The organism is Pseudomonas sp. NBRC 111133, from assembly GCF_001320605.1.
In the GTDB taxonomy this organism is placed as follows: Bacteria; Pseudomonadota; Gammaproteobacteria; order Pseudomonadales; family Pseudomonadaceae; genus Aquipseudomonas; species Aquipseudomonas monteilii.
On sequence record NZ_BCBJ01000051.1, the window covers coordinates 1 to 47,613 of the forward strand.

Below are 47,613 nucleotides of genomic sequence, written 5' to 3' on the forward strand. Positions count from 1 at the left end.
TGTTGATGGACTGCGAGATGCCGATACTGGACGGCTTCTCCGCTACCCAGCAACTGCGCGCCTGGGAAGCGGCCAACCAGCGCCAGCGCACGCCGGTGGTGGCGCTGACGGCGCACATTCTGGCCGAACACAAGGAACGCGCACGGCTGGCGGGCATGGACGGGCACATGGCCAAGCCGGTGGAATTGTCACAGTTGCGGGAGCTGATCCAGTACTGGGCCAACCAGCGGGAAACCAAGGCAGATCCGGCGCATACTTCCTAGCTGACACAAGCATCTGCATTGCTGAGGACTACGCCCCATGCTCCATGAGTTGTTCAGCGTCTACCTGAAAATGCTCGTGCTCTACAGCCCGTTCTTCGTGCTGTCGTGCTTCATCAGCCTGACCCGTGGCCACTCCAGCAAGGAGCGCAAGCAACTGGCCTGGAAGGTGGCCTTCGCGGCGCTGGTCGCCAGCGTGCTGCTGTACCTGTTCGGGCGGGTGATTTTCGGTATTTTTGGCATCACCGCCGATGCCTTCCGCATCGGTGCCGGCAGCGTGCTGTTCATCTCGGCCCTGGGCATGGCCCAGGGCAAACCGGCCGTGCAGGCCGACAACGTGCAGCAAGATGTGACCATCGTACCGCTGACCATCCCACTGACCGTCGGCCCCGGTACCATTGGTGCCCTACTGGTGATGGGCGTCGGCCAGCCGCACTGGGATGACAAGTTGCTGGCCATCATCAGCATTGCCCTGGCCAGCTTCACCGTAGGCCTGGTGCTGTACCTGTCACACGGTATCGAACGCATTCTTGGCGAGCAGGGCCTGCAGATCGTCAGCCGCTTGATGGGCCTGTTTGTCTGCGCATTGGCAGCGCAGATCATCTTTACCGGTATTAAAGGTTACCTGATGCCCTAAACCTCCATTTCATGGATTTCCTTCAAGGCAATCTTTACCAGTGCCCGCTCGACACTGCGGCGACGTTCCTGATTGAACAGGCGTGTATTGAAACGCACCAGCTCTGCGGCCACCCACATGTTGCGGCGCTCGCGAAACAGAAAGCCATTGGTGAATACCGCCGTGTTGCCAGCCTCGTGGTACACCACAATGTCCACGTAGTTACCGCTGACTGGCGCACAGGACAACAGTTGAAACTGCGCTCGGTCCCTGCTGCGAGACTCGAAATGCAGCAAGGGTTTGCCGTTTCTCTTCAGCGCCTCGAACGCCAGCGCCATGCTGCTGGAATGCTGAGCCCCTGCCACGGCGTCGATCTTGCTCAACGCTTGATCGACAATTCTGGGCCGCTGCGGGTCCGGCCAATGGATTTCTTCAGCAGACGTCGCGTCCCACCCCAGGTACATCAACTTCTTGCGGTAGTAATCGTATTGTTCCTGCTGCGGTTCTTTAGCCATGTCTTGCAACGTCACGGTCTCGGCCCATAACGAAGCAAGCTTCACGGCCTGGCGCTGCTCAAGGCTGACGCCGGGAATGAAAGACACCAAGCTTGTGCCTACGACTACGGCTTCATGCTGTTGCATCGCCACCCTCCGGCTTCAACACGCCCAGATCAATGATTTTTCCGACATGCTGTGTTCGCTCAAGCAGATCGTGCAGGCCTTGGCGATGAGCGACAGTCAGGTATTCGCTCAATGTTCCGGCACTGGCCCGCAGGTCTATCCCCTCGGCAGGTGTAGGCTGCAAACGGGTATCGGGACGAATCTGTGATGCAGGCAAGGCACTCTTGAACGCCAACCCACACATATCCAGAGACGCATCAGGCAACATCACGCCCAGCTCGTAGGCGCACTGTGTGGTCTTGTCCTGCTCCGCCAGCGTGAAGGGCTGTAGGTGCTTCTGAATCACCACCTGCGAGAGCAGGGTAACGGCAGCCCGCAGATGGCCCGACAGGCTGGGATGACGGGCCTGCAAATCGTCGCTGAGCCGCTGAACCGGCACCAGTGATTGCCCAACCTGCGCCTGCTGGTGATCACTGCGACTGCGCACGATCACCCAGCCTCGCTCCTCCAGGGCCGTACGGTATCCGCTGTACCAGCGCCCGTAGTGGGTAAACCGTGAGCCGTTCAATTTGTCCGAACGCAGTTGGGCAAACAGAATCGAGTCCAGCGCATACTGCCTCAAAGGCTGCGCCGCGTCCGCGACCAGCAGCGCGGTGCCGCCAACGAGCCACAAGGAGTAGTCTTCCTTACTCATTGCAATACCTCGAATCTCAAACGTGCAGAATGAAGAACGGGGCCCGCAGGCCCCGTTTGCTGTCAAATCTCGTATTCGTCGGCGGCCTTGACGGCCTTGTCCGCGAGTTTCTGTTCGATCGTTGCACGAACCTGATCGGTGTACACCACTTCGTTCAAGGCAAGTACAGCCGAACCGCAGTAACGGTCCTTGCTCGAACTCTTCCATTCGAACACCGTGGTATTCAGGTCGTTTTCGCTTGGCGAAGCGCTGAATGCGTTGACCAGCATGAACAATTCGCCCTCGGGCGTTTCGATGCACGTCCCCAATCCCGTGGTCGAGACGGGGTTGCCTTTGACGTTCTGTTTGTAGATTTTCTGTGCGTCTTCGATGTTGCCGAGTGCAGTGATGGCATCGCCGGCCAGCTTGGCCATGGCCTCGCCTACCGGCCCGCCGAGCAGGGCTTTACCTGCGGCACTGGCGACCTTGAACGCGATCGGGCCCATGGTCAGCGATGCGCTCTTGTCATAGTCACGTTCGTAAGAACGTCGGCCCGCCACCCAGCCCAGGGTACGCATCACTTCCAGAAACTTGTTGAACCAGGCTTCGGACTCTCCGTCACGGTCATGCAGCCTGGACGCCACGCGAGAAGCAAACTGGAAGGTGGTCTTGGCATCGCGCCGGCTTTGCGCCGACATACCTGCGCTCAGCGCCAGAAGAGATTGTTCGACAACAGCGATGCTATCGCCACTGGAAGCGTTGATATCGTTCATGTAAAGGGTCCTTGAATGCCCCGATGGGAATCATCGAGGGGCATTCACCCTATGCCGTAAACGACGAGGGAACAGGCATGAACCGGTTCCCTCGGTACCTCACTCGGCTGCCGGGTACCAGCGAGGGGTATACACCCACTGCTTGCCGTCAGCACTGGGGAATTGGCAGGTCGTGGACGACCCGACCAGAACCATGGTGCGCATGTCGACCATTTCTGGCAGCAATTCGGCCAATTTGACTACCTTCAGCGTCTGCCCCGGCCTACCGATGTCACGGCCAAGGACTACAGGGGTGTTGCCATCGCGATGACGGCGCACGACTTCCAGCGCCACCCCAAGCTGGTGCGGTCGGGACTTGGAAATCGGGTTGTAGAAGGCCAATACCAGGTCAGCCTGGGCCGCCAGGTCCAGGCGCTTCTCGATGATGGACCAGGGTTTCAGGTTGTCCGAGAGCGACATCACGCAGAAGTCATGCCCCAGCGGTGCACCTGCCTGGGCGGCCGTCGCGAGCGAGGCAGATACGCCAGGCAGTATCTCGAGGTCGACACGGTGCCACGCCGGGTCAGTGGACTCATGCAACGCTTCAAGCACCGCAGCAGCCATGGCGAACACACCCGGGTCACCCGACGACACCACCACCACCGAACGGCCCTGAGCCGCCAGCTCGAAGGCATGCCGGGCGCGCTGCATCTCTTCACGGTTGTCGGTGCAGTGCAGCACCTGGTCGTCACGGAACGGCCCGGCCATGCGCACGTAGGTTTCATAGCCGAGTACGTCTTCGGCACGCGCCAGCTCGGCCTTCACCGCCGGCACCATCAGTTCGGCAGCGCCCGGCCCCAGGCCGATCACGGCCAGACGACCACGACGGCGGCCAACCTGCGCCACCTCGACCGGGGCTGGCGCCACGGCAATGGCCACACCCTCAAGCTCGGTCAGCCGGGCATCGGGCAACGCCGCCGCAAGCATGCTGGCCACACCGTCTGGGTTGGCAGCGAAACGCAAGGCCACACCCAACGCCTGCGCGGCCTCACGCAAGCCGCTGTCGGCCATGGCCTGCTCGTCCGCCAGCAGGCAAGCCACTGATGGCTCGGCGATGCCGGCCTGCTGCAGTGCGGCACGAATACCGTGCAAGTTACCACCTGCAACAGCCACAACCACCGAACGCGGGTGAATCAGCAGTTCGTCGCGGTTGGCCGGGCGCGCCTGATGCCCCACATGAATGGTGCGCCGAGCCGCCTCGCTGGCCGGTAACTGCGCCTGCTGCAGCCAGGGGGCATCACCTTCGATACGCACCGATTCGCCGGCCAGCAAGTCGGAGACAAAGCGCTTGCCCTGCTCGATATCCGCCAAGGCATAACCCTGCGGCGGGTTCAGCAAGCAGGTACCAAAACGCAGCTCGCCACTGGTGGTAATGGCAGCGGCAACCCCAAGCGCTTCAGCCAGTTCACGCGCCATCACGTTCACGCCGCTCAGGCCACCGAGAAGCGGCACTACCGCGCTGCCATCTTCGGCCACGGCCAGTACAGGCGGCTCGACGCCCTTCTCGCTGAGCAGGCTGGCCAGGCTGCGGATGACGATACCTGCAGCACACAGGGCGATGATCGGCGTGTCCTGCTGGTACAGCCGGCGCAGGGTGTCGCCGAACGCGGCGTAGTGAAGGTCGACACCTTCGACCCGGCCTTCCAGGCCATGGATCGACGCCTGCGGGTAACGCTTCTGGATACGCTGCGCGGTGGCCAGGCTGCCTGGGCCAAGGATGACGATGGCGGGTGCCTTGTGCATGTTCAACCCTGCCATTTTTCACCCGGCACGATGATCAGCGAGAAGTACGGCGACGACTGCGGGTCGACCTGGTCCAGCGGCACGATCTTCTGATTGGCCATGGTGGCCCGCTCCACATACAGCGCACGCCCGTCCAGGCCCAGTTCGGCGAGCACCTCGCGCACCTTGGGGAAGTTGCGGCCAAGCTTCATGATCACCGCAGCATCGGCGTCGGCCAGGCGGCGCTTGAGCTCTTCGGCCGGCAATACACCCGACAACACCGACAGGCTCTGGTTGCGGTACACCAGTGGCGCGCCCAGCACCGAAGCCCCACCCAGCATCGAGCAGACGCCCGGGATCACTTCGGCCTCATACCGCTGCGCCAGGCGATCGTGCAGGTACATGTAGGAGCCGTAGAAGAACGGGTCGCCTTCGCAGATCACCGCCACGTCGCGGCCGGCATCCAGGTGCTCGGCCACCTGCACGCTGGCTTCGTCGTAGAAGTCGCTGATCACCTGCTCATAGGACAGCGGCGCCGGCAGGGCCTCGGTGGTGACCGGGTAGACCAGCGGCAACAGCGTCTGCTCGGCTTGCAGGTGCGCCTCGATGATGCCGAAGGCGTTGCCACGCTTGCCCTTGGCCACGAAGTAGCCCACCACTGGCGCCTCGCGCAGCATGCGCAGGGCCTTGAGGGTGATCAGTTCAGGGTCGCCAGGGCCCACGCCCAGGCCCAGCAGTCGTCCGCGCGGCGCCATCATTCAACCTCCGTGGCCAGGGCGTTGACCGCGGCGGCGGCCATCGCGCTGCCGCCCAGGCGGCCCTGCATGATCACGAACGGCACGCCACGGCTGTCGGCGGCGAGCATGGCCTTGGACTCGGCAGCGCCGACGAAACCGACCGGGAAGCCGAGGATCAATGCCGGCTTGGGCGCGCCAGCGTCAATCATCTCCAGCAGGTAGAACAGCGCGGTTGGCGCGTTGCCAATCACCACCACGCTGCCTTCCAGATAGGGGCGCCACAGCTCAAGGGCTACGGCGGAGCGGGTATTGCCAGCATCCTTCGCCAGGCCCGGCACGCTCGGGTCACGCAGGGTGCAGATAACTTTGTTGTCTGCCGGCAGGCGTGCCCGGGTAATGCCTTCAGCCACCATGTGCGCATCGCACAAAATCGGCGCGCCGTTCAGCAGCGCTTCGCGCCCGGCCCGGCCGGCACCTTCGGAGAACTGCAGGCCGTCGATGGCATCGACCATGCCGCAGGCGTGGATCACGCGCACGGCGAGCTTTTCGAGGTCTGCGGGGATCCGCTCGAGCCGGGCTTCCTCACGGATGATCCGGAAGGAATTGCGATAGATCTCCTGACCATCGCGGATGTAGTCAATCATCAAGGTGCTCCGTCGGCAGGTCGAGCATGGCGCCTGCTTCATTCAAGGTAAGGTCGGTGGCGCGCAGGGCTCCGAAGCCGGGATGGCGCGCATCACGCAGGTACAGGTCATAACGGCCCGGTGAACGGGCCAGCAAAGTGGCCGGGGCTACATGGGCCACGGCGCAGGAACGAGGGCAACCGGACAGGTGCACGCTGGCGGGTACACCAGGGCCCAGCAGCGCGGCCAAGGCAACGGCGTCGGCCTTGGTTTCGCCAAGGGCCTTGGCGCAGCCGCTGGCGCCGGTGCAGGCGCTGATGCGCGCCAGGGGTTCATGGTCGTGGCACAGCAAGCCCAGCGCAGACAGTTCGGCCTGGGCCTGGTCGATGCGTCGTTCTTGCAGATGGGTCAGCACCAGGCTTTGCCAGGGGCTAAGGCGCAGGCTGCCATCGCCCCATTCACGGGCAATACATGCAGCACCGCGCAACATGGCTGGGGTCAGGCGGCCTTGGGGCGGGGCAACGCCGAGGGCAAGGCCTTGAGCCTGGGGCAGCACCCCCAGCCAGGACGCACGGTGTGGTTCGCGTCGCCATGTGAGCACAGCGTCGTCGCGGCGAATATCCAGCCCGAGCCCATCGACGAAATCGCTTGCCGGGTACACCTCAAGCAACTGGCGCATGCGCGACTGCGCAGGGGTTGCCAGGTCGAGAAAACGTTCCAGCACAGCACGCACCAGTGCCAAGCCTTGCTCCAGCGGCACCGCACCGAGCACCTGGCCATCTGCCGGGCAACCCGCCAGGCCGAACGCCAGCCAGGTCTGCTGCTCCAGGCGCAGGGCCGACAGCCACAGGTCGTGAGGGTGTTCGAGCATGGCCAGGCGTTCGCCGGCATCCAGCTGCACGGCGAACTTGGCCGACAGTTGATGGAAGCGCGGCGTGCTTTCCAGCATAAGGAGGATCTGCTCGGCCAACGGCCGCGCATCCAGCAGCATGGCTGGGTCATGCCCGGCCAGCGGGCTGAGCATCAGGTTGCGCACATCGTCACCGGCCGCTTCACGCGGGCCAAGGCCGGCATCGAGCAACGTGTCGATCAGGGCACGGTGATCGTCGCCGATACCACGGATCTGCAAGTTGCCACGGTTGGTGGCCTCAATTACACCCCCAGCAAACCGCTCGGCTGCCGCCGCCACCGCTTCGGCCTGGTCGGCCAGCAGCAGCCCGCCCGGCAGCTTGATGCGGCAGATGCCGCCATCACGGGCATTGACGATGCGCCAAAACCCCGGGCAGGCCGAGGGGCGGGGCAAAACGTTGGGAGCATGGGCCTGCGTCAAAGGGGCGTCCGGCAATCTGTGAAAATGCGCTTGAGTGTAGAAGGCGCGGTATTATGCCTGCTTTGTCCGGCGGCATGAAAAGCCGGTGGTCGAGCATCCTTAGCGATTAGCAGAAATTAAGCACCGCGTCGCCTTCTTGGCGGGCTCGCCCGCCAAGGGGCGCGAAGCGGCCCCAAAAATGGCGGATTGAAATACATGACCCCTTGGCTGACAGTAGTAGGCATCGGCGAAGACGGCTTCAGTGGCCTGGGCAAACAAGCCCGGCGCGCGCTGCTGGGTGCTGCGCGGATCTTCGGCAGCCCGCGCCAGCTGGCCTTGCTGCCACGCTGCGTGCCCGGCGAACGGCTGGGCTGGCCAAGCCCGTTCTCGCTGGCCCCGGTGCTGGCGTTGCGCGGCGAGCCGGTGTGCGTGCTGGCCAGCGGCGACCCGATGTTCTACGGGGTCGGCGCCAGCCTGGCGCGCCAGGTGCCTGCCGATGAAATGCGCGTGCTGTCGATGCCCTCCTCCTGCGCCCTGGCCGCTGCGCGCCTGGGCTGGCCGCTGCAGGACGTGCAAGTGGTGTCGCTGGTCGCCCGCCCCTTGGCGGCGCTCAATGCCCACCTGCACAGCGGTGTGCGCTTGCTGGTGCTGAGCAACGATGGCGACAGCCCGGCGGCCGTTGCAGCACTGCTTTGCGAACGGGGCTTCGGGCCAAGCCGCCTGCAGGTTTTCGAGCACCTGGGTGGCCAGGAAGAACGCGCATTGGCCGGCACCGCCCAAAACTGGCCGCACGCCGAAGCCGCAGCGCTCAACCTGGTGGCCATCGAATGCCTGGCCTCACCCGAAGCGCCACGCCTGCATCGCCTGGCCGGGCTACCAGACAGTGCCTTCCGGCACGACGGCCAGCTGACCAAGCGCGATGTCCGTGCTATCACGCTGGCGCGCCTGGCGCCCCAGCCCGGCGAACTGCTGTGGGACGTGGGCGCGGGCTGCGGCTCGATCGGCATCGAATGGATGCGTGCCCATCCGGCCTGTCGCGCACTGGCCATCGAGGCCGACGAAGGCCGCCAGGGCTTCATCGAACATAACCGCGATGCGCTGGGTGTACCCGGCCTGCAACTGGTTCGTGGCAAGGCGCCAATGGCACTGCAAGGCCTGGAACAGCCCGATGCCATCTTCATCGGCGGCGGCGTCACCCGTGAAGGCGTGCTGGGCCTGTGCTGGGCGAACCTGCGCCCCGGCGGCCGGTTGGTGGCCAACGCAGTGACCTTGCAAAGCGAACTGGCCCTGGCGCACTTTCGCGATCAGCACGGGGGTGAACTGACCCGCCTGCATGTCGCCCATGCCCAACCCTTGGGCACGTTCGACACCTGGCGCCAGGCGCTGCCGATCACCCTGCTGGAAGTGATGAAGCCCGCCGATGCGTGAAGAAACCCGCGAACAGCCGGCGCCCCTGCGCAGCGGCCTGACCACCGGCAGCTGCGCCACCGCCACCAGCCTGGCAGCGGCCAAGCTGCTGCTCACCGGCCAGCAAGACGATGCAGTGGATATCACCCTGCCCAAGGGCAAGGTGGTACAGATGCGCCTGGAGTTCTGCCGCCTGGTCGGCGAACGCGCCGAAGCCGGCACCCTCAAGGATGCGGGCGACGACCCGGACGTGACACACGGCGCCTTGCTCTACAGCCAGGTGCGTCTGTTGGCCGAGACGGGCATCCGCTTTGTCGCGGGGACCGGCGTCGGCACCGTGACCCGCCCGGGGCTGGTGCTTGCGGTGGGCGAGCCGGCCATCAACCCGGTACCTCGGCGCATGATCACTGAACACCTTCAGCGCCTGGCCGATGAGTGCGGCTATCCCGGCGGTTTCGAGGTCACGGTCAACGTGCAGGGCGGTGAGCAACTGGCCCTGAAAACCATGAACCCGCGCCTGGGCATACTGGGCGGGCTGTCGATCCTCGGCACCAGCGGCATCGTCCGGCCGTTCTCCTGTGCAGCCTATATCGCCTCGATTCATCAAGGCATCGACGTGGCCCACACCAACGGCTACACGCATATCGCCGCCTGCACCGGCAACGCCAGCGAAGACACCATGCGCCGCGTCTACGGCCTGCCAGAAATCGCCCTGATCGAAATGGGCGATTTCGTTGGCGCAGTGCTCAAGCACCTGCGCAAGGTGCCGGTACCACGCCTGAGCCTGTGCGGTGGCTTTGGCAAGATCAGCAAACTGGCGGCCGGGCACATGGACCTGCACAGCCGCCACTCCAGCATCGACCTGCCGCAACTGGCGGGCTGGGCTGCAGACATTGGCGCTGACGAAGCGTTGCAGGCCGCCATCACCGGCGCCAACACCAGCCAGCAAGCACTCGCTCTGGCTCACGCGGCCGGCGTTGCCCTCGGTGACGCAGTGTGTGCCCACGCGCTGGCCTTCGCCCGCAGCGTGGTGCCGGCACAGGTGCAAGTGGAAGTGTTCGCCATCGACCGCCAAGGCGGCATCGTTGGCCGGGCGGGTGTGCAATGACCGCGCGCATTCTGCTGTTGGGCGGCGTCACCGAGGCCTTGGCCATCGCCCGTCGCCTCGGCCCGCAGCACGTCTACAGCCTGGCGGGTATCGGCCGCGTGCCGCAGGACCTGCAATGCCAGGTGCGGGTCGGCGGCTTTGGCGGCGCCGAAGGCCTGGCCAGCTACCTGCGCGAGGCCGGTATCACGCTGCTGATCGATGCCACCCACCCTTATGCCGCGCAGATCAGCCGCAACGCCGCCAGTGCTGCGCGTATTGCCGGCATCCCGTGCTGGGCCTTGCGACGCCCGGCCTGGCAGGCGCAAGCGGGGGACGACTGGCGCGAGGTCGAGGACTGGGCGGGGTTGATCGAGGCGCTCAAGCCGTTCCGCAGGCCGCTGTTCACGCTGGGGCGAGAGCCGCTGCAACATCTGGACGAAATACCGCCGGAGCAGTTCTGGACCTTGCGGGCGTTGGAGACATACGCTGGCAACTCTCGGTGCGAAGTCATTGGTGCGCGGGGACCCTTCAAGATCGAAGACGAACGCAGTCTTTTTGATGAGCGGGGTATTGATGTGCTGATCAGCAAGAACAGTGGCAGCGTGGCGACGGAACCGAAACTGGATGTGGCTCGAGAACGAGGAATTCCGGTTCTGATTCTGAAGCGACCACTTTTACCTGGCGTGGATCGCGATTTCGACTCTCAGGAATTGCTGGTGGCTGCATTGGAAGGCTTCGATGATGATGCCGGCGCGGATTTCATGGTCACCCGGGATCAACCGGAAGATCAAAAACGGGAAGATTTATAGGTCGCTGCACTTTTTGCTCGGTACGACGAAAGTTATTTATCGCCCTCAAGATCGAGCGCCGCCCGCGCGGCGCATCGCGAGCTACGCTCGCTCCTACGTTTGTTTCGGGCCAATTATTCCAGTGGGCATTGCGCGCGAATTCTTTGGCGCATGGCTGGATATTGCGTCGTACAAACAAGGCGGTCGCGCGCGCCTGCCACAGGCGTTACTGGCCCGAAACAAACGTAGGAGCGAGCGCAGCTCGCGATGCGCCGCGCGGGCGGCGCTCGATCTCATAAGCGCTGCATACCTGTCGGCAAGCACCTGTCAGCCTCACATCTTCTCTGTCAGCACACAGCCAATTTCAGAACACTCCTACAGTCCGCTCGGTCTCACCTGAATAGCCTTCGCCCACCCCGCTGAATTAAGCTTTAGCCCCCCCCCGGAAGGTTTCACCCATATGGAAATGCAATGGTGGATCTGGCTGGTCTTCGGTATCGCGCTGATCCTGCTCGAACTGGTCCTGCCGACGTTCTTCATCGTCTGGTTCGGCATCGGTGCCGTGCTGGTCTCGCTCATCTCGCTGGCCGCCCCCAGCCTGCAACTGGACATGCAGGTACTGCTGTGGGTATTGCTGTCGTCGGTCACCACCGCGTGTTGGTTCAAGCTGTTCCGGCGCAAGCAGCCGGATGTGCGCTGGACCGCCGACAGCGTGATCGGTGAAGTGGGCTTGCTGACCGCTGGCGTTTCGGAATTCCAGAAAGGCCGCGTACGCTTCCAGAAGCCGATTCTGGGTAACGAAGAATGGACCTGCATCGCCGACAGCGAGATCCCTGCTGGCGAGCGGGTGCGCCTTACCGCCATTGAGGGGAACACCGCCCGTGTCATCCGGGCCTGAACCTGCACTAAAAGGGATTTATCATCATGACCAGCCTAATCGTCGTCGCGGCCATCGCCCTGTTCGTCCTGATCACCGTGTTCAAGGGGGTGCGTATCGTGCCTCAGGGCGAGGAATGGATCGTCGAGCGCCTGGGCCGCTACCACAGCACGCTCAAACCCGGCCTGAACATCCTCATCCCCTACATGGATGTGGTCGCCTACCGCCTGCCGACCAAAGACATCATCCTCGATGTGCAGCAACAGGAAATCATCACCAAGGACAACGCAGTCATCGTCGCCAACGCGCTGTGCTTCGCCAAGGTGGTCGACCCGCAGAAGGCCTCCTACGGCGTGCAGAACTTCTCGTTCGCCGTCACCAGCCTGACCATGACCTCGCTGCGTGCCATCGTCGGTGCCATGGACCTGGACGAAGCCTTGTCCAGCCGCGAGCAGATCAAGGCACGTTTGCGCGATGCAATGTCCGAGCAGACCGAAGACTGGGGCGTGACCGTACGCTCGGTGGAGATCCAGGACATCAAGCCTTCGGAAAACATGCAACTGGCCATGGAGCGCCAGGCGGCAGCCGAGCGTGAGCGCAAGGCCGATGTAACCCGTGCCGAAGGGGCCAAGCAGGCGGCGATCCTTGAAGCGGAAGCTCGCTTGCAGGCCGCCAGGCTGGATGCAGAGGCGCAGATCAGCCTGGCCGAGGCCTCGGCGCGGGCGATTTCGCTGGTGAAGGAAGCGGTGGGCAACGAGACCGTGCCGGCCATGTACCTGCTGGGCGAGCGCTATGTCGGGGCCATGGAGAACCTGGCGGGCAGCAGCAATGCCAAGGTGGTGGTGCTGCCGGCAGACCTGCAGGAGACCGTGCGGGGGTTGATGGGCCGTAACAAGGCTTGAGATTGTCGGGGCGCATTGCGCCCCCATTAACCGGCAACCTGCGGCACTTCACCGCACCCCGCCATTTTTACCTATACTCCGCCTTACAATACCCACCACGATTCCTGACCGGATCTCTCCATGCCCCCACGTCGGCACATTGCCTGGATAGCCTGCCTTGCAGTGCTGTTCAACCTGCTGGCCATGCCGCTGTCTTCTGCTGCGCCCAAGGGCCCGGCCGAGCAGCTGCTGTGGGGGGCTTTCTGTTCCAGCATGGCCAACAAGGCCAAAGTCGACGTCCAGGCCCTGGCCAAGATCGACCTCGGCACGCAAAACGACGACAGCGCCAGCATGATGAACTGCTGGTGCTGCTCGGGCGCCGCACCGCTGCTGGCCCTGCCCGGCTACCCGACACAGTTGCACAACCCGCCGACACTGCTCGCGGGGCTGTTGTCGCCACCCGCTGACTACCAACTCACGCCGCGCCAGCTTTGGCCTGCGCTCAACCCCCGTGCCTCTCCGCTGGCCTGAGTTCATCACGCTGTCTGCCTGAACCTGAACAGAACGGAGATTCACCATGCTCAAGTACGCCCTCGTCATGGCCGCCCTGCTGCTGCCCGGCGCCTTTGCCAATGCCCACGAATACAGCGTGGGCGACCTGCACATCGCCCACCCCTGGTCGCTGCAGTTACCACCCAACGCGCCAAACGTCGCCGCGTATTTCGTGGTGCACAACAACGGCAAGGCCGACGACCGTCTGCTCAGCGTCGACAGCCCCATCACGAATGATGCACAACTGCACGAGCATGCCATGAGCGCCAGCGGCGCCATGAAGATGCAGCAGGTGCCCAACGTGGTGGTACCTGCCGGCAAGGACCTGACCTTCGCCCCCAGCGCCTACCACGTGATGCTGATGCAGCCCAAGGACCGCAGCCTGCTCACCGACGGCAAGCGCTTCCCGTTGACCCTGCACTTCGAAAAAGCCGGCGACATCACGGTTGAAGTGGCCGTCCAGAAGCAGGCGCCAGCGGACCAGCCGCAAGCACACGAACACGCACACTGACACCTGCTGACAGGCACTCGCCATGAGCCTGCCGCGCAACAGCATCAGCCGTACCACCCGCCCTGACCGTAGGCGCGCCGGTGGCGGATGGCTGAGCCTGTTCGCCATGTGGATGATCTTCATCGGCCCGCTGATTTCCCAGTCGATGCCGATGGACCACCATGCCGGCATGAGCATGCCGATGACGGCTGCCCATCAGCATGGCGGCGACACCCATCACGGCCATGGCAACGATGGCCAGCTCCATGTGATGTGGGAAAAGTGTGGTTACTGCAGCCTGTTGTTCAACTGCCCGGCCCTGCCCCAGGCCCTCAGCCCGCTCAGTGCCGGCAGTGTCGTCCCCACCACCCACCTGCTTGCGCCAACGCACCAGGGCCATGCCCGGCAGGCTGTATTCCCCGGTGCGCGCAGCCGCGCCCCACCTTCCTCGATCAGCGTCTGAACCCATATTTTGCGCACGGAGCCAGGAGGCTTCGCGCTAACTCATGACTGATCGACTGGAATCATTATGTCCGGCTGCACCCCTGTTTTTGCCTTGTCCCTGCGTGGGACCATCGCCGCCCTCTGCGGCTCGCTGCTTGCGCCCGTGGCCCTGGCCGCCGACCCTGGCCATGAAGGCCATGTGCACGAAGCGCCCGAGCTGAGCCCGACGGTAATCACCGCCGTGGCCCCGCGTTCGCCGCTGACCGTGGTCACCAACCCGAAAGACCCGCGCCAGCCCGTACCGGCCAGCGACGGCGCCGACTACCTGAAGACCATCCCCGGCTTCTCGGCAATCCGCGCCGGTGGCACCAACGGCGACCCGGTACTGCGCGGCATGTTCGGCTCGCGCCTGAACATCCTCACCAACGGTGGCTTGATGCTGGGCGCCTGCCCCAACCGCATGGACGCACCCACGTCCTACATCTCGCCGGAAACCTACGACCGCCTCACCGTGATCAAAGGCCCGCAAAGCGTGATCTGGGGCCCGGGCGGTTCGGCAGGCACCATCCTTTTCGAACGCGAACCAGAGAAATTCGGCACCCTCGGCAGCCGGGTAAATGCCAGCCTGCTGGCCGGCTCCAACGGCCGCTTCGACAAGGTGCTGGATGCCGCCGCCGGCAACAGCCAGGCCTATGCCCGCTTCGTCGGTAACCAGTCTCGCTCGGACGACTACCACGACGGCAACAACGACACCGTTCCGTCGCGCTGGGAAAAATGGAACGGCGATGTCGCCCTCGGCTGGACGCCCGATCAGGACACCCTGCTGGAGCTGACTGCCGGCAAGGGCGATGGCGAGGCCCGCTATGCCGGGCGTGGCATGGACGGCTCGCAGTTCAAGCGCGAAAGCCTGGGCCTGCGCTTTGAAAAGTCCAACCTCGGCGAAGTGCTCGACAAGGTCGAGGCGCAGGTCTACTACAACTACGCCGACCATGTGATGGACAACTACAGCCTGCGCACCCCTTCGGGCAGCGGCATGATGGGCATGCCGATGGTCAGCAATGTCGACCGTCGCACCATGGGTGCACGTATCAAGGCCACCTGGCGCTGGGCCGACGTGCAACTGATCAGCGGCATCGACGCGCAGACCAACGAACACCGCCAGCGCGGCGGCATGGGCGTGGATGCGCACAAGGGCCAGGCCTGGACCAAGGACGCCGACTTCCATAACTACGGTGCTTTCAGCGAACTGACCTGGTACGTCAGCGGTGAAGACCGGCTGATTACCGGTGCCCGCCTGGACCGCGCCTCGGCCCGTGACTTCCGTAAAGGCAGTGCCACCGAAGGCGACACCCGCGCCGACACGCTGCCCAGCGGCTTCGTCCGCTACGAGCACGACCTGGCAGCCATTCCGGCCACCACCTACATCGGCCTCGGCCACGCCCAGCGCTTCCCCGACTACTGGGAGCTGTTCTCGCCCAAGCTGGCACCACCCGGGGCGGCCAACGCCTTTGACGGTATCAAGCCGGAGAAAACCACCCAGCTCGACTTCGGCATCCAGTACCGCACCGAGCGCCTGGAAGCCTGGGCTTCGGGCTATGTCGGGCAGATTCGCGACTACATCCTGTTCGACTACCGCACCGGCATGATGGGCATGAGCACCTCTCAGGCACAGAATATCGACGCCCGCATCATGGGCGGCGAACTGGGCGCGGCCTACCAGCTGACCGAAAACTGGAAGGCTGACGGCACGCTGGCCTACGCTTGGGGCAAGAACAGCAGTGATGGCAAAGCGCTACCTCAAATGCCGCCCCTGGAGAGCCGCCTGGGCCTGACCTACAGCCGTGACGTGTGGAGCGTCGGCGCACTGTGGCGGTTGGTGGCGGCGCAAAACCGCATCGCCGAGAACCAGGGCAACGTGGTCGGCAAGGACTACGACAAGAGCGCCGGCTTCGGCGTGTTCTCGCTCAACGGCGCCTACAAGGTGAACAACAACCTCAAGCTCAGCGCGGGGGTCGACAACCTGTTCGACAAAACCTACGCCGAGCACTTGAACCTGGCCGGGAACGCCGGGTTCGGCTACCCGGCTACAGATCCACAGCCGGTCAATGAGCCAGGCAGGACCTTCTGGACCAAGGTCGATTTCAGCTTCTGATAACAACAACGGGCGCAACTTTGGTTGCGCCCATCAGCTGGTCACACAGGAGGTTCCCATGAGAGGAACACGCATCAATTTCTATAACTTGGCCTGGCGTTGGCACTTCTATGCGGGGCTGTTCGTGGCCCCGTTCATGATCCTGCTGGCAATCACCGGGATCATCTACCTGTTCAAGCCGCAGCTCGACCCGCTGCTGTACCGCGACCTGATGGTGGTCGAAGCCGGCCACCATCGACAGAGCGCCGACCTGATGCTGGCCGAAGTGCGCCAGGCCTACCCTAAGGCCCACGTCGGCCAGTACCTGCCGCCGCTGAACGCCGAGCGCAGTGCGCAGTTCGTGGTGCATGACGGCGGGCGTGAACTGAATGTATTTGTCGACCCGTACAGCGGCAAGGTCCTCGGCGAGCAGGACGGCAAGCAAAACCTGCAGGCCATCGCCCGCGCCCTGCATGGCGAACTGATGGTCGGCACGGTCGGTGACCGCCTGGTGGAGCTGGCGGCCGGCTGGGGCATCGTGCTGGTGGTGTCGGGCCTGTATTTGTGGTGGCCGCGCGGGCGCAACGGTGCCGGCGTGCTATGGCCACGGCTGTCGTCACGCGGCAGGCTGTTGTGGCGCGACCTGCATGCGGTAACCGGCTTCTGGGGCTCGGCCTTGCTGTTGCTGATGCTGGTCAGCGGCATGACCTGGACCGGCTTGTGGGGCAAGCAGTACGCCGATGTGTGGAACCGCTTCCCGGCGGCCATGTGGAACGACGTGCCCAAGTCGGACCAGCAGGCGGGTGAATTGAACAGTGCGCACCGCCAGACCGTACCCTGGGCGATGGAGAACACGCCGATGCCGCAGTCCGGCGCGCACGCCGAACACGCCGGGCACCACATGATGTCGGACATGCCCGCAGCACCCCAGGTGAGCTTGCAGCAGGTCGAGGACATCGCCACTGTCCGCCAGGTCGAGCCGGGCTACAGCATCACCCTGCCGACCACGGCAGAGGGCGTGTTCACCATTGCCGTGTTCGCCGACGACCCGCGCAACGACGCCACCCTGCATGTCGACCAGTACACCGGCAAGGTCCTGGCCGATGTGCGCTGGCAGGACTACAGCCCGGTCGCCCGCGCCACCGAGTTGGGGGTCATGCTGCACGAAGGCAAGATGTTCGGCGCCCTCAACCAGATCATCATCCTGCTGGTGTGCCTGATGATCCTGCTGGGCTCGGTGAGCGGCCTGGTGATGTGGTGGAAGCGCCGGCCAACGGGTGGGCTGGGCGTACCGCCGCTGCGCCATGACCTGCCGCGCTGGAAGGCGGCGGTGGGGGTGATGCTGGTGCTGGGGGTGATGTTCCCGCTGGTGGGGGTGTCGATGGTGGTGATGTGGGTTGTCGATAGCCTGGTTGTGAGGCGCCGTCGGGTGCTGTCCAACGCCTGAGCCCTGCATTGCCTGTACTGGCCTCTTCGCGGGCAAGCCCGCTCCCACAGGTTCTGCGCCAAGCCTGAGGGCAGCGCGGCACCTGTGGGAGCGAGCTTGCCCGCGAAGAGGCCGGCACAGGCAGAAGACTGCTACCCAAAAGTCGAGTCGATCTGTCGCGCCCTGAACTGGAACGCGCGTGTTAGCCTAGTCGGCTACCTCAGACAAGAAGACCGACCTTACAAGGGAATGCAGCCTATGACGCAAACCTCATCCACACCGCCCGAAGAGCAACACCTGCAACGCAACCTGACCAACCGCCACATCCAGCTGATCGCCATCGGTGGCGCCATCGGTACCGGTCTGTTCATGGGCTCGGGCAAAACCATCAGCCTGGCCGGGCCATCGATCATCTTCGTCTACATGATCATCGGCTTCATGCTGTTCTTCGTCATGCGCGCCATGGGCGAACTGCTGCTGTCGAACCTCAACTACAAGTCGTTCATCGACTTCTCGGCCGACCTGCTCGGCCCCTGGGCCGGCTACTTCACCGGCTGGACCTACTGGTTCTGCTGGGTGGTCACCGGTATTGCCGACGTGGTGGCCATCGCGGCGTACACACAGTTCTGGTTCCCGGACCTTCCACAGTGGATACCCGCGCTGACCTGCGTAGGGCTGCTGCTGTCACTGAACCTGGTCACCGTGAAGATGTTCGGCGAGATGGAATTCTGGTTCGCCCTGATCAAGATCGTTGCCATCCTCGGCCTGGTCGCCACCGGGTTGTACATGGTCATCACCGGCTTCACTTCACCCAGCGGGCGCACGGCGCAACTGGCCAACCTGTGGAATGACGGCGGCATGTTCCCTAATGGCCTGATGGGCTTCTTCGCCGGTTTTCAGATTGCCGTGTTCGCGTTCGTCGGTATCGAACTGGTGGGCACCACCGCAGCCGAAGCGAAGAACCCGGAGCGCACCCTGCCACGGGCTATCAATTCGATCCCGGTTCGGATCATCGTTTTCTATGTGTTGGCGCTGATTGCGATCATGGCCGTGACGCCGTGGCGCGACGTGGTGCCGGGCAAGAGCCCGTTCGTGGAACTGTTCGTACTGGCCGGCCTGCCGGCGGCAGCCAGCATCATCAACTTCGTGGTACTGACCTCGGCGGCCTCTTCGGCCAACAGTGGCGTTTTCTCCACCAGCCGCATGCTCTATGGCCTGAGCCAGGAAGGTGACGCCCCCAAGGCGTTCGAAAAACTGTCGAGCCGCTCGGTGCCGGCCAACGGCCTGTACTTCTCCTGCACCTGCCTGTTGCTGGGTGCGGTGCTGATCTACCTGGTACCGAACGTGGTCGAGGCGTTCACCCTCGTGACCACCGTTTCGGCGGTGCTGTTCATGTTCGTGTGGACACTGATCCTGCTGTCGTACCTGAAGTACCGCAAAAACCGTGCGGCACTGCACCAGGCGTCGAAGTACAAGATGCCGGGCGGGCGCTTCATGTGCTACGTGTGCCTGGTGTTCTTTGCTTTCATCCTGGTGTTGCTGAGCCTGGAGGCAGATACGCGTTCAGCGTTGGTGGTGACGCCGATCTGGTTCGTACTGCTGGCGGTGACCTATCAGGGTGTGCGCAGCAGGCGCCACCCACGCTCGGCTGTGCGCAACGGCTGATTTCGCCGGGGCTGCTTTGCAGCCCCAATCCTGTGCACATAAATATCCCAGGCACCAATCTGGATCCAACCAACGCCCCAACACCTCGCACACCCCCCTCTATTACGCACCTTTTGCCACTAGGCACACCCCTTGCAACACCCCTCCCCGCTTGCCCAACACATAAAAACTCAGCGGAGAGAGCACATGAAGCGTCGCAGTCTGATCAAGGCCTTTACCCTTAGCGCATCGATTGCCGCAATGGGCCTGAGCTGGAGTATCCAGGCCGCCGAGACCATCAAGGTCGGCATTCTGCATTCGCTGTCCGGGACCATGGCCATTTCCGAGACCTCGCTCAAGGACATGGCGCTGATGACCATCGACGAGATCAACGCCAAGGGTGGTGTGAACGGCAAGATGCTAGAGCCGGTCGTGGTCGACCCGGCCTCCAACTGGCCGCTGTTCGCCGAAAAAAGCCGCCAACTGCTGACACAGGACAAAGTCGCCGTGGTGTTCGGCTGCTGGACCTCGGTGTCGCGCAAGTCGGTACTGCCCGTGTTCGAAGAGCTGAACGGCCTGCTGTTCTACCCAGTGCAGTACGAGGGTGAAGAGATGTCGCCGAACGTGTTCTACACCGGCGCTGCCCCCAACCAGCAAGCCATCCCGGCTGTGGAATACCTGATGAGCGAAGACGGCGGCAGCGCCAAGCGCTTCTTCCTGCTGGGCACCGACTACGTCTACCCGCGCACCACCAACAAGATCCTGCGCGCCTTCCTGCACAGCAAGGGTGTGGCCGACAAGGACATCGAAGAGGTGTACACGCCGTTCGGTCACGCCGATTACCAGACCATCGTCGCCAACATCAAGAAGTTCTCCGCTGGCGGCAAGACGGCGGTCATCTCCACGGTCAACGGCGACTCCAACGTGCCGTTCTACAAGGAACTGGCCAACCAGGGCCTGAAGGCCACCGACGTGCCGGTGGTGGCGTTCTCGGTAGGCGAAGAAGAGCTGCGCGGCATCGACACCAAGCCGCTGGTGGGCCACCTGGCCGCCTGGAACTACTTCGAGTCTGTGAATAACCCGGTCAACCAGAAGTTCGTTGCCGACTGGAAGGCCTACGCCAAGGCCAAGGGCCTGCCGGGCGCCGACAAGGCCGTGACCAACGACCCGATGGAGGCCACCTACGTAGGTATCCACATGTGGGCGCAAGCCGTGGAAAAAGCCAAGTCCACCGATGTGGACAAGGTGCGTGAAGCGCTGGCCGGGCAAACCTTCAAGGCGCCATCGGGCTTCACCCTGACCATGGACAAGACCAACCACCACCTGCACAAGCCGGTGATGATCGGCGAGATTCAGGATGACGGGCAGTTCAGCGTGGTGTGGGAAACCGAGCAGCCGCTGCGGGCGCAGCCGTGGAGCCCGTTCATTCCGGGCAATGACAAGCGCCCCGATTACGCAGTGAAAGGTAACTGAGTGTACGGGGCCGCTGTGCGGCCCATTCGCGGGCAAGCCCGCTCCCACAGGGACCGCGCAGTTTTCAAACCGTCCACCGTACCTGTGGGAGCGGGCTTGCCCGCGAAGAATCCAACGCCGATTACCAGGATTACCCGCATGCTCAGACTCCTGCTCACCCTGCTCCTGCTATTGCCCCTGGCAACCCAGGCCAGCGAGGGCGAATTCTTCCTCACCGCCAAGTCCGCCGAGCAGGCCACCCTGCTCGAAGGCTGGGCGGCGCAACCCGATGCCACTCGCCTGCCGCTGCTCGAAAACCTGCGCCAAGGCCGCATCGCCGCTGACGACACCCGCAAAGTACGCCTGAACAACCGCCTGCGCGGCCTGATCGACAACGCCCTGGCCAGCCACCAGTTGCTCAGCGACAACAGCGACACCCGCCTGGCCGCCGCCCAGCAACTGCAAAAAAGCGCACAACCCGCGCAAATGGCCTTCCTCGACCGGCGCTTCGCCAGCGAACCCGACGCCGCGGTGCACGCCGCCCTCGGCCTGGCCCTGGCCAACCTGCAACTGGGCGCCAGCGAGCCGGCAGTACGCCTGGCCGCCGTGCGCCTGCTGGGCGAAACCGGTGACCCGCTGGCCCGCACCCGCCTCGAAGCCCTGCTGCAGCCCGATGCAGAAAGCGACCCAGGGGTGCGCACCGCTGCCGAAACCAGCCTGGCCCAGGTCAAGCGCAAGCTGCTGGTCGGCGAGCTGCTCGGCCAGGCCTTCAGCGGCCTGTCGCTGGGCTCGATCCTGCTGTTGGCCGCGCTTGGCCTGGCCATCACCTTCGGCCTGCTCGGGGTGATCAACATGGCACACGGCGAAATGCTGATGCTGGGCGCCTACAGCACCTACATGGTCCAGGTGCTAGTGCAACGCTACGCCCCGGGCGCCATCGAGTTCTACCCGCTGATTGCCCTGCCGGTGGCCTTCGCGATCAGTGCCGGGGTGGGCATGGCGCTGGAGCGCACGGTCATTCGCCACCTCTACGGCCGCCCGCTGGAAACCCTGCTGGCTACGTGGGGCATCAGCTTGATCCTGATCCAGGCCATCCGCCTGCTGTTCGGCGCGCAGAACGTCGAGGTGAGCAACCCGGCCTGGCTGTCGGGGGGCATCCAGCTGCTGCCCAACCTGGTGCTGCCGTACAACCGCCTGGTCATCATCGGCTTTGCCCTGGCCGTGGTGCTGCTCACCTGGCTGCTGCTCAACCGCACACGGTTGGGCCTGAACGTGCGCGCTGTCACCCAGAACCGCAACATGGCCGCCTGCTGCGGCGTGTCTACCGGGCGCGTCGACATGCTCGCCTTCGGCCTGGGCTCTGGCATTGCCGGGCTCGGCGGCGTGGCCTTGAGCCAGGTCGGCAACGTGGGCCCGGACCTGGGCCAGAGCTACATCATCGACTCGTTCCTGGTGGTGGTGCTGGGCGGCGTCGGCCAACTGGCCGGCAGCCTCTGGGCCGCCTTCGGCCTTGGCATCGCCAACAAGCTGCTGGAGCCGCAGATCGGTGCCGTGCTTGGCAAGATCCTCATCCTTGCGTTGATCATTCTGTTCATCCAGAAGCGCCCGCAAGGCCTGTTCGCCCTCAAGGGACGGGTAATCGACTGATGAACCAGCCACTGCTTGTCACCGCTACGCAAAAGGCCGGCCCGCGCCTGACGCTGGCCATCGGCGCCCTCGTCGTCCTACTGCTGGTCGCCCTGCCGCTGTTGTCACTGCTGCCGGCAGACCATGCCCTGCAAGTGTCGGCCTACACCCTGACCCTGGTCGGCAAGATCCTCTGCTACGCCATCGTCGCCCTGGCCCTGGACCTGGTCTGGGGCTACGCCGGCTTGCTGTCGCTGGGCCACGGCCTGTTCTTCGCCCTGGGCGGCTACGCCATGGGCATGTACCTGATGCGCCAGGCGGCCGGTGACGGCCTGCCGGGGTTCATGACCTTTCTGTCGTGGACCGAGCTGCCGTGGTACTGGGCCGGTACCCAGCATTTCGCCTGGGCCCTGTGCCTGGTGGTGCTGGCGCCGGGGCTGCTGGCGCTGGTGTTCGGCTGGTTTGCCTTCCGCTCGCGGATCAAGGGCGTGTACTTCTCAATCATGACCCAGGCCCTGACGTTCGCCGGCATGCTGCTGTTCTTCCGCAACGAAACCGGCTTTGGCGGCAACAACGGCTTCACCAACTTCCGCACCATTCTCGGTTTCGACATTACCGCGCAAGGCACCCGCGCGGTGCTGTTCCTGCTCACCGTCGGGTTGCTGCTGGCCAGCCTGTACCTGTGCTGGCGCCTGACCCGCAGCAAATTCGGCCGCCTGCTCACCGCCGTGCGCGATGCCGAAAACCGCCTCATGTTCTGCGGCTACGACCCGCGTGGCTTCAAGCTGCTGGTGTGGGTGCTGAGCGCTGTACTGTGCGGCCTGGCGGGTGCGCTGTACGTGCCACAGGTGGGCATCATCAACCCCAGCGAGATGTCGCCGACCAACTCCATCGAAGCCGCCGTGTGGGTGGCCCTGGGCGGGCGCGGCACGCTGATCGGCCCGTTGTTCGGTGCCGGCCTAGTCAATGGCATGAAAAGCTGGTTCACCGTGGCCTTCCCGGAGTTCTGGCTGTTCTTCCTTGGCGCACTGTTCATCCTTGTCACCCTGTACCTGCCCAAGGGCGTGGTCGGCCTGCTGAAGAAAAGGAGCCAGCCATGAGAGGCGTACCCCCGGTCCACCCGGAATTCATGCTGGAACCCGTGTTCGACACCCTCGGCGCCGGGCGTGAGGCCATCGGCCTGGGCCAGAGCCGCAAGGCCGGCCTGGATACCCGCCACGGCACGGTGCTGAGCCTGGAGGACATCAGCGTCAGCTTCGATGGCTTCAAGGCACTCAACGCGCTGAACCTGTACATCGGCGTGGGCGAACTGCGTTGCATCATCGGCCCCAACGGCGCCGGCAAGACCACGATGATGGACGTGATCACCGGCAAGACCCGCCCCGACACCGGCAGCGCCTATTTTGGCGACACCCTCGACCTGACCCGCATGAGCGAATACCAGATCGCCCAGGCCGGCATTGGCCGCAAGTTCCAGAAGCCCACGGTGTTCGAGGCGCTTACGGTATTCGAAAACCTGGAACTGGCGCTGAAGACCGACAAGTCGGTGTGGGCCAGCCTGGCCGCGCGCCTGGGCGGTGAGCAGCGCCAGCGTATCGAAGAGGTGCTGACCACCTTGCGTCTGCTGCCCCTGGCTCAGCGCCAGGCCGGCTTGCTGTCCCATGGGCAGAAGCAGTTCCTGGAGATTGGCATGTTGCTGGTGCAAGAGCCGCAATTGCTACTGCTGGACGAACCGGTGGCCGGCATGACCGATGCCGAAACCGAGTTCACCGCCGAGCTGTTCAAAAGCCTGGCCGGCAAGCACTCGCTGATGGTGGTGGAGCATGACATGGGGTTTGTGGGGAGCATTGCCGACCATGTGACCGTGCTGCACCAGGGCAGTGTGCTGGCAGAGGGGTCGCTTGAGCAGGTGCAGGCGGATGAGCGGGTGGTTGAGGTGTACCTGGGCCGATGATCTATTCCAAGGACATGACATGCTGAAAATCGATACGCTGCACCAGTACTACGGCGGCAGCCACATTCTCCGGGGCCTGTCCTTCGAAGCCAAGGTCGGCGAAGTTACCTGCCTGCTGGGCCGCAATGGTGTGGGCAAGACCACCCTGCTGCGTTGCCTGATGGGCCTGGTACCCGCCCGCGATGGCAGCATCGAATGGGAAGGCAAACCCATCACCCGCCTCAAGCCCCAGCAACGGGTACATGCCGGTATCGCCTATGTACCCCAGGGCCGCGAGATCTTCCCGCGCCTCACCGTCGAGGAAAACCTGCTGATGGGCCTGTCCCGCTTCCCGGCCCGTGAAGCCCGCGAAGTCCCCGCGTTCATCTACGAGCTGTTCCCGGTACTGGAGCAGATGAAGCAACGCCGTGGCGGTGACCTGTCGGGCGGCCAGCAACAACAACTGGCCATCGGCCGCGCCCTGGCCAGCCGCCCGCGCCTGCTGATCCTCGACGAGCCGACCGAAGGCATCCAGCCCTCGGTCATCAAGGAAATCGGCGCAGTCATCCGCCGCCTGGCCGAGCGCGGTGACATGGCGATTCTGCTGGTGGAGCAGTTCTACGACTTTGCCGAAGCACTGGCCGACCAGTACCTGGTCATGGCCCGCGGTGAGATCGTCCAGCGCGGCCGTGGCGAAAACATGCAGGCCGAAGGTGTGCGTGGGCTGGTAACCATTTAATCTGCAAGCAACGACCCTGCGAGACGCTGTCATGAGTTACGAATTACGCGATGCCCTGCCTGCCGACGTGCCAGGCATCCTCAGCATCTACAACGACGCCGTGCGCAACACCACGGCGATCTGGAACGAAACCCCGGTAGACTTGGCCAACCGCCAGGCCTGGTTCGATGCACGCGCGCAGCAGGGGTATCCGATCTTGGTGGCGGTGGATGAGACGGGGGTACTGGGGTATGCCTCGTTTGGCGACTGGCGGCCGTTCGAAGGGTTTCGCCTGACGGTGGAGCACTCGGTGTATGTGCGGGGTGACCAGCGTGGCAAGGGGTTGGGGCCGGCGTTGATGGCGGCGTTGGTCGAGCGGGCACGCGGTTGCGGCAAGCATGTGATGGTCGCAGCCATCGAAAGTGGCAATGCGGCCTCGGTGCGCCTGCATGAGCGGCTGGGGTTTGTGGTGACCGGGCAGATGCCACAGGTGGGGGTGAAGTTTGGCCGGTGGCTGGATTTGACCTTCATGCAGCTGGTGCTGAACCCAGGTGCAGAGCCAACCTGAGATTGATGTTGTCTAAACTGGCCTCTTCGCGGGCACGCCCGCTCCCGCAGGGATCGCACATTCCCCGAGACCTGTGCAGTACCTGTGGGAGCGGGCTTGCCCGCGAAGAGGCCGGTGCAGGCAAACACACTCACATCTGGGTAAACCTGCCCAGCCGCTGGCGCAGCATGCTGTTCTCGCTGCGCAGCGCCTGCACCTCCTGCAACAGCTCCAGCGCCAGCGCCACCCCTTCCCACTCCAGTTCCAGCTCCTGGTGCAGCTTGGCTGCACGCCGGGTCAGCAGCGGCGCCTGATCGTCGAACAACCAGTCCTCAGGCGTTCGCCCGGAGGGTTCGACAATGCCGTGCTCGACGATTTCGATCACGCAGTCCGCCGTGACATCGGCTTCCTGACACAGGGTACGCATGTCCAGTTGAACGATCAGGGTGCTGCTCATGATCACTTACTCCATTGTGCCCTCGGGTTGAACGCGGCCTTTTCGGAAAGCTTGGCCCACAGTTCACGGGTAGATTCGTCAGAAGTCGTCGGCATGACCACCTTGAGCTGCGCGTAAAGGTTGCCGCGCTCGCCCTGCTTGTTCGCCAGGCCTTTGCCCGGTACGCGCAGGCGCTGACCGCTCTGGCTGTCGGGGCGGATGGTCAGGTTGATCTTGCCCTCCAGGGTCGGCACCGCCACCTTGGTGCCCAGTGCCGCCTCCCACGGTGCCAGTGGCACAGTGATGATCAGGTCATGGCCTTCGACATCAAACAGCGGGTGCGGTGCCATGCGGATGGTCAGGAACAGGTCGCCATTGGCCCCGCCACCGCTGCCCGGTGCGCCCTGGCCTTTAAGGCGGATACGCTCGCCGTCGGTCACCCCGGCCGGGATCTTCACGTTCAGCGTCTTGGTGGTGAAGCCGGTGCGCTGGCCCATGGCATTGGTTTGCGGCACCTGGAAGCTGATCTGCTTGGACTCCTTGCTCAGGGTTTCTTCAAGAAACACCGCCAGTTCAAGCTCCACGTCCTGCCCTCGCCTGCCGGCACTGCGTTGTTGCTGACGGGCGCCGCCGAAAGGGTTGCCACCCCCTCGCCCACCGAAGATCGAGCTGAAGAAGTCGGAGAAGTCGCCGCCCTCGAAGCCGCCGCCACCGCCACGGCTTTCCCAGCCCGGTGGTGCCTGGAACGGCCGGCCATGCTGGCCGCCGTACTTGCGGATTTCGTCGAACTCGGCACGTTTCTGCGCGTCGCCCAGCACTTCGTAGGCCTCGTTGGCCTCTTTGAATTTGTCCTCGGCGTCGCGCTCCTTGCTGACATCGGGGTGATACTTACGGGCCAGCTTGCGGTACGCGGCCTTGATCGCCTTGTCGTCCGCCGTGGGCTCTACGCCAAGTATCTTGTAATAGTCTTTGAAGTCCATTTATGGATCACCAATATAAATGTGCGTGTTGCCACTGAAGATAGGGGTCAAGCATAGCCTTTCAAGGCCGCTTTGGGTTTGCCCCATGGCAGACGACTGGTCTTGATTCTGTAGCCAACTGGCATACACTGCGCGGCCGTTTTGCCTCCGGAAGCTCATTCCCCATGTCTGACGTATCCCCGGCCCGCGCCCTGGGCATCGACTTTGGCACCTCCAACTCCACGGTCGGCTGGCATCGCCCTGGCGTGGAATCGCTGATCGCCCTGGAAGACGGCAAGATCACCTTGCCCTCGGTGGTGTTCTTCAACATCGAGGAACGTCGCCCGGTGTATGGCCGCCTGGCACTGCACGAGTACCTGGAAGGCTACGAAGGCCGCCTGATGCGCTCGCTGAAGAGCCTGCTGGGCTCCAAGTTGATCAAGCACGACACCAGCGTGCTGGGCAGCGCCCTGCCGTTCAAGGACCTGCTGGGCATGTTCATCGGCGAGCTGAAAAAGCGCGCCGAAGCTGCCGCTGGCCGCGAATTCGACCAGGTGGTGCTGGGCCGCCCGGTGTTCTTCGTCGACGAAGACCCGGCTGCCGACCAGGAAGCCGAAGACACCCTGGCCGACGTAGCGCGCAAGATCGGTTTCAAGGATGTGTCGTTCCAGTACGAGCCGATTGCCGCAGCCTTCGACTATGAGTCGAGCATCAGCCGCGAAGAACTGGTGCTGATCGTCGACATCGGCGGTGGTACGTCCGACTTCACCCTGATCCGTCTGTCGCCCGAGCGCCACCTGGTCGCCGAGCGCCAGAGCGACATCCTCGCCACCGGCGGTGTGCACATTGGCGGTACCGACTTCGACAAGCAGCTGAGCCTGCAGGGCGTGATGCCGCTGTTCGGCTACGGCAGCCGCATGAAGAGCGGCGCGCTGATGCCCACCAGCTACCACCTCAACCTGGCCACCTGGCACACCATCAACGCCCTGTACTCGCAGAAGTCGCAGCTGGCGCTGGGCAGCATGCGCTATGACATCGAAGACAGTTTCGGCATCGACCGCCTGTTCAAGCTGATCGAACAGCGCGCAGGGCACTGGTTGGCGATGGAAGTCGAGGCCAGCAAGATCGAGCTGACCAACAGTGAAAGCCGCCACATCGACCTTCGCCGTGTCGAGCCTGAGCTGACGGCAGAGTTGACCCGTGTGCTGTTCGAAGAAGCGATCGAAGGGCTGCTGGAGCGAGTGCGGGGTAGCGTGACCGAGCTGCTGGCCAAGGCTGGCGTGAGCGAAGGCCAGGTGGACACGGTGTTCTTCACTGGCGGTTCCAGCGGTATTCCAGCGCTGCGCAACAGCGTTGCGGCGATGCTGCCGAATGCTCGGCATGTGGAAGGCAATATCTTTGGCAGCATTGGTAGTGGGCTGGCCATCGAGGCGCGCAAGCGGTACGGCGCAGCCTGATACATCTCTATGGCATGTACCGGCCTCTTCGCGGGCAAGCCCGCTCCCACAGGGACCGCACAGTACCTGAGACCTGTGCTGTAGCTGTGGAGCGGGCTTGCCCGCGAAAGGGCCGGCACAGGTCAGTGAAGAATCAGACCAGCTCGGCCCGCTTCAGCTCACTCTTCAGGTAGGCGTAGTAGATCGGTCCCGCCACCACCCCAGGCAACCCGAATGCCGCCTCGAACACCAGCATCGCCAGCAACAACTCCCACGCCTTGGCACTGATCTGCCCCCCCACGATCCGCGCGTTGAGGAAGTACTCGACCTTGTGGATGACAATCAGGTAGCCCAGCGCCGCCGCCGCCACCCAGATCGACAGCGACAAGCCCACAATGGTGATCAGGGTGTTAGACATCAAGTTGCCGATCACCGGCAGCAAGCCCAGCAGGAAGGTCAGCACGATCAGCGTCTTGGTCAGCGGCAGGTGCACGCCGAACAGCGGCATCACCACCGCCAGGAAGATGCCGGTGAAAACCGTGTTGAGCAGCGAGATCTTGATCTGCGCGAAGACGATGTTGCGAAACGCCTTCACCAGGAGATTGAGGCGCTCGAACAGCGCCGCCGCCAGGGGCTTGCGCCGCGAAACATCAGGGATGCGCTGCAACGCGATGATGGCACCGAGGATCATGCCGATCAGCAGTGTCACGAACATGTGCGCCATGCCCTTGCCCACCAGTTGCAGATCGCTCAGGTGGCTCTTGATCCAGTCACCGATGGCCACCTTGAACTCGGCGGCGCTGGCGGGCAGGTAGCCCTCGATGAAGGGCGGCAGTTGCCCACGGGCGCGCTCGACCAGGGCCATGAACTTGTCCAGCGAGGCGCCGGGGTTTTCTGCCTCGTGCAGCAGGAAGCTGAAGGCACCGGCAATCAGCAGCGTCAGGGTACTGACCACCAGCGTACCGAGTAGCGCCACGGCCAGCCAGCGGGCGCGTTGGCCGGCCAGCAGCGGTTGCAGGCGCGGGGTGAGCATGTTGACCAGCTCGAACACCAGCAGGCCGGCAAGCAGGCTGGGCAGCAACTTCAGGGGCAAGGCCAGCAGCAGCCCGGCCATGACGATGATCAGGCTGGCCAGGGTGATCTGACGGGGGGTAAAGGTCATACAGCCTCGACGGCAGACAGCGGGAATGCCCGCAGTCTGCCAGCCTTGCGCCTGCAGGCATAGGCGCAGGTCATTTCTTCTTCAGGCAGTCGCTCATGAAGGCTTTGCGTTCGTCACCCTTCAGGGCCTTGGTGGTGGCGTCGGCGTTGCAGGTTTTCATCTTCTCTTGCTGGGTTTGCGGCACGTCCTTTTTCAGGCAGGTGCTCATGAAAGCTTTGCGATCATCGCCCTTGAGGGCCTTGGCGGTGGCGTCGGCGTTGCAGGTTTTCATCTTTTCCTGCTGCGCGGTGTTGGCCGCGAAGCCTTGGGCGCTGAACAGCACGGCCAGCACCAGTAATGGAATGTGCAGTACTTTCATGGAGTGGTCTCCTTCGCTCCGCGCCCGATGCACGGGGGTCGAGCTGAGTGTAGCCAAGAGATGCCTGACTTGAGTTTTTAGGTGGTGCAAAGTGGTGCAAAGATCGAGCGCCGCCGCTATCGAAGGCGAACGCCTCCAAAATCTGCTTTTCCGAATACCTGTTCCATGAACTACCTGTTCCCCCTCACCGCCATCCTCATCTGGGCCGGCAACACCGTGGTCACCAAGATGTCCGCCGTGTGGCGCAACCGCGCGGCGATCCGCCCGCACCTGGGCAAGGTGTTCGTGCTGGGGGTGCTGGGCATGGCGATGTACCAGAGCCTGGCCTATTTCGCCGCCGGCATTACCAGCGCCACCAACATGGGCATCATCCTCTCGCTGATGCCGCTGATGTCACTGGCACTTTCCATCGCCTGGCTGGGCCAGCGCCTGAGCTACGGTGCCCTGCTGGGCGCAGCGGTGTCGTTCTTTGGCGTACTGGAAGTGGTCAGCGCCGGCCATCCTGCCAGCCTGCTGGCGCACGGCCTGAACAGCGGTGACCTGCTGATGCTGGTGGCCACCCTGGCTTACGCGCTGTACAGCTTCCTGCTGAAGAAATGGCAGCTACGCCTGCCGCCCCTGCAGTTGCTGTACCTGCAGGTGCTGGTGGCCATCGTCGTGCTGCTGCCGTTGTTCCTGCTGTCGGACAAGACCGGCCTGAACAGACACAACATCGGCCTGGTGCTGTACGCCTGCGTGCTGGCCTCGATGATCGCGCCGCTGGTGTGGATGCAAGCGGTGCATCGTCTGGGGCCAAGTCGCACCACGCTGTTCTTCAACCTGCTGCCGGTTGTCACCGCAGTAATCGCCGCCGTGGTGCTTGACGAACAACTGGCCCGCTATCACCTGGTCGGCGGCTTGCTGACCTTGGCCGGGGTGGTGCTGGCCGAGCGATGGACCACGCCCATTCGCCGCTAAAGGCCTGCAGCCTTGAGCCGGGCGGCATGTTCAGTGAACAGCCGCACCGGCTCTGCACCTTTGCCCACGGCGCCGAGCGACTGGTTGACGATATCCAGATGGTCCAACGGGTAGTCGTCGCCAATCACCTGGCCCAGGTGCGAACTGAAACGCCCGACCATGCCGTCACATTGGCCCTTTTCCTTGACGAAACTGCGCGCGAACAGGCGGCAGAATCGGTTGCTGCCGTCTAAGCGGTTGCGCCCCTGGTCGGTCAGGCCGGGCTGCAAGGTGCCGGACCAAGAGTAATAGCGCACACCATCGACTTCATACGCCCCTTCCCCACCCCAGGTCTGCGGCAGGCCCTGTGGATAAACCTGGTTGAACAGCGCCACCCCGGCGCTGGTCAGCGACTGGTGCGAGGCGTGCACATCCACCGGCAGCGGGTCGCGGCGCCAGCCGGTTTCCAGCCACACCAGCAACACGGCAAAACCATGCAATACGGCCTTGAGAATACGACCCTGAGGGGAATCGCCCGGTGCCGTGCGTTCCAGGTGGTCAGCCAGCTCGGAACCATGGTTGGGGCCAGCCACCGAGGTGACCGAAGCCACCCGATCCGGCCGCTTGGCCGCAGCGTAGCGCGCACTCAGCGCACCCTGGCTATGGCCGATGAGGTTGACCTTGGCGGCGCCGGTGCGCTGGCAAATGTCTTCGATGATCGCCAGCAACTGATCGCCACGCACTTCACTTGAGTGCAGCGGCGAAACCTGCACCGGAAACACCCGTGCCCCACCCTTGCGCAGGGCCGGCACGATGCCGAACCAGTACGGGTAGAGCACCAACCGGACAAACCCGAGCATGCCCGGCACCAGCACCAACGGGTATCGCGTGGCCAATTCCTGCTGCATTGCCCCAGCCCCTTTCCGTGGACGACCGGCCAACACTACAGCGGCCATCATGACCATCGCAATCGAACTCCGGGCGCGCGCTGTGGTTCCAAACCACACAGACCCTTTGCACGGAGCGGGACCATGTACAAGCAGACCCTGGCAATTCTTCTGGCAAGCGCCACCCTGGCCGCCTGCGGCAGCCGCCCGGAAAACCCGGTGGACTACGTCACCTACCGCGACGAGCCGCTGGTCAAGCAAGTGGAACACGGCATGACCATGCAGAAGGTCATCGCCATCGGCGGCAGCCCGTCGAACGTGATCGACCTGCCGCACGGGGGCACCTGCAACGACTACATCCTCAACCGCGACGGCAAGCAGCAGCCCTACTACGTGCGCTTCGACGCCACCGGCCATGTCGACGCCAAGGGTTTCAAAACCTGCAAACAACGCCAAGAGGACAGCGACGCCTTGCATGGCGCCTGAGTCCCCCCCTCATCTACCGTCCTGACCCGTCTGGAGATAACCATGAGCAACGTTGAACTGACCGATGTGCAAACCCTGCGCGAGCGTGCCCGCCAGCATGTCGAGCAAGGCGCGGTGACCGAAGGCTACAACGCCGACCGCACGGAGATCCTGCGCCTGCTGAACGAGTCACTGGCCACCGAACTGGTCTGCGTGCTGCGCTACAAGCGCCACTACTTCATGGCCAGCGGCATCAAGGCCAGTGTGGCGGCCAGCGAGTTTCTGGAGCATGCCAACCAGGAAGCCGAGCATGCCGACAAACTGGCGGAGCGCATCGTGCAGCTGGGCGGGGAGCCGGATTTCAACCCGGATAACCTGAGCAAGAATTCCCATGCCCAATATGTGGCGGGTAATTCGTTGAAGGAGATGGTGCTGGAGGATCTGGTGGCCGAGCGGATTGCCATTGATAGCTACCGCGAGATCATTCAGTACATCGGCGACAAAGACCCGACTACGCGGCGCATCTTCGAGGACATCCTGGCGCAGGAAGAAGAGCACGCGGACGACATGTCCGATCTGTTACAGGGGCTGTAATCGCAAGGGGCTGCTTTGCAGCCCATCGCGACACAAGGCCGCTCCTACAAGGGATCGCATTCCCCTGTAGGAGCGGCCTTGTGTCGCGATGGGCCGCACAGCGGCCCCCTGCTATTTCCGCCCTTTCACCGCCGCCGGCGCCTTGCCCGCCTTCATTTGCTGCAACAACGGCGTGCACTGGTTAGGATCATCCCCGCTGCTAGGCGCAATCAGCGCCAGCAACCCCGCCGCCGGGCCGGCCACGACACCGAGCGCCACCATTCCCGCACCGCGTAGCGCCAACGGCAGCGCCTGTACACCTGCGCTGGGCTTGGCAAACGGCCCGCGCACATACAGCGGCGAGCGCAGCGAGAACAGCCGCAGCCCTTTCGATTCTGGTGTGATTTTCAAGTCCAGCTGCTCGCTGGCGAAATTGGCCGTACCGTTGATGTAGATAATGGCGTTCTCGGTATCGAAGATGAACAGGCGCGTTGTGGCCAGGCCATCTTTAATCCCCACATCCGCCGCCGCACAATTGATTTTCACATCCTCGTCACCAAACAGTTTGCCGACCACGTAGTTGCCCACATTCAAACCGGCAATCTCCATCAGGCTGCGACTGATGGCGCCATCGTTGATCAGCATGCGCAGGTCACCATTGGCCGTGCCCAGCAAAGCCGCTACCGAGTTGCCACGGCCGCGGATGTCAGCATCACCGTTCAGCTCGCCAAAGCTGGTCTGCATCGGTGCAAAGGAAGGGAACAGTTGCTTGAGCTTGAAACCACGTGCAGTCAGCTGGGCATGTCCCTGCAATGGCACGTTGCGCCCGTCCAGGCGGATCTTTGAGGCCAGGTTGCCGCCCGCCACGCCAAACCGCAGGGGCTCCAGGCGCAGCAGGCCGTCCTCCAGAATCACGTGGGCCGACAAGTCATTGAACGGCAGTTGCGCGCTGTGCACGATGCGCTTGCCCGCAAAGGTGACATCCGCGTCCATGGCGCGCCAGCGCTCGGTGCGGAACTCTTCCACCGGCAGCACCTTGCCGGTCGGCTGTTTGCTGGCACCGCCACGGGCCTTCTGTTCGGCGTTGGAGTCGGCACCGATCAGCGGTGCCAGGTCCTTGAACAGCAACTGGTTCGAAACCAGGTTGCCCGACAGCTTGGGCCGTGGCTGGCTGGCGACGAAGGCCAGGTCACCGTGGATATCACTGTCACCGATCTTGCCGTTGAAGCCCCGGTAGTTGAATGTCGCCCCTTGCGCCGCGTGGAGGTTGGCGTTGAGGCGGCCGTCAGTGGAGTAGGCCGGGGTGTCTGGCAGGGTCACGCCGGTCAATGGATAGAGGTTACCCAGGCTGGCGCCGGACAAGCGCAGGCGCAGGTCGAGGGCACCGAGGTTGCGTGGATCGGTCAGGGTACCGGCGAGCACCACATGGGTATCGGCAATCCGCACGTCGGCCTGCAGCGGGAACGGCTGGCTGGAGTCCTGCAAGGCCAACAGGCCGCCGATTTTGCCAGTGCCGGACACCGGCTGGCCCTTGTAGCGGCCCTGGGCCTTTAGCCCGAAGGCGTAGTCCTGGGCACCACCGGCTTTCTCGGCGCTGGCCTTGCCGACGATTTCGCTGAACGGGATCGGCTTGCCCAGCGGGTCGATCTGCACCTTCATGCTGGTTTGCAGGGTCTGGTCGTCGAAGCTGACATTGCCCTGGTCGAAACCGATGGCGCCGATGTCCAGCTGCCATTTTGAAGGTTCTGCGTTTTCGTCCTTTGGCCCGAGGTCAAAGGCCCAGTTGGCCCGGCCATCGGCCAGGCGGGTGAGGCTGGCCGTAGGTTTGGTGAGGTTGATGCGCGGGATGCTGATCTGCTGGAACAGCAACGGCAACGGCGCCAGGCGGAACTCGACACGCTCCAGGCCGACCATCTTCGGCTCCTTGAGCCAGTCGGGGTTGCCCAACGTCAGGTCTTCGGCGATGAAGTGCGGCCATGGCACCCAGGCACGCCAGCCACCTTCCTCGGGGTCGGTATGCCACTGCACGTCAAGGTTGCCATTGATCGCAAAAGGCCGGTGCAGGGCCTCGGAAACCTTCTCGTTCAGCAGCGGCTTGACGCGGTTCCAGTCAAAGGTGGCAATCACAACCACCAGGATCGCCAGCAGTGTCAGCAGGCTGGTGAGAGTCCAGACGAGAATTCTGGCGGGACGCGTCATTGCGGGGTTCTCCTTGCGGCATGGCACAAAACGGGCGCAGCGGTGGCACTTAGTATCTGGGACTGATGAAAACCCGCAGGGTTTTATCGATGGCGCCATGATAGCGAAGTTTTTCCTGGCCTTTTGCTCAGCAATTTGTCGCGCCAGGCCCTACCTGTTACCCGCCCGCAGCAGGGGAAATTCGCCCTACCCATCCCTGAAATGTACGGGATAGAGGCTTTTCAAACCTCTATCAATGCGGTCGATTGTTACCATTACCCGTATGAACTTCTCTCTGGCGTTACGCGGCGTAGCATTGGCTTCGTACCCACTTTCCAGCCCCCGAGAGGAGCACCGACATCATGAAACGCCATCTGCTGACCCTGACCCTGTCCATCCTGGCTGCCAACGCTTTTGCCCTGCCCGCCGCCGAACAACACCTGACCGCTGAGTCGCGCTCCAGCGCTGCCGAAATCGCCCAACCGCTGAAAACCGTAGCCGAAGGTGGTTCCGACCGCCTGATCGAACGCAGTGGCCGTGTCGCCGAAGGTGGCTCTGATCGCCTGATCGAACGCAGTGGCCGTGTCGCCGAAGGGGGTTCTGACCGCCTGATCGAACGCAGTGGCCGTGTCGCCGAAGGGGGTTCTGACCGCCTGATCGAACGCAGTGGCCGTGTCGCCGAAGGGGGGTCTGACCGCCTGATCGAACGCAGTGGCCGTGTCGCCGAAGGTGGCTCTGATCGCCTGATCGAACGCAGTGGCCGCGTAGCTGAAGGTGGTTCGGATCGTCTGGTTGAACTCAGCCGTGTGAGCTGATCGCCATGGTCGAAAAGAACAACTCATGTCACAACGCTTGCTCCCCTCCAGGCCCGGTCATTGACCGGGCTTTGTTTTTTTAACTAGAGTGCCCAGCCTTACCGTCACAGAAGCCCGCACCATGCTGCCGCGCGCCGAACAGAAGCTACAGACCCGCCAGGCCCTGCTCGATGCCGCCTGCCTGCTGATGGAGAGCGGCCGGGGGTTCGGCAGTATCAGCCTGCGTGAAGTGGCAAAGACGGCAGGCATCGTGCCCACCGGGTTCTACCGGCATTTTTCCGACATGGACGCCTTGGGCCTGGCCCTGGTGGCCGAAATCGACACAACCTTCCGTCAGACCATCCGCCTGGTACGGCAAAACGAATTCGAACTGGGCGGCATCACCGACGCCTCGGTGCGCATCTTCCTCGATGTGGTGGCCGCCCACCGCGCGCAGTTCCTGTTCCTGGCCCGCGAGCAGTACGGTGGTTCACAAGCCGTGCGCCAGGCCATTGCCCGCCTGCGCCAGGACATCAGCGACGACCTGGCCACCGACCTTGCGCGCATGAAGCGCTGGCAGCACCTGGACAGCGCCGCGCTGGCGGTGATGGCCGACCTGGTGGTGAAAACCGTGTTCGCCACCCTACCAGAGCTTATCGACAGCCCGGAACCGGGTTATCCACAGGCACTGACGCCGCAGGAAAAGATCACCCAGCAACTGCGCTTCATCTTTGTCGGGGCGCGGCATTGGCAAGGGCTGGGCAACCCACAACCCTAGTTCTGCTACCATGGCGCCCTGCCCGACAGCGACGAGCGCCGAAATGTCCAACCCCCGCCTCACCCTGCCCGAACTGGCCCGCTTCAACCAGCACTTCGCCGAACGCATCGTGCCGCTGTGGCAAGGCCCGGGCTGGAATGCCGACATGGCCCTGCCCTACGAAGCCCTGGATGCCCAGCACCAGCCCTTGCCGGTGCAGCGCTACCGGGCGATGGCCTGCGCACGCCAGCTGTACCTTTTCAGCAGCCGCATCGGGCAACCCGGCGCAGCCGAACGCGCGGCCGCCTTGTTCCGCTCGCTGCAAAAGCATTTCCACGACGCCGAGCACGGTGGCTGGTTCTACAGCATCGACGCCCAGGGCAAGCCGCTGGATCGGCGAAAGGACCTGTATACCCACGCCTTCATCGTCTTTGCCTGCGCGCACTATTGGGGCAAGGTGCGCGAAAGCCTGGTCGAGTCCACCTTGAACGCTGCGCTGGATATTATCGACCAGCAGTTCGCCCGTGACGACGGCCTGTACGAAGCCAGCCTGGGCGAAGACTGGGCCGACCTGGGCAGCGGCCCGCTGCAGAACCCGCAGATGCACCTGGCCGAAGCGTTCCTGCAAGTGCTGGCGGTGCGTGATGATGAACATACCCAACAGTCGCTGCTGCAATTGTGCGAAGCACTGCAAACACACTTCATCGAACCGGCCCACGGCTTGATGCTGGAAAAGCCACGCGGGGCTGTGGATAACTGGTTTGAGCCGGGGCACCAGTTCGAGTGGTTCTACCTGCTGCATACCTCACCGCTGCTGTGTGACACGCCACTGCATGCGTCCCTCGACCGGGCATTCGGCTTTGCCGAGCAGTACGGGGTGAAAGATGCGGCAGTGCTGGCAATGCTGGATGTGGATGGCAAGGTGATCGACGCCACCCAGCGGATCTGGGCGCAGGCGGAGTACCTGCGGGCGCTGGTGCTACGTGAGGCGGGTGAGGCGAAATTGGCCAGCCAGATGCAGGCGCTGGAAGCGCGGTTCCTGCGGGAAGCGGGCTGGTATGAATGCCGGGATGGGGAAGGTAATGTCAGCCGGCATGATATGCCTTCGACTACGCCCTACCACTTGGCGACCTGCCTGGAAGGGTTGCAGCGCCTGGGCTGACGCCATCGCCGGCAAGCCAGCTCCCACAGGTACAGCGCAGCTCCTGAGGATTGCACAATCCTGTGGGAGCTGGCTTGCAGGCGATGGCCCGCAACGCGGCCCCAGTCGTTTAACCGACTGACATTAACCTTTGACCGACCGGTCGATGGAGAACCCTGCCCAATCCTGGCTCACCGGCATCAGCTCCAGGCTATTGATGTTGATGTGAGCCGGCTGGTTGAGGATCCAGAAGATGGTCTCGGCAATGTCCTGCGGCTGGATCGGCTCGGCACCCGCGTAGGTCGCGTCGTACTTGGCCTGGTCCCCCCCGAAGCGCACCAGCGAGAACTCGCTCTCGCACAGGCCCGGCTCGATGTTGCTCACCCGCACGCCAGTCCCGCGCAGGTCGCAGCGCAGGCTCAGCGAGAACTGGCCAACGAAAGCCTTGGTGCCGCCGTACACATTGCTGCCCGGGTACGGGTAGTTGCCCGCCACCGACCCCACGTTGAGGATCGACGCCCCACGGCCGTGGGCGATCAGGCGTGGCAGCAGCAGCCGGGTGGTGTACATCAGGCCCTTGATGTTGGTGTCGACCATGGTTTCCCAGTCGTCCAGGCTGCAGTTCTGCGCCGCATCCACGCCCAGCGCCAGGCCGGCGTTGTTCACCAGGCCGCGCAGCTTGTCGAAGCCGGCCGGCAGGGTGGCGATGGCCTGTTCCATGGCCTTGCGGTCACGTACGTCCAGCACCAGGCCATGCACTTCGGTCTTGGCCGACAGTTCCGCGCACAGGGCGTCCAGGCGCTCCTTGCGACGGCCAGTGAGCACCAGTTTCCAGCCGGCCTCGGCAAAGCGGCGGGCGGTGGCCTCGCCGAAACCGGACGTGGCGCCAGTGATGAATACGGTGGACGTCATGCTCTGTTCCTCACGGTAGGTTGTCATGGCAGCTTTGCAGCATGCCCGCGCCGGGCGCTGGCAGCAAGCCAGTCAGGCGGCTGTTCATTTTTTGTTCATCTGCGGCAAACCCTTGCAGCAGAGGGCCCGGCGCCAGCTATGCGCATGTTATCCACAAGGCTTTCCCCACGGATTGGGGGCAACTTGTCCACGGTGCGGAACCCTTTCAGCGCTGCGTGGTCAGTGGATATCTTTTCGATGATGACGCAAGGCTTTCAAGCATGCCGCCTGCAGCGCTCTATCCAAGGTTTTTTCACAGACTTATCCACAAGGCATGCACTGTCATCGAAGTGCTTGCAGGGCTTTGAAAAAACGCGAAAAATCATCCACAAGCACGACATGATCAAAAAATGATCAGGCCTCTACAGAGCCTGATATTAAAGGGCTTGAGCGAGATGCCACCATGTTTTCCACAGGCGGTTCCACATTATCCGTGGAAAAGATCCGGCCTGTGGAAAGATGGGCTCGGGAAGGAAAACCGGGGTATGAGGAAACAGGCCCACGGCAAGTTGTCCACATTGAGAATGGGGCCGCTCAGCGGCCCCGAATGAAACTCAGTGCCCGCCAAGGTAGGCGTTGCGCACCTCTTCGTTGACCAGCAACTCCTGCCCGGTCCCGGTCATGCGGATCTGCCCGTTGACCATCACATACGCCCGGTCCGACAGCTTCAGCGCATGGTTGGCGTTCTGCTCCACCAGAAAGATGGTCATCCCGCTCTTGGCCAGCTCGCGCAAGGTCGAGAAGATCTGCTTGACCACAATCGGCGCCAGCCCCAGCGACGGCTCGTCCAGCAGCAGCAACTTCGGCCGGCTCATCAGCGCCCGGGCAATCGCCAACATCTGCTGCTCACCCCCGGACATGGTCATGGCCCGCTGGTTACGCCGCTCCTTCAAGCGCGGGAACAGCTCGTACATACGCTGCATGTCTTCGTCGGCATGCTTGTCGCCGATGGGGATGGTGCCCATCATCAGGTTCTCCTCGACGGTCATGTCGGGAAACACCCGGCGCCCTTCCGGCGACTGAGCGATGCCGTTGGAGGCGATGTAGTGCGACGACTTGCGGGTGATGTCGGTGCCGCGATAAACGATGTGCCCCGACGCTGCCCGAGGCTGGCCGAAAATAGACATCAATAGGGTCGACTTGCCCGCACCGTTGGCACCAATCAGGCTGACCGTCTCGCCCTCATTGATGTGCATCGACACCTTTTTCAGCGCCTGGATCGGCCCATAAAACACGTCCAGGTCCTTCAGTTCGAGAATGGGCGCACTCATACCAGTTCCTCTTCGTCTGCACCCAGGTAGGCGGCGATCACCGTCGGGTTGTGGCGGATGTCTTGCGGGGCGCCTTCGGCAATCACGTTGCCGTGGTCCAGCACCACGATATGGTCGGAAATGCTCATGACCATGCCCATGTCGTGCTCGATCAGCACCACGGTGATGTCGTGCTCGTCCCGCAACACACGGATCATGCGGCTGAGGGCTTCGGTTTCCTGCGGGTTCAGGCCTGCTGCCGGTTCGTCCAGGCAGATGATCTTTGGCCGCGTGCACATGGCCCGGGCAATTTCCAGGCGGCGCTGCTGGCCGTAAGACAACTCGCCGGCCAGGCGGTTGGCGCAGTCCACCAGGTCGACCACTTCCAGCCAGTAGAAGGCGTGGTCCAGCGCATCGCTCTCGGCCTTGCGGTAGGCCTTGGTGTTGAGCACACCGGCCAGCAGGTTGCGGTTGACCCACATGTGCTGGGCCACCAGCAGGTTTTCCACCACCGACATTTCCTTGAACAGGCGAATGTTCTGGAAGGTACGGGCCAGGCCTGCGCGGTTGACCAGGTGGGTGCCGCCGAACATTTTGTAGTACAGGCGGTTGGCAAAGCGCGCCGGCGACACGAAGTCCGCCGCCTGGAAGCGCTCGCCAAGCAGCTGGATGACGTTGGTGTGGCTGCCACGCACGTTCAGCTCGATGCGCCCACCGCTGGCCTTGTAGAAGCCGGTCAGGCAGTTGAACACCGTGGTCTTGCCCGCGCCATTGGGGCCGATCAGGGCGAAGATCTGGTTGCGCTTGACCTTGAGGCTGACGTCGCTGAGCGCCTTGATGCCACCGAACTGCATCATCAGGTTGTCGACCGAGAGAATGATATCGTCGCTCATGGCGCCACTCCTTTACGCGGGGTCACACCGGTACGGCTGATGCGGATCAGCCCACGCGGTCGCCAGATCATCATCAGCACCATCAGCACGCCGAACAGCAGTACCCGGTATTCGGAGAAGCTGCGCAGCAACTCGGGCGCCACGGTCAGCACGAACGCTGCGATCACCACGCCCACCGTCGAGCCCATGCCACCCAGTACGACGATGGCGAGGATCAGCGCCGACTCGAAGAAGGTGAACGACGACGGGTTGACGAAGCCTTGGTAAGTGGCAAAGAACACCCCGGCCAGGCCGGCAGTGGAAGCACCCAGGGTAAAGGCCGAGAGCTTGACCAGTACGTGGTTCAGGCCCATTGAACGGCAGGCGATCTCGTCTTCGCGCAGCGCTTCCCACGCCCGGCCGACCGGCATGCGGGTCAGGCGGTGCTTGATGTACAGCACAGCCAGCACAACGATGAACAGCACCGCGTAGATGAACACGAACTTGAGGTTGGCGTTGTAATCGAAGCCGAAGAACTCGTGAATCGGTACGCCGCCGTCCTTGGCCCGACGGCCAAACTCCAGGCCGAAGAAGGTTGGCGGCGGGGCCGGCATGCCGTTGGGGCCACCGGTGAACGACAGCCAGTTGTTCAGCACCAGGCGGATGATTTCGCCAAAGCCCAGGGTCACGATCGCCAGGTAGTCACCGTGCATCCTTAGCACCGGGAAACCGAGAATACATCCCGCCAGCGCTGCGGCGATGGCCGCCAGCGGCAGTACGCTCCAGAAGCCCAGGCCCAAATACTGGTAACCCAGCGCCAACCCGTAGGCACCAATGGCATAGAACGCCACATAACCCAGGTCGAGCAGGCCGGCCAGGCCGACCACGATGTTAAGGCCAAGGCCCAGCAACACGTAGATCAGGCCGAGGATGACCACGGTCAGCAGGTACTTGTTGGCAAACACCGGGAACACAATGGCAATCACGATCAGCGCGGGGATGATGTAACGCAAGCGCGACTTGTAGTCCGGTGCGTTCACATGCACGCCCGAGCCACCGCTTTCAAAGCCCTGGAGCATGCGCGTGCCTGCAGCGGTCTGCAGGTACAGGCTGAGCAGGAAGCGCCCCAGCATCACCCCGCCCACCAGCCAGGCCACGCGCCGCGGCTCGGCATTGAAGCTGTAGCCGTCGAGCACCACGCCGACGACCGGGCCAAACACTATGAGTGCCAGCAGGCCGGCGACGATGGTCTCCAGCAGGCTGCGTTTAAGGTCGAAACCCTTGGTTTCGGTAACAGCGGCAGTTTTGGCAACGGACATGTTCACACCTTAGCCACGAGCGGGCGACCCAGCAGGCCTTGTGGGCGGAAGATAAGGATCATCACCAGCAGCGAGAAGCTGAACACGTCCTTGTAGTCGGAGTTGATCAGGCCAGAGAACAGCGACTCGGAAATACCCAGGATGATCCCGCCGAGCATGGCGCCAGGCAGCGAGCCGATACCACCGAGCACAGCGGCGGTGAACGCCTTGATGCCGATGATGAAGCCGGCGTAGAAGTCGAAGGTGCCGTAGTTCATGGTGATCAGCACGCCGGCCAGCGCGGCCATGACTGCACCGATAACGAACACATAGGAAATCACCCGGTCGGTGTTGATGCCCAGGATCGAGGCCATCTTGCGGTCTTGCTGGGTGGCGCGGCACATGCGGCCGAGCTTGGTGTACTTGATCACGTAGGTGAGCAGGCCCATGCCGACGAAGGCTGCCACCAGAATGAAGATCTTGGTGTAGGTCAGTTGCACGAAGCCGGTGCCGACTTCGACACGCATGGCACCTTCAAGCAAGGTCGGAACACCTTGCTGGCGGGCACCCTGGCTGATCTGTGCATAGTTTTGCAGGATCAGCGAAATACCGATGGCGCTGATCAGCGGTGCCAGGCGGGTAGAGTTACGCAGGGGTTTGTAAGCGATGCGCTCGATGGTGAAGCCGTATACGCCCGTAACGACGATGGTGAACAACAGCGTGCCCAGCATCAGCAGGGGGAACGACTCGACACCGAAGTAAGCCAGCAATGCCAGGCTGATCGCCGCGAGGTACGCGGAGATCATGTACACCTCGCCGTGCGCGAAGTTGATCATGCCGATAATGCCATAGACCATTGTGTAGCCGATGGCGATCAGGCCATAGACCGACCCGAGGGTCAGGCCGTTGACCAGTTGCTGCAGGAAAATACCATCCATAACGCAATCTCACCTGATTGAGATTGCACGAGCGCCGACCACGGCGCGGGCCACCGGTGCGGGGCCCTCGCAGCGCAGAACTGTGCAGATCTACGAATAAAGACAGGTACCGCGGGGCTTGGGCCCGAGCATCAGCCCGGGCCGTGGGCCGTTGTTATTTTTGTTTTTCCAGCTGGTGGTATTTACCGTCTTTGTCCCACTGGTAGACCACGTAGTCGGACACGGTCAGGTCACCCTTGCTGTCCCACTTCTTCTCGCCCATCACCGTCTTGACCGGGTTGGCCTTGAGCCACTTGGCGGCGTCTTCGCCCTTGTTCGACTTGGCGCCATTGAAACCGGCGGCCAGGGCTTCCAGGGAGGCGTAGGCATACAGGGTGTAGCCTTCAGGTTCGGTGCCGTTCTTGCGGAACTCTTCAACCACCGCCTTGCTGTCTGGCAGCAGGCGCGGGTCGGCGCCGAAGGTCATGTACACGCCATCGACGTATTGCGCACCGCCAGCGGTGGCCACCAGTTCGTCGGTGACGATGCCGTCATCGGACATGAACTTGACGTCCTTCAGGCCCTGCTCGCGCAGCTGGCGTACCAGCGGGCCAGCCTCCGGGTGCAGGCCGCCGAAGTAGACCACGTCGGCACCGGTGGAGCGGATCTTGGTCACCACGGCGCTGAAGTCTTTCTCGCCACGGGTCAGGCCTTCGTACAGCACAGGCTTCACGCCACGTTTTTCCAGCTGCGCCTTGGTGGCATCGGCCAGGCCTTGGCCGTAGGTGTCCTTGTCGTGCAGCACCGCGACTTTCTTGCCCTTGAGTACATCGACGATGTAGTCGCCGGCCACGATGCCCTGCTGGTCGTCGCGGCCGCACATGCGGAACATGGCGCTCAGGCCGCGTTCGGTCACCTGCGGGTTGGTGGAGCCCGGGGTGATGGCGATAACGCCGGCTTCGTCATACACCTCGGAGGCCGGGATGGTGTTGGAGGAACAGAAGTGGCCGACCACGCCGATCACCTTGTCCTGGTCGACCAGGCGGTTGGCCACGGCTACGGCCTGCTTGGGCTCGCAGGCGTCATCGCCTTTTACCAGGACGATTTTTTCGCCATTCACGCCGCCGGCGGCGTTGATCTTGTCGGCCGCTGCCTGCGCACCTTTCATGTACTGCTCGCCAAACGCTGCGTTCGCCCCGGTCATCGGGCCCGCTACACCGATCTTGACGTCGGCCTGAACATACGAAGAAACACCCAGTGCTGTAGCCACGGCCAGAGCCAGGAAACCTTTCTTGTAAAACGTCTGCGACATGAGGTGGTGCTCCTAGAGTTTTTTTGGTTGGCACTACAACTTCTCAACCCTGTGCTCAGAGCAAGGGCCGTGCCATAGGGTTTGTCTTCCGGGAAAACAGACTGTGCTGGGCGCCAGCAGGCGACCGGCGGCCTTTTCTTTATTGAGCGTGCAACCGTCTGCCACGCGGCAGGCGCCACCACACGTACAGACAAGGAGCAACCGCCATGTGCCATCATTGCAACCCTGGCAAGTGTTTACGTGCAACCGCCCTGTAACAGCGGACGTCACCGAAGTGCACACCGCTGGTGCGCGACTGCTACAGGCGGCACCGTTTGAAGGCTAGCCGGTGCACGGAAAAACACCTCTGTTTTGGCTGTTCCGGCCTCTTCGCGGGCAAGCACGGACACAACAAGCCCCAAAAGGCTGGCACAATGTCCGCCATTCGCCGCTTCCGGAGCCCCCCTTGATGAGCGAGAGCGCATTCGCCGAGCGCATCGTGCACAACCTGCTCGACACCGACTTCTACAAACTCACCATGATGCAGGGCGTGCTGCACAACTACCCGGACGCCGACGTCGAATGGGAATTCCGCTGCCGCAACGGCGAGGACCTGCGCCCGTATCTTGGCGAGATCCGCCACCAACTCGAACTGCTCAGCGACCTCACCCTGGATGATGGCCAGCCGGCCTTCCTCGAGCGCATCAGCTTCCTCAAGCCCGACTTCCTGCGTTTTCTGCGGCTGTTTCGCTTCAACCTGCGCTACGTGCGCATCGGCATCGAAAACGACCAGCTGTTCCTGCGCCTGAAAGGCCCGTGGCTGCATGTGATCCTGTTCGAAGTACCACTGCTGGCCATCATCAGCGAAGTGCGCAACCGCCACCTGCACCCACGCATGCGCCTGGCGGAGGCCCGCGACCAGCTGTACCGCAAGTTCGACTGGCTGCGCGCGCATGCCAGTGACGATGAACTGGCCGAACTGCAGGTAGCCGACTTCGGCACCCGGCGGCGCTTTTCCAGCCGTGTGCAGGAAGACGTGGTGCGGGTACTGCGCGACGACTTCCCGGGCCGCTTCGTCGGCACCAGCAACGTCGACCTGGCATGGAAACTGGATATCAAGCCACTGGGCACCATGGCCCATGAATGGATCATGGCCCACCAGCAACTCGGCCCGCGCCTGATCGACAGCCAGATCGCCGCGCTGGACTGCTGGGTGCGCGAATACCGCGGGCTGCTCGGCATCGCCCTGACCGACTGCATCACCATGGATGCCTTCCTTGGCGATTTCGACCTGTACTTTGCCAAGCTGTTCGACGGCCTGCGCCACGACTCCGGTGAACCGGTGGCCTGGGCCGAGAAGGCCATTGCCCACTACCAGAAACTGGGTATCGACCCGATGACCAAGACCCTGGTGTTTTCCGATGGCCTCAACCTCACCCGTTCGCTGGAAATATTCCGTGCCCTGCGCGGTCGCATCAACGTCAGTTTTGGCATCGGCACCAACCTGACCTGCGACATCCCGGGTGTGGCCCCGATGAGCATCGTGCTTAAAATGACCGACTGCAACGGCGCGCCAGTGGCCAAGATCTCGGACGAAGCCGCCAAGACCCAATGCCGCGACGAGAACTTCGTCGCCTACCTGCGCCACGTATTCAAAGTCCCCAGCAAGGAGTAACCCATGCAAGCGGTTCAGCAAGAGATTGCCCAGGCGCTGAAGGTACAGCCGCCGTTCGCCGACACTGCCGCACTTGAGGCCGAAGTCGCCCGGCGCGTGGCGTTCATCAAGGACTGCCTGGCCAACGCCCGGCTCAAGACCCTGGTGCTGGGCATCAGCGGTGGCGTCGACTCGCTGACCGCCGCCCTGCTCGCCCAGCGCGCCATCAACGAGCTGCGCGCCGAGACCGGCGACAAGGCCTACACCTTCATTGCCGTGCGCTTGCCGTACCAGGTGCAACATGACGAGCATGACGCCCAGGCCTGCCTGGACGTGATCAAGGCCGATGAAGTGCACACCGTCGACATTGCCCCGGCAGTGAGGGCGCTGGCCGCTGAGGTTGTAGAACTGAAGAATGGCTCGCCAACCCTGGTGGACTTCGTGGTGGGCAACGTCAAGGCGCGTACGCGCATGGTCGCCCAGTACACCATTGCCGGCGCACGTGCGGGCCTGGTGATCGGTACCGACCACGCCGCCGAGGCGGTGATTTCTACCCCCCTACACTAAACTGCACAACCCCCTCTGTACACCCCGCCCCACCCTCTTTCCCCTGTCACACCTCCCCACCCATAATGCACATCGCCTGTTCCCCAAAAGGCTGGAACGGAATCCAAAGGTGGTGCGTGAATGAAGGTGATCACAGTCAAAGATAAGCCCCTCAACCTGAGCTATTCAGTCCTAGCTCAAGGGGAGTTCCGTGAGCAGTTCCTAGCCCAGCCTGAAGGGAAGAATCCCGAAGTGAAGGTAACAGGGTGCGTGTTGATGGGGAGTGGAGAGCAACTGCAACCCCTGACCTCCGAGTACCTGTGCCGCAACCTCCAGAAGAACAAGCTTGCTGACCAAAGCACCACATCGTACGCAAGCCGAATCATGTACCTGGTGGAGCACTTGAAGACCCTGGAGGAGTATGAGACTAGCAACCGTGACGATGCGCTGCTGAGCGTTACGGTAGGTAGGCTGGAGAGCTACCTTGCGGGGCTGAATGATGCCGGCTTGGCGCCCAAGACTATTAAAGGAAGGGACTCAGCCCATCTCCACATGTTCAAGACGTTCCTGTGTAACCCGTACGATGATGGCCCGGCGATCCGGGAAGACAATCCGTACGAAACAGGGCTAATTTGGAGAGGCAAAGCGAACGCCCTTGGGATCGTGCAGCCCTGCAGCATGGACGAGCTGGAACAGCTTATTTTGCACGCGGTATCTGAGCGTGAGCGGTGCTTGATCCAGGCCGTGTACGACACGGGAGTGCGGGAGTCAGAAGTCCCTAGGATCACGCTGCAGGCAATACGGGATGCGCTGGATTACCAGAAGCTCCAGTTCATCACCCAGGCTGGTACGCACGTCAAACCGATGAAGGCGCCCTACTGCCCACTCCACATCGCAGGGAGCAAGGGTAATCGGAACCAGATCAAACCGCGCACGACGCTGGTCAGTCGGACGACGCTGGAGCGGATTGAGGACTACCACAAGACCCCTCTGTACCGTCGTTTCGCCAAACGATACCCGAGCCCTGAGGAGACGCCAGCGTTCTTTAACGCTCACGGTGATCCCTACAAAACCAAGAGCATTGAAAAGCTCTTCGATCGCGTGACCAAGCGTGCTTTGAAAGCCAAGAAGATCAGGCGGCTCATCTCGCCCCACAAACTCAGGCACGGCGGCGCCTACGCGATTCTCAATAGCCCAGATCTCGGCAAAGACTATCTGGATCGTCTCGTCACGCTTTCGAAGTCGTATGGGCACCAACGAGAGATGACGTCTGAGGGATATACGCTTATCCCACTGGATCTGTATCAATTACTTGCTGAGCCGAGTGAGCTAATTAAAACCAAAGCCAGCGAGATGGAACTTCTCCGTGAAAGAACT

General features: G+C 63.1%; 47 protein-coding genes and 1 pseudogene. 29 read left to right on the forward strand and 19 right to left on the reverse strand.

The features are described from left to right. Together APH36_RS10280 and APH36_RS10285 are read left to right on the forward strand one after the other, a co-directional pair. A partial coding sequence (locus APH36_RS10280; protein WP_156342113.1) for a response regulator occupies positions 1–263 on the forward strand: 263 nt, incomplete at its 5' end. 37 nt (positions 264–300) lie between these two features. Then, entirely contained in the window at positions 301–897 is a 597-nt protein-coding gene (locus tag APH36_RS10285) for a MarC family protein (RefSeq protein WP_016712205.1), read from the forward strand. Here APH36_RS10285 and APH36_RS10290 read toward each other — a convergent pair. The 7 genes from APH36_RS10290 to cobG all read right to left on the reverse strand — a co-directional run bounded on the left by APH36_RS10290 (position 894) and on the right by cobG (position 7,408). Beyond that, positions 894–1,517 carry a hypothetical protein gene (locus APH36_RS10290; RefSeq protein WP_060498536.1) on the reverse strand — a complete coding sequence of 208 codons (624 nt, stop codon included), beginning with the start codon at positions 1,515–1,517 and terminating at the stop codon, positions 894–896. The two genes, APH36_RS10285 and APH36_RS10290, sit on opposite strands and share 4 nt — an antisense overlap. Further along, entirely contained in the window at positions 1,504–2,190 is a 687-nt protein-coding gene (locus tag APH36_RS10295) for a hypothetical protein (protein WP_060498537.1), read from the reverse strand. Before APH36_RS10295 ends, APH36_RS10290 begins: the two co-directional genes overlap by 14 nt. Positions 2,191–2,252: 62 nt before the next feature. After that, positions 2,253–2,942: a hypothetical protein gene (locus APH36_RS10300; protein ID WP_060498538.1), complete on the reverse strand. Its 690-nt coding sequence runs from the start codon at positions 2,940–2,942 to the stop codon at positions 2,253–2,255. Positions 2,943–3,041: 99 nt separating this feature from the next. Further along, the gene (cobJ, locus tag APH36_RS10305; protein ID WP_060498539.1) at positions 3,042–4,739 is read right to left on the reverse strand and encodes a precorrin-3B C(17)-methyltransferase; all 1,698 of its coding nucleotides are present in this window, start codon (positions 4,737–4,739) and stop codon (positions 3,042–3,044) included. Then, positions 4,727–5,461 (reverse strand): precorrin-2 C(20)-methyltransferase, encoded by a 735-nt coding sequence (locus APH36_RS10310; protein ID WP_177337099.1) that lies wholly within the window; start codon positions 5,459–5,461, stop codon positions 4,727–4,729. The genes cobJ and APH36_RS10310 overlap by 13 nt, the downstream gene beginning before the upstream one ends. Beyond that, entirely contained in the window at positions 5,458–6,084 is a 627-nt protein-coding gene (locus APH36_RS10315; RefSeq protein WP_016489386.1) for a precorrin-8X methylmutase, read from the reverse strand. The genes APH36_RS10310 and APH36_RS10315 overlap by 4 nt, the downstream gene beginning before the upstream one ends. Continuing rightward, positions 6,077–7,408, reverse strand: coding sequence for a precorrin-3B synthase (gene cobG / locus APH36_RS10320; RefSeq protein ID WP_060498540.1), 1,332 nt, complete (start codon positions 7,406–7,408; stop codon positions 6,077–6,079). Before cobG ends, APH36_RS10315 begins: the two co-directional genes overlap by 8 nt. A 180-nt stretch (positions 7,409–7,588) precedes the next feature. Here cobG and APH36_RS10325 point away from each other — a divergent pair, with 180 nt between their 5' ends. From APH36_RS10325 to APH36_RS10405, 17 genes are all read left to right on the forward strand, one after another. Further along, complete coding sequence (locus APH36_RS10325; protein WP_060498541.1) at positions 7,589–8,800, forward strand: bifunctional cobalt-precorrin-7 (C(5))-methyltransferase/cobalt-precorrin-6B (C(15))-methyltransferase; 1,212 nt, start codon at positions 7,589–7,591, stop codon at positions 8,798–8,800. Next, positions 8,793–9,887 carry a cobalt-precorrin-5B (C(1))-methyltransferase gene (locus tag APH36_RS10330; RefSeq protein ID WP_060498542.1) on the forward strand — a complete coding sequence of 365 codons (1,095 nt, stop codon included), beginning with the start codon at positions 8,793–8,795 and terminating at the stop codon, positions 9,885–9,887. Before APH36_RS10325 ends, APH36_RS10330 begins: the two co-directional genes overlap by 8 nt. Next, positions 9,884–10,675, forward strand: a complete 792-nt coding sequence (locus tag APH36_RS10335) for a cobalt-precorrin-6A reductase (protein WP_223623462.1) — start codon at positions 9,884–9,886, stop codon at positions 10,673–10,675. Before APH36_RS10330 ends, APH36_RS10335 begins: the two co-directional genes overlap by 4 nt. 439 nt (positions 10,676–11,114) lie before the next feature. Next, entirely contained in the window at positions 11,115–11,552 is a 438-nt protein-coding gene (locus APH36_RS10340; protein ID WP_060498543.1) for an NfeD family protein, read from the forward strand. Between the two features lie 26 nt (positions 11,553–11,578). Beyond that, entirely contained in the window at positions 11,579–12,433 is an 855-nt protein-coding gene (locus APH36_RS10345) for an SPFH domain-containing protein (protein ID WP_016712216.1), read from the forward strand. Positions 12,434–12,553: 120 nt separating this feature from the next. Next, complete coding sequence (locus tag APH36_RS10350; protein ID WP_060498544.1) at positions 12,554–12,943, forward strand: DUF2946 domain-containing protein; 390 nt, start codon at positions 12,554–12,556, stop codon at positions 12,941–12,943. 46 nt (positions 12,944–12,989) lie between these two features. Then, entirely contained in the window at positions 12,990–13,475 is a 486-nt protein-coding gene (locus tag APH36_RS10355) for a copper chaperone PCu(A)C (RefSeq protein WP_060498545.1), read from the forward strand. Between the two features lie 22 nt (positions 13,476–13,497). Further along, positions 13,498–13,917 carry a DUF2946 domain-containing protein gene (locus tag APH36_RS10360; RefSeq protein ID WP_060498546.1) on the forward strand — a complete coding sequence of 140 codons (420 nt, stop codon included), beginning with the start codon at positions 13,498–13,500 and terminating at the stop codon, positions 13,915–13,917. A gap of 66 nt (positions 13,918–13,983) precedes the next feature. Next, positions 13,984–16,050, forward strand: coding sequence for a TonB-dependent copper receptor (locus APH36_RS10365; protein WP_060498547.1), 2,067 nt, complete (start codon positions 13,984–13,986; stop codon positions 16,048–16,050). Between the two features lie 58 nt (positions 16,051–16,108). After that, the gene (locus APH36_RS10370; protein WP_060498548.1) at positions 16,109–17,476 is read left to right on the forward strand and encodes a PepSY domain-containing protein; all 1,368 of its coding nucleotides are present in this window, start codon (positions 16,109–16,111) and stop codon (positions 17,474–17,476) included. A 237-nt stretch (positions 17,477–17,713) separates the two neighbouring features. Continuing rightward, positions 17,714–19,120, forward strand: a complete 1,407-nt coding sequence (gene cycA, locus APH36_RS10375) for a D-serine/D-alanine/glycine transporter (RefSeq protein WP_060498549.1) — start codon at positions 17,714–17,716, stop codon at positions 19,118–19,120. A 186-nt stretch (positions 19,121–19,306) separates the two neighbouring features. Next, a complete protein-coding gene (gene urtA, locus APH36_RS10380) occupies positions 19,307–20,572 on the forward strand; it encodes an urea ABC transporter substrate-binding protein (protein ID WP_060498550.1) in 1,266 nt (421 codons plus the stop codon). Between the two features lie 138 nt (positions 20,573–20,710). Next, positions 20,711–22,198 (forward strand): urea ABC transporter permease subunit UrtB, encoded by a 1,488-nt coding sequence (gene urtB, locus APH36_RS10385; protein WP_060498551.1) that lies wholly within the window; start codon positions 20,711–20,713, stop codon positions 22,196–22,198. Then, positions 22,198–23,277: an urea ABC transporter permease subunit UrtC gene (gene urtC, locus APH36_RS10390; protein ID WP_060498552.1), complete on the forward strand. Its 1,080-nt coding sequence runs from the start codon at positions 22,198–22,200 to the stop codon at positions 23,275–23,277. The genes urtB and urtC overlap by 1 nt, the downstream gene beginning before the upstream one ends. Continuing rightward, positions 23,274–24,131 (forward strand): urea ABC transporter ATP-binding protein UrtD, encoded by an 858-nt coding sequence (gene urtD / locus APH36_RS10395; protein ID WP_082426368.1) that lies wholly within the window; start codon positions 23,274–23,276, stop codon positions 24,129–24,131. The genes urtC and urtD overlap by 4 nt, the downstream gene beginning before the upstream one ends. A 19-nt stretch (positions 24,132–24,150) precedes the next feature. Continuing rightward, entirely contained in the window at positions 24,151–24,849 is a 699-nt protein-coding gene (urtE, locus tag APH36_RS10400) for an urea ABC transporter ATP-binding subunit UrtE (protein WP_060498553.1), read from the forward strand. Positions 24,850–24,880: 31 nt separating this feature from the next. Beyond that, positions 24,881–25,396 carry a GNAT family N-acetyltransferase gene (locus tag APH36_RS10405; protein WP_060498554.1) on the forward strand — a complete coding sequence of 172 codons (516 nt, stop codon included), beginning with the start codon at positions 24,881–24,883 and terminating at the stop codon, positions 25,394–25,396. A 130-nt stretch (positions 25,397–25,526) separates the two neighbouring features. Here the strand turns inward: APH36_RS10405 and APH36_RS10410 are convergent, their stop codons facing one another. Together APH36_RS10410 and cbpA are read right to left on the reverse strand one after the other, a co-directional pair. Beyond that, positions 25,527–25,832 carry a chaperone modulator CbpM gene (locus APH36_RS10410; protein ID WP_060498555.1) on the reverse strand — a complete coding sequence of 102 codons (306 nt, stop codon included), beginning with the start codon at positions 25,830–25,832 and terminating at the stop codon, positions 25,527–25,529. A 2-nt stretch (positions 25,833–25,834) separates the two neighbouring features. Beyond that, on the reverse strand, positions 25,835–26,791 hold the full coding sequence (gene cbpA, locus APH36_RS10415; protein WP_060498556.1) for a curved DNA-binding protein: 957 nt from the start codon (positions 26,789–26,791) through the stop codon (positions 25,835–25,837). 164 nt (positions 26,792–26,955) lie between these two features. Between cbpA and APH36_RS10420 the strand changes: the two genes are divergently transcribed. Then, positions 26,956–28,227, forward strand: a complete 1,272-nt coding sequence (locus tag APH36_RS10420) for an Hsp70 family protein (protein ID WP_060498557.1) — start codon at positions 26,956–26,958, stop codon at positions 28,225–28,227. A gap of 133 nt (positions 28,228–28,360) precedes the next feature. Here the strand turns inward: APH36_RS10420 and APH36_RS10425 are convergent, their stop codons facing one another. Both APH36_RS10425 and APH36_RS10430 read right to left on the reverse strand, forming a co-directional pair. Beyond that, entirely contained in the window at positions 28,361–29,368 is a 1,008-nt protein-coding gene (locus APH36_RS10425) for an AI-2E family transporter (protein ID WP_060498558.1), read from the reverse strand. A gap of 70 nt (positions 29,369–29,438) precedes the next feature. Then, positions 29,439–29,726, reverse strand: a complete 288-nt coding sequence (locus tag APH36_RS10430; protein WP_060498559.1) for a PsiF family protein — start codon at positions 29,724–29,726, stop codon at positions 29,439–29,441. 165 nt (positions 29,727–29,891) lie between these two features. On the opposite strand from APH36_RS10430, the gene APH36_RS10435 reads away from it, so the two are divergent. Continuing rightward, positions 29,892–30,683 (forward strand): DMT family transporter, encoded by a 792-nt coding sequence (locus APH36_RS10435; protein ID WP_060498560.1) that lies wholly within the window; start codon positions 29,892–29,894, stop codon positions 30,681–30,683. Here APH36_RS10435 and APH36_RS10440 read toward each other — a convergent pair. Next, positions 30,680–31,570 (reverse strand): triacylglycerol lipase, encoded by an 891-nt coding sequence (locus tag APH36_RS10440; RefSeq protein WP_060498561.1) that lies wholly within the window; start codon positions 31,568–31,570, stop codon positions 30,680–30,682. The genes APH36_RS10435 and APH36_RS10440 overlap by 4 nt on opposite strands. Positions 31,571–31,693: 123 nt before the next feature. On the opposite strand from APH36_RS10440, the gene osmE reads away from it, so the two are divergent. Further along, positions 31,694–32,035 carry an osmotically-inducible lipoprotein OsmE gene (gene osmE, locus APH36_RS10445; protein ID WP_016712236.1) on the forward strand — a complete coding sequence of 114 codons (342 nt, stop codon included), beginning with the start codon at positions 31,694–31,696 and terminating at the stop codon, positions 32,033–32,035. Between the two features lie 42 nt (positions 32,036–32,077). Next, positions 32,078–32,608 (forward strand): bacterioferritin, encoded by a 531-nt coding sequence (locus tag APH36_RS10450; RefSeq protein ID WP_016712237.1) that lies wholly within the window; start codon positions 32,078–32,080, stop codon positions 32,606–32,608. Between the two features lie 111 nt (positions 32,609–32,719). On the opposite strand, the gene APH36_RS10455 is transcribed toward APH36_RS10450, so the two are convergent. Beyond that, positions 32,720–34,786, reverse strand: a complete 2,067-nt coding sequence (locus tag APH36_RS10455; protein WP_060498562.1) for an AsmA family protein — start codon at positions 34,784–34,786, stop codon at positions 32,720–32,722. A 341-nt stretch (positions 34,787–35,127) separates the two neighbouring features. On the opposite strand from APH36_RS10455, the gene APH36_RS10460 reads away from it, so the two are divergent. From APH36_RS10460 to APH36_RS10470, 3 genes are all read left to right on the forward strand, one after another. Continuing rightward, positions 35,128–35,580, forward strand: coding sequence for a hypothetical protein (locus tag APH36_RS10460; RefSeq protein WP_027614722.1), 453 nt, complete (start codon positions 35,128–35,130; stop codon positions 35,578–35,580). Between the two features lie 121 nt (positions 35,581–35,701). Next, positions 35,702–36,337: a TetR family transcriptional regulator gene (locus APH36_RS10465; RefSeq protein ID WP_019098907.1), complete on the forward strand. Its 636-nt coding sequence runs from the start codon at positions 35,702–35,704 to the stop codon at positions 36,335–36,337. A gap of 43 nt (positions 36,338–36,380) precedes the next feature. Then, entirely contained in the window at positions 36,381–37,478 is a 1,098-nt protein-coding gene (locus APH36_RS10470) for an AGE family epimerase/isomerase (RefSeq protein WP_060498563.1), read from the forward strand. A gap of 123 nt (positions 37,479–37,601) precedes the next feature. Here APH36_RS10470 and APH36_RS10475 read toward each other — a convergent pair whose 3' ends face one another. From APH36_RS10475 to APH36_RS10505, 6 genes are all read right to left on the reverse strand, one after another. Beyond that, the gene (locus APH36_RS10475) at positions 37,602–38,369 is read right to left on the reverse strand and encodes an SDR family oxidoreductase (RefSeq protein WP_060498564.1); all 768 of its coding nucleotides are present in this window, start codon (positions 38,367–38,369) and stop codon (positions 37,602–37,604) included. Positions 38,370–38,962: 593 nt separating this feature from the next. After that, positions 38,963–39,679 (reverse strand): ABC transporter ATP-binding protein, encoded by a 717-nt coding sequence (locus APH36_RS10485; protein ID WP_016712243.1) that lies wholly within the window; start codon positions 39,677–39,679, stop codon positions 38,963–38,965. After that, a complete protein-coding gene (locus APH36_RS10490) occupies positions 39,676–40,551 on the reverse strand; it encodes an ATP-binding cassette domain-containing protein (RefSeq protein WP_019098909.1) in 876 nt (291 codons plus the stop codon). Before APH36_RS10490 ends, APH36_RS10485 begins: the two co-directional genes overlap by 4 nt. Next, the gene (livM, locus tag APH36_RS10495; RefSeq protein ID WP_060498566.1) at positions 40,548–41,849 is read right to left on the reverse strand and encodes a high-affinity branched-chain amino acid ABC transporter permease LivM; all 1,302 of its coding nucleotides are present in this window, start codon (positions 41,847–41,849) and stop codon (positions 40,548–40,550) included. The genes APH36_RS10490 and livM overlap by 4 nt, the downstream gene beginning before the upstream one ends. A 2-nt stretch (positions 41,850–41,851) precedes the next feature. Continuing rightward, the gene (locus APH36_RS10500) at positions 41,852–42,766 is read right to left on the reverse strand and encodes a branched-chain amino acid ABC transporter permease (protein WP_014592581.1); all 915 of its coding nucleotides are present in this window, start codon (positions 42,764–42,766) and stop codon (positions 41,852–41,854) included. A 154-nt stretch (positions 42,767–42,920) separates the two neighbouring features. Continuing rightward, positions 42,921–44,057 (reverse strand): branched-chain amino acid ABC transporter substrate-binding protein, encoded by a 1,137-nt coding sequence (locus APH36_RS10505; protein ID WP_060498567.1) that lies wholly within the window; start codon positions 44,055–44,057, stop codon positions 42,921–42,923. Positions 44,058–44,505: 448 nt separating this feature from the next. Between APH36_RS10505 and pncB the strand changes: the two genes are divergently transcribed. The 3 genes and pseudogenes from pncB to APH36_RS10520 all read left to right on the forward strand — a co-directional run. Then, a complete protein-coding gene (gene pncB / locus APH36_RS10510; protein ID WP_060498568.1) occupies positions 44,506–45,711 on the forward strand; it encodes a nicotinate phosphoribosyltransferase in 1,206 nt (401 codons plus the stop codon). 3 nt (positions 45,712–45,714) lie between these two features. Further along, positions 45,715–46,239 (forward strand): annotated as a pseudogene (gene nadE, locus APH36_RS10515) (NAD(+) synthase); the annotation flags it as partial. Positions 46,240–46,377: 138 nt separating this feature from the next. Beyond that, positions 46,378–47,613: tyrosine-type recombinase/integrase (locus APH36_RS10520; RefSeq protein ID WP_060498569.1), on the forward strand; the 1,236-nt coding region annotated here is incomplete at its 3' end.

What these genes read in the sequence shown, in the direction of transcription:
- APH36_RS10285 (WP_016712205.1), top strand. Translation starts at nt 301, where the DNA reads ATGCTCCATGAGTTGTTCAGCGTCTACCTGAAAATGCTCGTGCTCTAC.
- APH36_RS10290 (WP_060498536.1), bottom strand. Translation starts at nt 1,517, where the DNA reads ATGCAACAGCATGAAGCCGTAGTCGTAGGCACAAGCTTGGTGTCTTTC.
- APH36_RS10295 (WP_060498537.1), bottom strand. Translation starts at nt 2,190, where the DNA reads ATGAGTAAGGAAGACTACTCCTTGTGGCTCGTTGGCGGCACCGCGCTG.
- APH36_RS10300 (WP_060498538.1), bottom strand. Translation starts at nt 2,942, where the DNA reads ATGAACGATATCAACGCTTCCAGTGGCGATAGCATCGCTGTTGTCGAA.
- cobJ (WP_060498539.1), bottom strand. Translation starts at nt 4,739, where the DNA reads ATGGCAGGGTTGAACATGCACAAGGCACCCGCCATCGTCATCCTTGGC.
- APH36_RS10310 (WP_177337099.1), bottom strand. Translation starts at nt 5,461, where the DNA reads ATGATGGCGCCGCGCGGACGACTGCTGGGCCTGGGCGTGGGCCCTGGC.
- APH36_RS10315 (WP_016489386.1), bottom strand. Translation starts at nt 6,084, where the DNA reads ATGATTGACTACATCCGCGATGGTCAGGAGATCTATCGCAATTCCTTC.
- APH36_RS10325 (WP_060498541.1), top strand. Translation starts at nt 7,589, where the DNA reads ATGACCCCTTGGCTGACAGTAGTAGGCATCGGCGAAGACGGCTTCAGT.
- APH36_RS10330 (WP_060498542.1), top strand. Translation starts at nt 8,793, where the DNA reads ATGCGTGAAGAAACCCGCGAACAGCCGGCGCCCCTGCGCAGCGGCCTG.
- APH36_RS10335 (WP_223623462.1), top strand. Translation starts at nt 9,884, where the DNA reads ATGACCGCGCGCATTCTGCTGTTGGGCGGCGTCACCGAGGCCTTGGCC.
- APH36_RS10340 (WP_060498543.1), top strand. Translation starts at nt 11,115, where the DNA reads ATGGAAATGCAATGGTGGATCTGGCTGGTCTTCGGTATCGCGCTGATC.
- APH36_RS10345 (WP_016712216.1), top strand. Translation starts at nt 11,579, where the DNA reads ATGACCAGCCTAATCGTCGTCGCGGCCATCGCCCTGTTCGTCCTGATC.
- APH36_RS10350 (WP_060498544.1), top strand. Translation starts at nt 12,554, where the DNA reads ATGCCCCCACGTCGGCACATTGCCTGGATAGCCTGCCTTGCAGTGCTG.
- APH36_RS10355 (WP_060498545.1), top strand. Translation starts at nt 12,990, where the DNA reads ATGCTCAAGTACGCCCTCGTCATGGCCGCCCTGCTGCTGCCCGGCGCC.
- APH36_RS10360 (WP_060498546.1), top strand. Translation starts at nt 13,498, where the DNA reads ATGAGCCTGCCGCGCAACAGCATCAGCCGTACCACCCGCCCTGACCGT.
- APH36_RS10365 (WP_060498547.1), top strand. Translation starts at nt 13,984, where the DNA reads ATGTCCGGCTGCACCCCTGTTTTTGCCTTGTCCCTGCGTGGGACCATC.
- APH36_RS10370 (WP_060498548.1), top strand. Translation starts at nt 16,109, where the DNA reads ATGAGAGGAACACGCATCAATTTCTATAACTTGGCCTGGCGTTGGCAC.
- cycA (WP_060498549.1), top strand. Translation starts at nt 17,714, where the DNA reads ATGACGCAAACCTCATCCACACCGCCCGAAGAGCAACACCTGCAACGC.
- urtA (WP_060498550.1), top strand. Translation starts at nt 19,307, where the DNA reads ATGAAGCGTCGCAGTCTGATCAAGGCCTTTACCCTTAGCGCATCGATT.
- urtB (WP_060498551.1), top strand. Translation starts at nt 20,711, where the DNA reads ATGCTCAGACTCCTGCTCACCCTGCTCCTGCTATTGCCCCTGGCAACC.
- urtC (WP_060498552.1), top strand. Translation starts at nt 22,198, where the DNA reads ATGAACCAGCCACTGCTTGTCACCGCTACGCAAAAGGCCGGCCCGCGC.
- urtD (WP_082426368.1), top strand. Translation starts at nt 23,274, where the DNA reads ATGAGAGGCGTACCCCCGGTCCACCCGGAATTCATGCTGGAACCCGTG.
- urtE (WP_060498553.1), top strand. Translation starts at nt 24,151, where the DNA reads ATGCTGAAAATCGATACGCTGCACCAGTACTACGGCGGCAGCCACATT.
- APH36_RS10405 (WP_060498554.1), top strand. Translation starts at nt 24,881, where the DNA reads ATGAGTTACGAATTACGCGATGCCCTGCCTGCCGACGTGCCAGGCATC.
- APH36_RS10410 (WP_060498555.1), bottom strand. Translation starts at nt 25,832, where the DNA reads ATGAGCAGCACCCTGATCGTTCAACTGGACATGCGTACCCTGTGTCAG.
- cbpA (WP_060498556.1), bottom strand. Translation starts at nt 26,791, where the DNA reads ATGGACTTCAAAGACTATTACAAGATACTTGGCGTAGAGCCCACGGCG.
- APH36_RS10420 (WP_060498557.1), top strand. Translation starts at nt 26,956, where the DNA reads ATGTCTGACGTATCCCCGGCCCGCGCCCTGGGCATCGACTTTGGCACC.
- APH36_RS10425 (WP_060498558.1), bottom strand. Translation starts at nt 29,368, where the DNA reads ATGACCTTTACCCCCCGTCAGATCACCCTGGCCAGCCTGATCATCGTC.
- APH36_RS10430 (WP_060498559.1), bottom strand. Translation starts at nt 29,726, where the DNA reads ATGAAAGTACTGCACATTCCATTACTGGTGCTGGCCGTGCTGTTCAGC.
- APH36_RS10435 (WP_060498560.1), top strand. Translation starts at nt 29,892, where the DNA reads ATGAACTACCTGTTCCCCCTCACCGCCATCCTCATCTGGGCCGGCAAC.
- APH36_RS10440 (WP_060498561.1), bottom strand. Translation starts at nt 31,570, where the DNA reads ATGCAGCAGGAATTGGCCACGCGATACCCGTTGGTGCTGGTGCCGGGC.
- osmE (WP_016712236.1), top strand. Translation starts at nt 31,694, where the DNA reads ATGTACAAGCAGACCCTGGCAATTCTTCTGGCAAGCGCCACCCTGGCC.
- APH36_RS10450 (WP_016712237.1), top strand. Translation starts at nt 32,078, where the DNA reads ATGAGCAACGTTGAACTGACCGATGTGCAAACCCTGCGCGAGCGTGCC.
- APH36_RS10455 (WP_060498562.1), bottom strand. Translation starts at nt 34,786, where the DNA reads ATGACGCGTCCCGCCAGAATTCTCGTCTGGACTCTCACCAGCCTGCTG.
- APH36_RS10460 (WP_027614722.1), top strand. Translation starts at nt 35,128, where the DNA reads ATGAAACGCCATCTGCTGACCCTGACCCTGTCCATCCTGGCTGCCAAC.
- APH36_RS10465 (WP_019098907.1), top strand. Translation starts at nt 35,702, where the DNA reads ATGCTGCCGCGCGCCGAACAGAAGCTACAGACCCGCCAGGCCCTGCTC.
- APH36_RS10470 (WP_060498563.1), top strand. Translation starts at nt 36,381, where the DNA reads ATGTCCAACCCCCGCCTCACCCTGCCCGAACTGGCCCGCTTCAACCAG.
- APH36_RS10475 (WP_060498564.1), bottom strand. Translation starts at nt 38,369, where the DNA reads ATGACGTCCACCGTATTCATCACTGGCGCCACGTCCGGTTTCGGCGAG.
- APH36_RS10485 (WP_016712243.1), bottom strand. Translation starts at nt 39,679, where the DNA reads ATGAGTGCGCCCATTCTCGAACTGAAGGACCTGGACGTGTTTTATGGG.
- APH36_RS10490 (WP_019098909.1), bottom strand. Translation starts at nt 40,551, where the DNA reads ATGAGCGACGATATCATTCTCTCGGTCGACAACCTGATGATGCAGTTC.
- livM (WP_060498566.1), bottom strand. Translation starts at nt 41,849, where the DNA reads ATGTCCGTTGCCAAAACTGCCGCTGTTACCGAAACCAAGGGTTTCGAC.
- APH36_RS10500 (WP_014592581.1), bottom strand. Translation starts at nt 42,766, where the DNA reads ATGGATGGTATTTTCCTGCAGCAACTGGTCAACGGCCTGACCCTCGGG.
- APH36_RS10505 (WP_060498567.1), bottom strand. Translation starts at nt 44,057, where the DNA reads ATGTCGCAGACGTTTTACAAGAAAGGTTTCCTGGCTCTGGCCGTGGCT.
- pncB (WP_060498568.1), top strand. Translation starts at nt 44,506, where the DNA reads ATGAGCGAGAGCGCATTCGCCGAGCGCATCGTGCACAACCTGCTCGAC.